The organism is Synechococcus sp. CBW1006 (assembly GCF_015840525.1).
Lineage (GTDB): Bacteria > Cyanobacteriota > Cyanobacteriia > PCC-6307 > Cyanobiaceae > CBW1002.
The window spans coordinates 1-55,471 of the sequence record NZ_CP060396.1 but is presented as its reverse complement, the minus strand read 5'-3'; the positions used below and the strand labels follow the sequence as shown (position 1 = coordinate 55,471).

The 55,471-nt window shown below is 66.4% G+C and carries 55 protein-coding genes and 1 pseudogene; 37 read left to right on the top strand and 19 right to left on the bottom strand.

The window, feature by feature from the left end; genetic code table 11:
• The first annotated feature begins 49 nt into the window (after positions 1-49).
• Positions 50-235 carry a hypothetical protein gene (locus tag H8F26_RS00270; RefSeq protein ID WP_197156651.1) on the top strand — a complete coding sequence of 62 codons (186 nt, stop codon included), beginning with the start codon at positions 50-52 and terminating at the stop codon, positions 233-235.
• 25 nt (positions 236-260) lie between these two features.
• On the opposite strand, the gene cobO is transcribed toward H8F26_RS00270, so the two are convergent.
• Both cobO and H8F26_RS19095 read right to left on the bottom strand, forming a co-directional pair.
• Positions 261-956 (bottom strand): cob(I)yrinic acid a,c-diamide adenosyltransferase, encoded by a 696-nt coding sequence (cobO, locus tag H8F26_RS00265; RefSeq protein WP_197156649.1) that lies wholly within the window; start codon positions 954-956, stop codon positions 261-263.
• A gap of 88 nt (positions 957-1,044) precedes the next feature.
• Positions 1,045-2,460, bottom strand: coding sequence for a site-specific integrase (locus H8F26_RS19095; RefSeq protein WP_231605372.1), 1,416 nt, complete (start codon positions 2,458-2,460; stop codon positions 1,045-1,047).
• Between the two features lie 110 nt (positions 2,461-2,570).
• Between H8F26_RS19095 and hemH the strand changes: the two genes are divergently transcribed.
• The 5 genes from hemH to H8F26_RS00235 all read left to right on the top strand — a co-directional run bounded on the left by hemH (position 2,571) and on the right by H8F26_RS00235 (position 7,147).
• A complete protein-coding gene (gene hemH, locus H8F26_RS00255) occupies positions 2,571-3,824 on the top strand; it encodes a ferrochelatase (protein WP_197156647.1) in 1,254 nt (417 codons plus the stop codon).
• 49 nt (positions 3,825-3,873) lie between these two features.
• On the top strand, positions 3,874-4,434 hold the full coding sequence (locus H8F26_RS00250; protein ID WP_197156645.1) for a M23 family metallopeptidase: 561 nt from the start codon (positions 3,874-3,876) through the stop codon (positions 4,432-4,434).
• A 203-nt stretch (positions 4,435-4,637) separates the two neighbouring features.
• On the top strand, positions 4,638-6,410 hold the full coding sequence (ilvB, locus tag H8F26_RS00245) for a biosynthetic-type acetolactate synthase large subunit (protein WP_231605676.1): 1,773 nt from the start codon (positions 4,638-4,640) through the stop codon (positions 6,408-6,410).
• 95 nt (positions 6,411-6,505) lie between these two features.
• Positions 6,506-6,877: a nuclease gene (locus H8F26_RS00240; protein ID WP_231605371.1), complete on the top strand. Its 372-nt coding sequence runs from the start codon at positions 6,506-6,508 to the stop codon at positions 6,875-6,877.
• A gap of 39 nt (positions 6,878-6,916) precedes the next feature.
• Positions 6,917-7,147, top strand: coding sequence for a GIVxVP protein (locus H8F26_RS00235; protein WP_197156641.1), 231 nt, complete (start codon positions 6,917-6,919; stop codon positions 7,145-7,147).
• A gap of 43 nt (positions 7,148-7,190) precedes the next feature.
• On the opposite strand, the gene H8F26_RS00230 is transcribed toward H8F26_RS00235, so the two are convergent.
• Positions 7,191-7,955, bottom strand: coding sequence for a Tic22 family protein (locus H8F26_RS00230; protein WP_197156640.1), 765 nt, complete (start codon positions 7,953-7,955; stop codon positions 7,191-7,193).
• Positions 7,956-8,086: 131 nt separating this feature from the next.
• On the opposite strand from H8F26_RS00230, the gene ppsA reads away from it, so the two are divergent.
• Together ppsA and H8F26_RS00220 are read left to right on the top strand one after the other, a co-directional pair.
• On the top strand, positions 8,087-10,528 hold the full coding sequence (ppsA, locus tag H8F26_RS00225) for a phosphoenolpyruvate synthase (protein WP_197156639.1): 2,442 nt from the start codon (positions 8,087-8,089) through the stop codon (positions 10,526-10,528).
• 32 nt (positions 10,529-10,560) lie between these two features.
• Positions 10,561-12,036 (top strand): annotated as a pseudogene (locus H8F26_RS00220) (bifunctional UDP-sugar hydrolase/5'-nucleotidase); the annotation flags it as partial.
• A 46-nt stretch (positions 12,037-12,082) separates the two neighbouring features.
• On the opposite strand, the gene H8F26_RS19090 reads toward H8F26_RS00220, so the two are convergent.
• Genes H8F26_RS19090 through H8F26_RS00210 form a run of 3 tightly spaced genes read right to left on the bottom strand, consistent with a single transcriptional unit; the run spans position 12,083 to position 14,132 of the window.
• Entirely contained in the window at positions 12,083-13,114 is a 1,032-nt protein-coding gene (locus tag H8F26_RS19090) for a mechanosensitive ion channel family protein (RefSeq protein WP_231605370.1), read from the bottom strand.
• Positions 13,115-13,125: 11 nt separating this feature from the next.
• Positions 13,126-13,962, bottom strand: coding sequence for an MBL fold metallo-hydrolase (locus H8F26_RS00215; protein WP_197156637.1), 837 nt, complete (start codon positions 13,960-13,962; stop codon positions 13,126-13,128).
• 29 nt (positions 13,963-13,991) lie between these two features.
• Positions 13,992-14,132, bottom strand: a complete 141-nt coding sequence (locus H8F26_RS00210; protein WP_197156636.1) for a hypothetical protein — start codon at positions 14,130-14,132, stop codon at positions 13,992-13,994.
• Positions 14,133-14,269: 137 nt separating this feature from the next.
• Between H8F26_RS00210 and H8F26_RS00205 the strand changes: the two genes are divergently transcribed.
• Positions 14,270-16,021, top strand: a complete 1,752-nt coding sequence (locus H8F26_RS00205) for an NAD(P)/FAD-dependent oxidoreductase (RefSeq protein ID WP_197156635.1) — start codon at positions 14,270-14,272, stop codon at positions 16,019-16,021.
• Between the two features lie 3 nt (positions 16,022-16,024).
• On the opposite strand, the gene pgeF is transcribed toward H8F26_RS00205, so the two are convergent.
• Genes pgeF through H8F26_RS00190 form a run of 3 tightly spaced genes read right to left on the bottom strand, consistent with a single transcriptional unit; the run spans position 16,025 to position 19,085 of the window.
• A complete protein-coding gene (gene pgeF / locus H8F26_RS00200; protein ID WP_197156634.1) occupies positions 16,025-16,837 on the bottom strand; it encodes a peptidoglycan editing factor PgeF in 813 nt (270 codons plus the stop codon).
• Between the two features lie 14 nt (positions 16,838-16,851).
• On the bottom strand, positions 16,852-17,769 hold the full coding sequence (locus tag H8F26_RS00195) for a Tab2/Atab2 family RNA-binding protein (RefSeq protein ID WP_197156633.1): 918 nt from the start codon (positions 17,767-17,769) through the stop codon (positions 16,852-16,854).
• The gene (locus H8F26_RS00190) at positions 17,766-19,085 is read right to left on the bottom strand and encodes a S1 RNA-binding domain-containing protein (protein WP_197156631.1); all 1,320 of its coding nucleotides are present in this window, start codon (positions 19,083-19,085) and stop codon (positions 17,766-17,768) included. The genes H8F26_RS00195 and H8F26_RS00190 overlap by 4 nt, the downstream gene beginning before the upstream one ends.
• Positions 19,086-19,136: 51 nt before the next feature.
• On the opposite strand from H8F26_RS00190, the gene H8F26_RS00185 reads away from it, so the two are divergent.
• The 6 genes from H8F26_RS00185 to folE all read left to right on the top strand — a co-directional run bounded on the left by H8F26_RS00185 (position 19,137) and on the right by folE (position 24,405).
• On the top strand, positions 19,137-19,970 hold the full coding sequence (locus H8F26_RS00185) for a creatininase family protein (RefSeq protein ID WP_197156629.1): 834 nt from the start codon (positions 19,137-19,139) through the stop codon (positions 19,968-19,970).
• Positions 19,971-19,988: 18 nt separating this feature from the next.
• Positions 19,989-20,729 (top strand): aldehyde oxygenase (deformylating), encoded by a 741-nt coding sequence (locus H8F26_RS00180; RefSeq protein WP_231597987.1) that lies wholly within the window; start codon positions 19,989-19,991, stop codon positions 20,727-20,729.
• 95 nt (positions 20,730-20,824) lie between these two features.
• Positions 20,825-21,895 carry a long-chain acyl-[acyl-carrier-protein] reductase gene (locus H8F26_RS00175; RefSeq protein ID WP_197158867.1) on the top strand — a complete coding sequence of 357 codons (1,071 nt, stop codon included), beginning with the start codon at positions 20,825-20,827 and terminating at the stop codon, positions 21,893-21,895.
• Between the two features lie 26 nt (positions 21,896-21,921).
• On the top strand, positions 21,922-22,914 hold the full coding sequence (locus H8F26_RS00170; protein ID WP_197156627.1) for an acetyl-CoA carboxylase carboxyltransferase subunit alpha: 993 nt from the start codon (positions 21,922-21,924) through the stop codon (positions 22,912-22,914).
• 24 nt (positions 22,915-22,938) lie between these two features.
• Positions 22,939-23,649, top strand: a complete 711-nt coding sequence (locus H8F26_RS00165; RefSeq protein WP_197156624.1) for an SDR family oxidoreductase — start codon at positions 22,939-22,941, stop codon at positions 23,647-23,649.
• A 9-nt stretch (positions 23,650-23,658) separates the two neighbouring features.
• The gene (folE, locus tag H8F26_RS00160; protein ID WP_197156622.1) at positions 23,659-24,405 is read left to right on the top strand and encodes a GTP cyclohydrolase I; all 747 of its coding nucleotides are present in this window, start codon (positions 23,659-23,661) and stop codon (positions 24,403-24,405) included.
• Between the two features lie 135 nt (positions 24,406-24,540).
• Here folE and H8F26_RS00155 read toward each other — a convergent pair whose 3' ends face one another.
• The gene (locus H8F26_RS00155) at positions 24,541-25,131 is read right to left on the bottom strand and encodes a hypothetical protein (protein WP_231605369.1); all 591 of its coding nucleotides are present in this window, start codon (positions 25,129-25,131) and stop codon (positions 24,541-24,543) included.
• 52 nt (positions 25,132-25,183) lie between these two features.
• Positions 25,184-25,873, bottom strand: a complete 690-nt coding sequence (locus H8F26_RS00150; protein ID WP_197156620.1) for a phosphoribosylanthranilate isomerase — start codon at positions 25,871-25,873, stop codon at positions 25,184-25,186.
• Between the two features lie 95 nt (positions 25,874-25,968).
• Here H8F26_RS00150 and H8F26_RS00145 point away from each other — a divergent pair, with 95 nt between their 5' ends.
• Entirely contained in the window at positions 25,969-27,213 is a 1,245-nt protein-coding gene (locus H8F26_RS00145; protein ID WP_197158865.1) for a site-2 protease family protein, read from the top strand.
• Here the strand turns inward: H8F26_RS00145 and H8F26_RS00140 are convergent.
• Positions 27,156-27,989: a lipoate--protein ligase family protein gene (locus tag H8F26_RS00140; protein WP_197156618.1), complete on the bottom strand. Its 834-nt coding sequence runs from the start codon at positions 27,987-27,989 to the stop codon at positions 27,156-27,158. The genes H8F26_RS00145 and H8F26_RS00140 overlap by 58 nt on opposite strands.
• A gap of 19 nt (positions 27,990-28,008) precedes the next feature.
• On the opposite strand from H8F26_RS00140, the gene H8F26_RS00135 reads away from it, so the two are divergent.
• Positions 28,009-28,770: a sulfite exporter TauE/SafE family protein gene (locus H8F26_RS00135; protein WP_197156616.1), complete on the top strand. Its 762-nt coding sequence runs from the start codon at positions 28,009-28,011 to the stop codon at positions 28,768-28,770.
• A 16-nt stretch (positions 28,771-28,786) separates the two neighbouring features.
• Here H8F26_RS00135 and H8F26_RS00130 read toward each other — a convergent pair whose 3' ends face one another.
• Complete coding sequence (locus H8F26_RS00130) at positions 28,787-29,299, bottom strand: CRR6 family NdhI maturation factor (protein ID WP_197156614.1); 513 nt, start codon at positions 29,297-29,299, stop codon at positions 28,787-28,789.
• A gap of 89 nt (positions 29,300-29,388) precedes the next feature.
• Between H8F26_RS00130 and psaM the strand changes: the two genes are divergently transcribed.
• The 3 genes from psaM to H8F26_RS00115 all read left to right on the top strand — a co-directional run bounded on the left by psaM (position 29,389) and on the right by H8F26_RS00115 (position 31,148).
• The gene (gene psaM, locus H8F26_RS00125) at positions 29,389-29,493 is read left to right on the top strand and encodes a photosystem I reaction center subunit XII (RefSeq protein ID WP_197156612.1); all 105 of its coding nucleotides are present in this window, start codon (positions 29,389-29,391) and stop codon (positions 29,491-29,493) included.
• A 347-nt stretch (positions 29,494-29,840) separates the two neighbouring features.
• A complete protein-coding gene (locus H8F26_RS00120; protein ID WP_231605368.1) occupies positions 29,841-30,143 on the top strand; it encodes a hypothetical protein in 303 nt (100 codons plus the stop codon).
• 24 nt (positions 30,144-30,167) lie between these two features.
• Positions 30,168-31,148 (top strand): protochlorophyllide reductase, encoded by a 981-nt coding sequence (locus H8F26_RS00115; protein WP_197156610.1) that lies wholly within the window; start codon positions 30,168-30,170, stop codon positions 31,146-31,148.
• 258 nt (positions 31,149-31,406) lie between these two features.
• Here H8F26_RS00115 and bchL read toward each other — a convergent pair whose 3' ends face one another.
• The 3 genes from bchL to H8F26_RS00100 form a co-directional block, all read right to left on the bottom strand.
• Positions 31,407-32,330 carry a ferredoxin:protochlorophyllide reductase (ATP-dependent) iron-sulfur ATP-binding protein gene (gene bchL, locus H8F26_RS00110; RefSeq protein ID WP_231598341.1) on the bottom strand — a complete coding sequence of 308 codons (924 nt, stop codon included), beginning with the start codon at positions 32,328-32,330 and terminating at the stop codon, positions 31,407-31,409.
• A 477-nt stretch (positions 32,331-32,807) separates the two neighbouring features.
• Positions 32,808-34,451: a ferredoxin:protochlorophyllide reductase (ATP-dependent) subunit B gene (locus H8F26_RS00105; RefSeq protein ID WP_370594721.1), complete on the bottom strand. Its 1,644-nt coding sequence runs from the start codon at positions 34,449-34,451 to the stop codon at positions 32,808-32,810.
• Positions 34,452-34,594: 143 nt separating this feature from the next.
• On the bottom strand, positions 34,595-35,893 hold the full coding sequence (locus H8F26_RS00100) for a ferredoxin:protochlorophyllide reductase (ATP-dependent) subunit N (RefSeq protein ID WP_197156606.1): 1,299 nt from the start codon (positions 35,891-35,893) through the stop codon (positions 34,595-34,597).
• A gap of 350 nt (positions 35,894-36,243) precedes the next feature.
• On the opposite strand from H8F26_RS00100, the gene H8F26_RS00095 reads away from it, so the two are divergent.
• Positions 36,244-37,059, top strand: coding sequence for a BMC domain-containing protein (locus tag H8F26_RS00095; protein ID WP_231605367.1), 816 nt, complete (start codon positions 36,244-36,246; stop codon positions 37,057-37,059).
• An 8-nt stretch (positions 37,060-37,067) separates the two neighbouring features.
• Here H8F26_RS00095 and H8F26_RS00090 read toward each other — a convergent pair whose 3' ends face one another.
• Positions 37,068-37,595 (bottom strand): non-canonical purine NTP pyrophosphatase, encoded by a 528-nt coding sequence (locus H8F26_RS00090; protein ID WP_370594720.1) that lies wholly within the window; start codon positions 37,593-37,595, stop codon positions 37,068-37,070.
• Positions 37,596-38,032: 437 nt separating this feature from the next.
• Here H8F26_RS00090 and H8F26_RS00085 point away from each other — a divergent pair, with 437 nt between their 5' ends.
• The 9 genes from H8F26_RS00085 (at position 38,033) to H8F26_RS00045 (ending at position 46,789) form a co-directional block, all read left to right on the top strand.
• Complete coding sequence (locus tag H8F26_RS00085) at positions 38,033-39,025, top strand: sodium-dependent bicarbonate transport family permease (protein WP_197158861.1); 993 nt, start codon at positions 38,033-38,035, stop codon at positions 39,023-39,025.
• A gap of 108 nt (positions 39,026-39,133) precedes the next feature.
• Positions 39,134-39,415 (top strand): transcriptional regulator, encoded by a 282-nt coding sequence (locus H8F26_RS00080; RefSeq protein ID WP_197156602.1) that lies wholly within the window; start codon positions 39,134-39,136, stop codon positions 39,413-39,415.
• A 273-nt stretch (positions 39,416-39,688) separates the two neighbouring features.
• Entirely contained in the window at positions 39,689-40,000 is a 312-nt protein-coding gene (locus tag H8F26_RS00075) for a BMC domain-containing protein (RefSeq protein ID WP_197156600.1), read from the top strand.
• A gap of 66 nt (positions 40,001-40,066) precedes the next feature.
• A complete protein-coding gene (locus H8F26_RS00070; protein ID WP_197156598.1) occupies positions 40,067-41,479 on the top strand; it encodes a form I ribulose bisphosphate carboxylase large subunit in 1,413 nt (470 codons plus the stop codon).
• 145 nt (positions 41,480-41,624) lie between these two features.
• Entirely contained in the window at positions 41,625-41,966 is a 342-nt protein-coding gene (locus H8F26_RS00065) for a ribulose bisphosphate carboxylase small subunit (RefSeq protein ID WP_197156596.1), read from the top strand.
• 82 nt (positions 41,967-42,048) lie between these two features.
• Positions 42,049-44,520, top strand: coding sequence for a CsoS2 family carboxysome shell protein (locus tag H8F26_RS00060; protein WP_197156594.1), 2,472 nt, complete (start codon positions 42,049-42,051; stop codon positions 44,518-44,520).
• Between the two features lie 4 nt (positions 44,521-44,524).
• The gene (locus H8F26_RS00055; protein WP_231605366.1) at positions 44,525-46,258 is read left to right on the top strand and encodes a carboxysome shell carbonic anhydrase; all 1,734 of its coding nucleotides are present in this window, start codon (positions 44,525-44,527) and stop codon (positions 46,256-46,258) included.
• 1 nt (position 46,259) lies between these two features.
• Entirely contained in the window at positions 46,260-46,538 is a 279-nt protein-coding gene (locus H8F26_RS00050; RefSeq protein ID WP_197156592.1) for a carboxysome peptide A, read from the top strand.
• Positions 46,538-46,789: a carboxysome peptide B gene (locus H8F26_RS00045; protein ID WP_197156590.1), complete on the top strand. Its 252-nt coding sequence runs from the start codon at positions 46,538-46,540 to the stop codon at positions 46,787-46,789. Before H8F26_RS00050 ends, H8F26_RS00045 begins: the two co-directional genes overlap by 1 nt.
• Before the next feature lie 13 nt (positions 46,790-46,802).
• On the opposite strand, the gene H8F26_RS20010 is transcribed toward H8F26_RS00045, so the two are convergent.
• A complete protein-coding gene (locus tag H8F26_RS20010) occupies positions 46,803-47,321 on the bottom strand; it encodes a hypothetical protein (protein ID WP_231605364.1) in 519 nt (172 codons plus the stop codon).
• Between the two features lie 25 nt (positions 47,322-47,346).
• Here H8F26_RS20010 and H8F26_RS20005 point away from each other — a divergent pair, with 25 nt between their 5' ends.
• From H8F26_RS20005 to cbbX, 7 genes are all read left to right on the top strand, one after another.
• Entirely contained in the window at positions 47,347-47,655 is a 309-nt protein-coding gene (locus tag H8F26_RS20005) for a BMC domain-containing protein (RefSeq protein WP_231597980.1), read from the top strand.
• A 5-nt stretch (positions 47,656-47,660) separates the two neighbouring features.
• Positions 47,661-48,164 carry a ferritin-like domain-containing protein gene (locus H8F26_RS00035; RefSeq protein WP_197156588.1) on the top strand — a complete coding sequence of 168 codons (504 nt, stop codon included), beginning with the start codon at positions 47,661-47,663 and terminating at the stop codon, positions 48,162-48,164.
• Between the two features lie 83 nt (positions 48,165-48,247).
• Complete coding sequence (locus tag H8F26_RS00030; RefSeq protein ID WP_197158858.1) at positions 48,248-50,068, top strand: NAD(P)H-quinone oxidoreductase subunit F; 1,821 nt, start codon at positions 48,248-48,250, stop codon at positions 50,066-50,068.
• Positions 50,069-50,078: 10 nt separating this feature from the next.
• A complete protein-coding gene (locus H8F26_RS00025; RefSeq protein WP_197156587.1) occupies positions 50,079-51,593 on the top strand; it encodes an NADH-quinone oxidoreductase subunit M in 1,515 nt (504 codons plus the stop codon).
• Positions 51,594-51,607: 14 nt separating this feature from the next.
• Positions 51,608-52,786 carry a CO2 hydration protein gene (locus tag H8F26_RS00020; RefSeq protein WP_197156585.1) on the top strand — a complete coding sequence of 393 codons (1,179 nt, stop codon included), beginning with the start codon at positions 51,608-51,610 and terminating at the stop codon, positions 52,784-52,786.
• 14 nt (positions 52,787-52,800) lie between these two features.
• Positions 52,801-53,049: a 4a-hydroxytetrahydrobiopterin dehydratase gene (locus tag H8F26_RS00015; protein ID WP_197156583.1), complete on the top strand. Its 249-nt coding sequence runs from the start codon at positions 52,801-52,803 to the stop codon at positions 53,047-53,049.
• Complete coding sequence (gene cbbX / locus H8F26_RS00010; RefSeq protein ID WP_197156581.1) at positions 53,033-54,034, top strand: CbbX protein; 1,002 nt, start codon at positions 53,033-53,035, stop codon at positions 54,032-54,034. The genes H8F26_RS00015 and cbbX overlap by 17 nt, the downstream gene beginning before the upstream one ends.
• 24 nt (positions 54,035-54,058) lie before the next feature.
• Here cbbX and dnaA read toward each other — a convergent pair whose 3' ends face one another.
• Positions 54,059-55,471, bottom strand: a complete 1,413-nt coding sequence (gene dnaA / locus H8F26_RS00005; protein WP_197156579.1) for a chromosomal replication initiator protein DnaA — start codon at positions 55,469-55,471, stop codon at positions 54,059-54,061.

The following is a 55,471-nucleotide window of genomic DNA, read 5'->3' as shown; positions in this document are numbered from 1 at the left end:
TTCCATGCGGCCCCAGAGGTCCTCGGCTCCGTCCTTCGCCCCGTGCCCGATGGCCAGCGATCCCCAGGCACCGCGCTCCAGCGCCGTGCTGGCCCGGCTCACTCTCTCAGCCCTGGAGCGGGGCAACGACCAGCCGGGTTTCTGGAGTGAACCGGAGGTGCATCGTGCTGTGCTGGTCAGCGGTCTGTCAGTGCTGCTGCATGCTCTGACGCCGCTGCAGCGGGACCTGGGCTGACCTCGGTCACCCGACGGAAACAGGCTCAGAATTCGATGCCCGCCTGGGCCTTCACCCCCTGCTCGCGGAAGGGGTGGCGGACCAGCTTCATCTCCGTGACCAGATCGGCCCGTTCCAGCAAGGCTGGTGGCGCCCCCCGGCCCGTCAGGGCCACGTGGGTGAGGGGCGGGCGCTGGGCCAGGCCCTCGATCACCTGCTCGATCGAGAGGTAACCCAGCTTGAGAGCCACGTTCACCTCATCCAGCACCACCAGCTTGCGCCCCCCGTCCGCCAGGTAGGTGAGGGAGCGCTGCCACGCCTGTTGCACCAGTTGACGGTCGCGTTCCCGGTCCTGGGTCTCCCAGGTGAAGCCCTCTCCCAGGGCGTGCCAGGCCAGGGCCTCGCCGAACAGTTGCAGGGCCTTGGCCTCGCCAGGCTGCCAGCCGCCCTTGATGAACTGCACCACCGCCACCTGCTCGCCGTGGCCGAGGGTGCGCAGCACCAGCCCCAGCGCTGCGGTGGTCTTGCCCTTGCCGTCGCCGGTGAACACCAGCACCAGGCCCTTTTCGAGGTTGCGCTCTCCGACGCGCTGCCGCTGCACTTCCTGGCGGCGGGCCATGCGGCGGCGGTAGGACTCCTGGTCGGCTTCGGGGGCCAGGTCGCCGCCTGGACCCAGCTCGGCGGCCACCTGATCGAGGCTGCTCGCATCGGGCGTCGTCGAGGAGGCTGCCGGATCGCTCATGCGCTGGTCGTGGGACCGCAGGACTGGGCCCACTGTGGCGGAAGGCGGCGGCGGTCTGAATCAGGTGGTCTGGATCAGGCGCGCTGAATCAGGCGGCCTGCTGGCCGTAGCGGCTGCGGGCCAGGGCCGCATCCACCGCCTGCTGCTGATCGCGCCGGGTGATCCAGTGGTGATAGGTGCGGGTGTGGATCGCCACCGAGTGGCCCATCATCCGCGCCGCCACCGTGTCCGGCAGGCCGATGTGGATCGTGCGCACCGCCCAGGCATGGCGCAGGTCGTAAGGGGTGAGCGGCAGGTCATAGCGGCGGAACTGCTCGGCGACTCGCCGACCCACCTGCTGCAGAGTGGTGCGGCGGAGGTCGGTGCACACCTTCGGCAGGGCCTCCGGCTCGAGCACGAGCCGCTCCAGCCCGAAGCGCTCCACCCAGTCGGGCTGGAAGGGCCACACCTGGTGCTCGCCGGTCTTGCTGGTGGGCAGGACCCGCAGCACCCGATCACCGCCGGGGGCCAGGGCCGAGAGATCGCAGAAGAACACTTCGTGGTTGCGCAGCCCGTAGGTGGCCATCAGTCCGTAGGCCAGGCGCCAGCCGGGATTGGGAATCCGCTCGACCCACTGCTGCACCTGCGCGTCACTGGGGAGATGGCGGAACTGGGCGGTGTGGAGGCCGTAGCCGGCGGCGCGCTCGGTCCAGTCCGCCGGCAGGTCCAGGTCCAGGTGGCGCGCCAGGGCGGCCAGGGCGGTGCCGCACTGCTGGCGGCTGCGGCTGGTGGGGGCGTAGCTGTCCAGCACCTGCTCGAGCAGGGCCGCATCCAGAACGCACCGGCGGCCTGATGAAGCTCCGTCGCTGCTGCACAGGACCGCCAGACGCCGCAGGTAGGGCTGGTAGGCGCTGCTCCAGGTGGTGCGACTGCCGGCGGGATTGCGCCGCCGCTTCGGATCGCTGAAGAAGGCCGTTTCGAAGTCATCGATCAGGGCTTCCATCCCCCCGATCGTCGCTGTGGTGGTCGGTGCGGTGATCCGGCTGGCGATGGTGCGGCTGTTGGCGCTGCTGGGCTGGGACTGGCTTTGTCGGCGGAGCCGTGCGCTCTCCTGCCGCGCCGTGGCGCGGCGCCTGGATGTCGTGGTCGTACCGGTGGCAGCGGCGGTTGCCTGGCTACTGCCGATCGACCGCACGCTGGGCTTGGCTCCGGTTTTGACGGATCTCAATGGGGCTGCCTGGCTGGGGCGATCCCTACCGGCGCTGCTCCAGTCATCCCAGCGGAAACGCTGGTGTTGCAGCTCCTGCACCACCTGCCGCAACTGCTGCTCGGCCTCCTCCAGGCCCGCCTCGCTCAAGGGCAGACCGAGGCTGATCCGCTGCACCCGCATGCCGTCGCCGTTGCGGCAGGGCAGCGGCCCCCGCAGGCCGAGCCGCTGGCCGCGGGCCTCCAGCCGCAGGGCGATGCCGCTGCTGGCCATCAGGGCGTTCCGGCGGAGGATGCGCTCCTGAAGGGCGGGATCCACGGTTGATCCTGCGGTGGCGGGCGCTGAACTTACCGATCCGACTGCCGCGACACCAGAGGCAAAGGGACAGCGTTACGCTCGACCTCGTCTTTCGCCGCTTTTCGCCGGGCATGACTCAGGTCGACAGCAGCCCGGTCGAGACCAGCACGGGCGCAGGAACCAGACAGGAGGGCGGCTGTGCCGAGGGGCGCGGCAAGGTGGGCGTGGTTCTGCTCAACCTGGGCGGACCGGAGCGGATCCAGGATGTGGGGCCGTTCCTCTACAACCTTTTTGCCGATCCGGAGATCATCCGCCTGCCGACGCCGGCGCTGCAGAAGCCCCTGGCCTGGCTGATCAGCACCCTGCGCAGTGGCAAATCCCGGGAGGCCTACCGCTCGATCGGCGGTGGTTCCCCCCTGCGCCGCATCACCGAACAGCAGGCCCGCGAGCTGCAGAGCGTGCTGCGCCAGCGGGGCCTGGAGGCCACCACCTACGTGGCGATGCGCTACTGGCATCCCTTCACCGAATCCGCCGTGTCGGATATGAAGGCCGATGGCATCCACGAAGTCGTGGTGTTGCCCCTCTATCCACACTTCTCGATCAGCACCAGTGGCTCCAGCTTTCGCGAGCTGCAGCGTCTGCGCCAGAGCGATCCGGATTTCGCCCACCTGCCGATCCGCTGCATCCGCAGCTATTACGACCACCCCGGCTACGTGAATGCCATGGCCGGCCTGATTGAACGGCAGGTGGCGGCCTGCCCCGATCCCGCCAGCGCCCATGTGTTCTTCAGTGCCCATGGTGTTCCGAAGAGCTATGTCGAGGAGGCCGGTGATCCCTACCAGCAGGAAATCGAGGCCTGCGCGGCCCTGATCATGGATCGCCTGGCGGAGCGGCTGGGCCACCGCAATCCCTTCACCTTGGCCTACCAGAGCCGGGTCGGCCCGGTGGAATGGCTGAAGCCCTACACCGATGAAGCCCTGCATGAGCTGGGGGAGCAGGGGGTCAAAGACCTGGTGGTGGTGCCGATCAGCTTCGTGAGCGAGCACATCGAAACCCTTGAGGAAATCGATATCGAATATCGCGAGATCGCCACCGAATCGGGCATCACCAACTTCCGCAGGGTTCCGGCCCTGGATATCGATCCCACCTTCATCTCGGGTCTGGCGGATCTGGTGCAGCAGTCGATGGCAGGCCCCGAGGTGAACCTCGATCAGGCGGCGGCCCTGTCCACCACAGTGAAGCTCTATCCGCAGGACAAGTGGGCCTGGGGGTGGAACAACAGCTCGGAGGTGTGGAACGGCCGGCTGGCCATGGTGGGATTTTCCGCGTTCCTGCTGGAGTTGCTCAGTGGTCGGGGTCCCCTCCATGCCATTGGTCTCCTCTAAGCAGTTGTTCCGCTTCCGCGCCGCAGCCGGTTCTTGGCGGTGGCCCGTCATGGCTCGCCGTGGGCTCAGCGGTGCTCTGCTGGCAGGCCTGTGCATCAACGCGGCGGTGGATCGTCCGGCGGGGGCCAGCAACCGCACCCGCTGGCAGCAGGGAGCCTTCCCTGTGGCCAGTTTTTCGGGCTACACCAGCCATTTCGGCCTGCGGGTGCGCTCCGGCGGCTGGAGCGAGCCCCACTACGGCCTCGACATCGCCGCACCGATGGGCTCAGGGATCCACAGCTGGTGGGGCGGCGTTGTAACAGATGTGATCCACGATGGCGCCTGCGGTGTGGGCCTGGTGATCCGCTCCGGTGCCTATGAACACATCTATTGCCACCTGGCCGGATCCGGCTCCGGCGGCATCTACCGCAGCGGCCCTGTGCAGCTGCGGTCAGGCCAGGCGGTCCGAACCGGCCAGCTGATCGGCCATGTGGGCATGAGTGGCCGCACCACAGGTCCCCATCTGCACTGGGGCATCCGCCATCAGGGTCGCTGGCTCGATCCTGCCCTGATCCTCAGGGCCATGGCCGAGAGCCGGCGCCGCAGCCAGGCGGCCCAAGCGGCGCGCTGATCCCCAACTCCAGTCCCGACGCTTAAGGTTGAGCCAGTCCATCAGAATGGCCAGAAGCCTGGCCTGCTGCAGCCGTGACGCTCACGCCCCTTACTCCGGCGGCCCAGGCCGCGGTCACCCCGTCCTCCGCTGGGCAGCCTGCTCAGGAGCTAGCGCCGGTAGCCGCATCGACGCCGCTGCGTGTCACAGGGGCCTATGCCCTGATGGATGCCCTCAGGCGCCATGGTGTCGACCATATCTTCGGCTATCCGGGCGGCGCGATCCTGCCCATCTATGACGAGCTGCACAAGGCGGAAGCCCGCGGCTGGCTGAAACACATCCTGGTGCGGCACGAGCAGGGCGGCACCCACGCCGCCGATGCCTACGCCCGCGCCACCGGCAGAGTCGGGGTCTGTTTCGGCACCTCCGGCCCCGGCGCCACCAACCTGGTGACCGGCATCGCCACGGCCCAGATGGATTCGGTGCCGATGGTGGTGATCACTGGCCAGGTTCCCCGCGCCGCGATCGGTACAGACGCCTTCCAGGAAACCGACATCTTCGGCATCACGCTGCCGATCGTGAAGCACTCCTGGGTGGTGCGCGACCCCGCCGACATCGGCCGGATCGTGGCCGAGGCCTTCCTGATCGCCGCCACCGGTCGGCCCGGGCCCGTGTTGATCGATGTGCCCAAGGATGTGGGCGTTGAGGAGTTCGACTATGTGCCGGTGGAGCCCGGTTCGGTGAAGCCGGCCGGCTACCAGCTGCCACCGGCGCCCAGGCCTGAGGCGATCCGCGCCGCCCTCGATCTGATCCGCCAGGCCCGCCGGCCCCTGCTCTACGTGGGTGGTGGCGCGATCAGCAGCGGCGCCCATGCGGCGGTCCATCAGCTGGCCGAGCGCTTCCGGCTGCCTGTCACCACCACCTTGATGGGCAAGGGTGCCTTCGATGAGACCCATCCCCTGGCGGTGGGCATGCTCGGCATGCACGGCACCGCCTACGCCAACTTTGCGGTGACCGAGTGCGATCTGCTGATCGCCGTCGGGGCCCGCTTCGACGACCGCGTCACCGGCCGACTCGACAGCTTCGCCCCCCGGGCCCAGGTGATTCACATCGATATCGATGCCGCCGAGGTGGGCAAGAACCGAGTACCCGAGGTGCCGGTGGTGGCGGATGTGAAGCAGGCCCTGCAGGCCCTGCTGGCGGCGTCCAGCGGCGACGATTCGGCCGGTCGCACCCAGGTCTGGCTGGAGAGAATCGACACCTGGAAGCACCACTACCCCCTGGTGGTGCCGGCCCCCGAGGGCGAGATCGCTCCTCAGGAGGTGATGGTGGCCCTGCGGGACCTGGCGCCCGAGGCCTACGTCACCACCGATGTGGGCCAGCATCAGATGTGGGCGGCCCAGTTCCTCCACAACGGCCCGCGCCACTGGATCAGCTCCGCTGGCCTGGGCACCATGGGCTTCGGCATGCCCGCTGCCATGGGCGTTCAGACCGCCTTCCCGCAGGCGCAGGTGATCTGTGTGGCTGGCGACGCCAGCATCCTGATGAACATCCAGGAGCTCGGCACGATCAGCCAGTACGACCTGCCGGTGAAGGTGGTGGTGATCAACAATGGCTGGCAGGGCATGGTGCGCCAGTGGCAGGAGAGCTTCTATGACGAGCGTTACTCTTCCTCCGAGATGACCGGCGGCATGCCGGACTTCGTCACCCTGGCCGAGTCCTTCGGTGTTCGCGGCGTGCTGATCAAGGAGCGAGAACAGCTTCACCTGAAGTTGCGCGAAGCCCTGGCCCATCCAGGCCCCGCTTTTATCGATGTTCGGGTGCGGCGAAATGAGAACTGCTACCCGATGGTTCCCCCCGGCGCCAGCAATGCCCAGATGGTGGGTCTGCCCAGCCATCCCGAACTGGCCATCGATACCACCCGTCACTGCAACGCCTGCGGATCCAGCACCTCCAGCGCCCACCTCTACTGCCCCAGCTGCGGAGCCAAGCTCTGAACATCGTGCTGCTGCTGCCTACGGCCTGCCCTGCTCACAGAGCGCAGGCTTCAGGCTCCGGCTCCGCTCGCCGCCAGGATCTTCTCCTGGGGATAGTGACTCGCCTGGTCGGCCTCGGCCTGCTGATGGCGAGCCTCCTCACCGTCGGGGTGCCCATTGCAGGGGCCGCCGATGTGCTGCAGGTCCGCAACGGCACATTGCTTCAGGTGGGTGACGGCAATCGCAACTATGAGGTCGAGATGGCCTGTATCCATGTGCAGCCAGAGCAGCAGGAGGCCGCTCAGGCCTGGTTGCGGCAGCAACTGCCCCGCAGAACAGCTGTGAATCTCCGCCCCCTTGGACAGGAGCAAGGTCGCTTGCAGGCAAGGGTGCGCCGCATCGACTCCTCCGACTATCTTGAAACCGGTCTGATGGCTGCTGGTCTGGCTGAGCCGGCCTCTTTCGCCCCTGCGGGCTGTCCGGTCTGAAACTTGCGCGTGGGACCAGACCTTCAGATCTAGACATCCATGAGCCTGAACCGCACCGCCAAGGGCATCGTGCTTGTTCCCACCCTGCTGCTGGGCGGAGCCTTTCTGGCGACAGGAATCTGGCTGGATGGGCCTGCGGCGGCAAACCGCGGCTTAGCCCTCAGCCTGGGCGGGGTGTTGATCGGAGCCGGGCTGCTGGCCCAGCTCTTGCCGGAGCAGTCTCCAGAAACGGAGAAGACTCAGGAAACCCCCAACCGCCCCAATGCCTGAAGGGTCTCCAGAATCCTCTCCCTGAGGGAGAAGACCGTGGGCGTCACTTGCTGCCTGGCGCTGCGGCGTTGCGCTTCTGCTCTTCAACCAACCTGAAGTATTCGCGGGTCGGAAAGAAGACGTAGGAGTCGTCCTTGGCCTTGATGATCTCGCGCATGACAGCGGTCATGTCAGCGGCCTGTACTTGGAGCTTCGCCCGGTCGGGCACCTCCGCCAGGGCCTTCTGCAGATCTGCATAACTGAGGAAGAACACACCACGGGGTCCCTGCGGTGTGTTCACCGTGAGGAATGGCTTGGTGAAGAACACCGGGATGCTGAGCCCCTCGTTGATTTCCTTCTCGGCCAAGCCCTGCTGTTTGAGAATCTGAACGGCCTGGTTCCGATCGGCGTCGGCAGGGATCACCGGTGCGATCAGGGTGCGACCATCCTTCACTTCCTTGCTCAGGGCAGTGACCTTTTCATTGGCCACATTCATGGGCAGGGGAACCACCCGCGCCTTGATCGAGGGATTGGCCTTGGTGAAATCCGCCAGAGCCTGCTCGGCTTTGGCCCGCTCCAGATACATCGGCAGGATCAGGGTCTTGTCCCGCGGGATCGGCAGAGGTGCCCCCTTCTCGTTGGTGAGGATGAATACCGGCACCACCGCCAGCTTCTTCACCGCTTCGGATTCGGGGATGGCCTGGGCCGGGATCGGGGCCGTCAGAGCCAGGCCACCCGTTGCTGCGATCAGGGCGGTCTGAAGGCCCAGGGCCAGACCGGCAAAGCGGCGTCGCACCAATGGGCGCAGCCTGGGGCGATCGATGGTCATGACGGCCGGCCAGTGCAAAGAATCACCCTAAGCACGGCGGCCCGGGCAACCCCCATGCCACTGGACGGTAACGGTCATGACCACCGGCGTGGATCCATGGTCAGAGTTGCGTCAGCAGCCCGTGGCCGCGGATGAAGCGTTCCGACAGTCTGGTGGTGCCCTTCGATCAGGTGGGCATCGATGCGATTGCTCAGGTGGGAGGCAAGAACGCATCCCTTGGTGAAATGATCCGCCAGCTGGGCCCCCGCGGGGTGAAGGTGCCGGGCGGCTTCGCGATCACCGCCGCGGCCTACCGCCACGTTCTGGCTTCCAACGGACTCACCGCTCCTCTGGCCGCGCTGCTGGGGGGGCTTGACGCCAACGACCTGCAGGCGCTGCAGGCCGCCGGTCAGGCGGCGCGGCAGCTGCTGCTGGCGGCCACCCTGCCGGCGGATCTTTGCGAGGCGATCACGGCGGCCTATCGGGCCCTGCCTGGTGTGGAGGGGCCTGTGGCCGTGGCCGTGCGCTCCAGTGCCACCGCCGAAGACCTGCCGGACGCCAGCTTCGCCGGGCAGCAGGAGACCTATCTCCACATCGAGGGGGAGGCGGCCCTGCTGGAGGCCTGCCGCCACTGCTACGCGTCCCTGTTCACCGATCGGGCGATCTCCTACCGCCAGCTCAATGGCTTCGATCACCTGGAGGTGGCCCTCTCGATCGGCGTGCAGCGGATGGTGCGCTCCGATCTGGCCTGCTCGGGGGTGATGTTCAGCATCGACACCGAGACCGGCTTCAAGGACGCGGTGCTGCTCACCGCCGCCTATGGCCTCGGCGAGAACGTGGTGCAGGGGGCCGTCAATCCAGACGAGTACCTGATCTTCAAGCCCACCCTGGAGCAGGGTTTCGCGCCGATCCTGAGCAAGCGGCTCGGCAGCAAGGCGATCCGGATGGTCTATGGCGATGGCGATGTTCCGGTGCGCAATGTGGATGTGCCCGAAGCCGAGCGGGATCGCTTTGCCCTCACCGATGCCGAGGTGCTGACCCTGAGCCGCTGGGCGGTGGTGATCGAGCGCCACTACAGCGAGCAGCGCGGTACTCCCACGCCGATGGACATCGAATGGGCCAAGGACGGCCTCAGCGGCGAGCTGTTCATCCTGCAGGCCCGACCGGAAACCGTGCAGTCCCACCGTCAGGAGGCGGTGCTGCGCAGCTGGCATCTGACGCCCCATGACGCTGAGCAGATCTGCCGCGGTCGGGCGATCGGCTCCTCCGTGAGCAGCGGCCGGGCCCGGGTCATCCGTGATCCCTCCGAGATCGATCGTTTCGAGCAGGGGGATCTGCTGGTGACCGAGCGCACCGACCCCGACTGGGAACCGATCCTGAAGCGGGCCAGCGGCGTGGTGACCGACCAGGGGGGCCGCACCTGCCACGCGGCGATCATCGCCCGGGAGATGGGGATCACGGCGATCGTGGGAACCGGGGATGGCACAACCCGCATCGCCGATGGGGAGGCAATCACGATCAGCTGCTGTGAGGGGGATGTGGGACACGTCTACCGCGGCACCCTGCCCTTCCACGTGGAGGAGCAGGCCCTTGGGCATCTGCCGGCCACCGGCACCGCGATCCTGATGAACGTGGGCAACCCCGAGGAGGCCTTCAACCTGGCGGCGATTCCCTGCGACGGCGTTGGCCTGGCCCGGCTCGAATTCATCATCGCCAATCACATCAAGGTCCATCCCCTGGCCCTGCTGCAGCCGGATCAGGTGAGTGACCCGGTCGAGCAGGAGGCGATTGCCCGGCTGACGCGCGGCTACGCCCATCCGGCCGATTACTACGTCGATCTGCTGGCCCAGGGCATGGGGCGGATCGCGGCCGCCTTCTTCCCGAGGCCGGTGATCCTGCGCTTCTCCGATTTCAAGAGCAATGAATACGCGCGTCTGCTGGGGGGCGCGGCCTTCGAGCCCGTGGAGGAGAACCCGATGCTGGGCTGGCGCGGCGCCTCCCGCTACTGCAGCCCCGTGTTCCGTGAGGCCTTTGCCCTGGAGTGCACGGCCCTCAAGGCGGTGCGCGAGGGGATGGGCCTCACCAACGTGATTCCGATGATCCCCTTCTGCCGCACACCGGAGGAGGGGGATCGGGTGCTGGCGGAAATGGCCCGGTCGGGCCTGGTGCGCGGCGAGGCGGGCCTGCAGGTGTATGTGATGTGCGAACTGCCCAGCAATGTGATCGCCGCCGAGGCCTTCGCCGAGCGGTTTGATGGCTTCTCGATCGGCTCCAACGACCTCACCCAGCTCACCCTGGGCCTGGATCGCGATTCCGCCCTGGTGGCCGATCTGTTCGACGAGCGCCATCCCGCCGTGATGGCGATGATCCGCCTGGCGATCCAGACCGCCCGGCGCTGCGGCCGCAAGATCGGCATCTGCGGTCAGGCCCCGAGCGATTACCCCGAATTCGCCCGGTTCCTGGTGGCCGAGGGCATTGATTCGATCAGCCTCAATCCCGATGCCGTGATCGCCACCCGCATCCGGGTGGCGGAGATGGAACGCCAGTTGGAGGAGGCTGCTGCAGGGGCCCTGTCTGCTGAGGCACCGTCCTGACCAAGGAAAGTTCCCAGCACCTTCGAGCCATCATGGCGACCAACCCGCCGCTGGCTGCCCGCCAGATCCGCCTGTCTCCCCCCTGGCGATCCGCTGCAGGCCTGCAGGCCATTGGAGGGCTGCTGGCGGCCGGGGCCCTGCTGCTGGAGGTGTTCGCTCCAGCGATGGCGCGGGCCGAGCGGATCGAGCTGCAGCTGGTGCAGCTCAACGACGTCTACGAGATCACGCCGATTCCCGGTGGCGGCGGCGACCTGGCCCAGGTGGCAGGGTTGGTGCGGCAGTTGCGGGCCCGCAATCCCTGCACCCTGGTGCTGATGGCGGGCGATTTCCTCAGTCCCTCGGCCGTGGGCACTGCGGTGGTGGAGGGTCGCCGCCTTGATGGTCGCCAGATGGTGGCGGTGTTGAACGCGATCGGGCTGGATCAGGCCACCTTCGGCAACCACGAATTCGACCTGGCTGAGGGGCCTTTTCGTGACCGTCTGCGGGAGGCTCGTTTCGGCTGGATCTCGAGCAATGTCAACGACACGGCTGGTCGCCCCTTCCCTTCAGTGGTGCGTCAACGGCTGATCGAGCTGCGTGGGTCCGGTGGCGCATCCCTGCGCCTCGGGTTGCTGGGGGTGACCCTGCCCAGCAACCCGGCGGCCTATGTGCGTTACAGCGATGCCGTCGCCAGCGCCATCGCCCAGGCCCAGCGCCTGCGGCAGCACGGGGCCGACGTTGTCGTGGCTCTCACCCACCAGGCCCTGGCCCAGGATCAGCAGCTGGCCAGCTCGGCGGCGCCGATCGATCTGATCCTCGGCGGCCATGAGCACGAGAATCTGCTGCAGCTGCGCTTCCGCAATCCTGCTGTTCAGGGTTCGGCCGCTGAGCTGACCGCCGCTGGTGGGACCGCCGCCGCTGCCCGGGCACCTTCGCCTCCGGGATGCCGGCCAGCCGGAGTGCCGATCGCCAAGGCGGATGCCAATGCCCGCACGGTGTGGCTCCACACCCTGGCCTACGACACGGTCAGCCGCTGTCTGGAGATCCAGTCCAGTCTGCTGCCGGTTGATGGGCGGTGGCCAAGCGATCCGGTCGTGGCGCGGCAGGCCGATCACTGGCTTCAGAAGGCTGAGGCGGCCTTCCGCCGCCAGGGGCTGGAGCCCGAACGGGTGATCGGCATCAGCGGCGTGTTGCTCGATGGCCGCGACGCCCCGGTGCGTTCCGGCTCCACCACCCTCACCCGCCTGATCACGGCTGCCATGCGCGCCGCCGATCCCGCCAGTGCGGCGGCGATTCTCAATGCCGGCGCGATCCGCCTCGATGACGTGCTGCCCCCTGGCCCGATCCGGGAGATGGAGGTGATCCGGGCACTGCCCTTCGGCGGTGGTCTGAGCAGCGTCGACCTCGAGGGGGCGCTGCTGCAGCGGGTGCTGGAGGTGGGGATGGCCAACCGTGGCAGCGGCGGCTATCTGCAGGTGGATGGCGCCGCGTTGGGGACCGATGGCCGCTGGCGGCTCGATGGCGAGCCGCTCGAGCCAGGCCGGCGTTACAGGGTTGTGCTGCCCGATTTCCTGCTCACCGGCCAGGAGGTGAATCTGGGCTTTCTGCGCCAGGGGGCCGCCGGGGTGGACGTGATTGCTCCGGCCGGAGATCTGCGCCAGGCCGTGATTCGCTGGCTGCGGCAGCACCCTCCGGGCGCTGACCAACCTGCGGCTGGCTGATGCGGATGTCCAGGGGCGGTGCGTCCACCAGCTGCACGGTGGTGGAGGCGAGCTGCACGCGGCTGTCTGGCCGGTTCACCGCATCCAGCAGCTGGGTGTAGAGGTGGTCCTTGGTGGAACGGCGGCGTTTCACGTCGACCAGATAGCGGAGCGTGAATTCCATCCAGTTGTCGGTCAGCACCAGGGTCACCTGGGGTTCGAGGGTGGCGTTCTCCAGCAGGTATTTATGCACCATCACGCTCCAGGCGACCCGGGCTGAGGTGGTGATAGCGTCGCCGGTCACTTCGGCACCCACCTGCTCGAGCAGGTGGCGGGCTTCGTTGTGATCGCTGCCGTATTTCACGGGCAGGCGGATCTCATCCCAGAGGAAGGGAAAGTCGCCGGAATAGTTGAACACGGGTGCCTTGAATACGAAGCTGTTGGCGATCCGCACGATCCGGCCGGTGTAGAGGTCGGAGGCCACCCATTCCCCCAGTTCCATCAAAGTGGTGCGCAGGATCCCGATGTCGATCACATCGCCTTTGATGCCGCCCAGCTGCACCCGATCCCCCGGTTTGTAGAAGCCACCGAAGGAGATGGCGATCCAGCCGGCCACGCTGCCGATCACTTCCTGCAGCGCGAAGGCAATGCCGGCGCTGGCCACACCGATCGCCACCGTGAGCCCCCCCAGTCGGTCCTTGAAGACCAGGGACAGAAAGACGATGCCCACGGCGTAGCGGCTCAGGCTCACAAGCTTGCGGCCGTAGTAGCGGCTGTCCCGGTCGTCGAGCCGGCGGATCAGGGAGCCCTGGGTGAGCCGCACCAACAGGATCAATGCGCCGAGGCCCAGCAGCGCCGTGGCCAGCTTGGCCACCAGGGGATCGCTCCACCAGCCGGAGGTTGGCACGGCTCGAACCCTCAGACCGGCGTTGTGGTTGCGCAGCCCGACAGCACATACCGTTCGCCGGGCACGGGATCAATGAGCCGGCAACGCTCTGGGCCGGTCTCGCCCATGGAGCCGCTCGAGCTCCCTCCGCTCGCGGTCGTGGCGCTCACCGTCGCGGCGCCTACGACGGCGGCGGCCTGCTCGGTGGAGCCTTTCTGCCAGAGGATCTGGCTGAGCCAGCCCTGGAAGCGCACGTCGCCGCCGGCGGTGCTGGCCAGCACCACCGCCGGTTGCAGCCGCTCCAGCAGCTGGGGCAGCACCTGGGCGCCCTTCACGAAGGCTCCGGCCAGGGGGAGGCCCAGATCCACCACCGGTGTGATCGCCACATCCACCGGGCCCCGGGGCGCCGTGGCGGGATCCGTGGCCAGAAAGCCGTGGGGCTCCAGGTAGATGGACCCGGCGGGATGCACCAGGCGGTAGCCGTTCTCCACCTGGGGCACCGGTGCCCCGGCCGTGGCCTGGATCTGCAGGGGGCCATGGCTGTGCTCCTGACCCGGGCTGACGGCCGTCACCCGCGTGAAACCCAGGGCCCGGGCCCTGGCGGCGGCACTGCTGGAGCCCACCACCGGCAGCTGGCGATCCAGCAGCGACAGGGAGGCCGGATGGCAGTGGTCGGGGAGGCCCTGGGTGAGCAGGAGCAGATCCAGACCCTCCGGCACGGGCCAGGGGTGGGGCAGTTCGCCGCGGAAGAACCAGTCGCCGGGGGGAAAGCGCAGGGGGCCGGTGAGCCAGTGATCGACCAGCACCCGCAGCCCCTCGAACTCCAGCAGCCAGCCGTTGGCGCCGAAATAGGTGGCATGCAGGGTCATCGGGTTGGGGCGCGGCGAAGGGCCGGACCCTAGACCCGTTGCAGCCGCAGAGGAGGCTGGGGATGGGGCGCCGCGATCCAGAGTCTCCAGACCAGCAGGGCGTGAGCGCCGCCCCGGAGGGCTGAAAGCACCGCCAGGGCAACGCAGAGGGGGCAGTGGGTGAGACCCATGGCGGAATCCGTAGCCGTTGGGCTCGATCAGCCCTTCCACCCTTGCATTGATTGAGGTGTGCTGCTGCTGCTGCTGCTGCATTGCAACAGCGACCCTGCGCTGGCCTACAAGAGGGCAGGCCCGTGAATCTCCAGCCGTGCTGCGCCTGAGTGAGCTGAAGCTGCCGCTGGATCACAGTGAGGCCGATCTGCAGCTCGCGATTTGCCGGCGCCTGCGGATTCCGCCCGGGCAGCTGCTGCAGCACCGACTGGTGAAGCGCAGTGTCGATGCCCGGCGCCGCTCCGCGATTGCGCTGGTCTACAGCCTTGATCTGGTCCTGGACCTGGATGCGCGGGCCGAACAACGGCTGCTGCAGCGGTTTCGTGGCGATCCCCATCTGCGCCCCACCCCTGACACCACCTATCGCTTCCCGCTGGAGCCGCTGCGGGCGGAGCGATCAGACTCCGGTGCGGCGGCTCCTGAGGCATCGGCACTGGGCCGGCGCCCGCTGGTGGTGGGAGCCGGTCCCTGCGGCTACTTCGCGGCTCTGCTGCTGGCCCAGATGGGTCTGCGGCCGCTGCTGCTCGAGCGCGGTCGGCCGGTGAAGCAGCGCACGGCCGACACCTTCGGCTTCTGGCGGGGGCAGCGTCCCTTCGATCCGGAGTCGAATGCCCAGTTCGGCGAAGGCGGAGCCGGCACCTTTTCCGACGGCAAGCTCTACAGCCAGGTGAGTGAACCGCAGGCCTATGTGCGCAAGGTGCTCGAGGAGCTGGTGGCCGCCGGCGCCAACCCCGAGATCCTCACCCTGCACCACCCCCACATCGGCACCTTCAAGCTGGCCACGGTGGTGCGCGGCCTGCGGGCCCGGATCGAAGCGCTGGGCGGTGAGGTGCGCTTCGAGGCGCGGGTGGAGGAGCTGCTGCTGGAGGGGGCCGATCGGCGGGTGCGGGGGGTGCGGCTGGCCGGTGGCGAGACGATCGCCGCCGATCAGGTGGTGCTGGCTCTGGGCCACAGCGCCCGCGACACCTTCGCCGCCCTGCATCGGCAGGGGGTGGTGATGGCCCCCAAGCCCTTCGCGATCGGCCTGCGGATCGAACATCCCCAGCCCCTGATCGATCGGGCCCGCTGGGGGGAGGCTGCCGGCCATCCTCGGCTGGGGCCGGCGGAGTACAAGCTGGTGCATCACTGCGCCGGGCCCACCACCACGGGCCGCAGCGTCTACAGCTTCTGCATGTGTCCGGGGGGGCTGGTGGTGGGGGCCACCTCCGAACCGGGGTGCGTGGTGACCAATGGCATGAGCCAGCATTCCCGCAATGAGCGCAATGCCAACAGCGGCCTGGTGGTGACCGTGGAGCCGGCGGATCTGGCTCCCTATGGCACAAGCCCCGACGATCCCCTGGCCGGGGTGGCCTTCCAGCGTCACTGGGAGGAGCGGGCCTTCAGGGCCGGTGGCGGCGACTACCGGGCGCCGGCCCAGTGGGTCGGGGATTTCCTGGCGGGACAGACCAGCCATGCGGCGCCGCAGCAGACGGGGCCTGGCGATCCCAGCGCCTCCCCGCCGTCGGTGGCGGCGTCCTATCTGCCCGGCGTGCGGCTGGGATCGCTCGAGTCCTGTCTGCCGCCGGTGGTGCTGGATGCCTTGCGGGAGGCGCTGCCCGCCTTTGAGCGGCGCCTGCCCGGCTACACGATGGCCGGCGCCCTGCTCACGGGCGTCGAGACCCGCACGTCCTCGCCGCTGCGCATTCCCCGTGATCCGCTCAGCCGCGAGAGCCTCAACACGCCGGGGCTCTATCCGGCCGGGGAAGGGGCGGGCTATGCGGGCGGCATCCTCTCGGCCGCGATCGACGGCATTCAGGTGGCCGAGGCGGTGGCCCTCTCCCGGTTGTCGGGTCCGCCGGACAGCGACTGATCCTCAGCCCTGCGCCACGATGCCGCTCCACTGCACCGCCTTCACCTGATCGCGGCGCCAGGAATGGAGCAGATCCACTTCGCTGGCGGTGCAGAGCGGGCAGACCGCGATTCGCTCCCTGGCGATCCCGGCCCGCTCGAGTTGCTGCACCGTGGCAGCGCGGATGTCGAGGCGATGGCGCCCTGGCTCGGGATCCTCCAGCAGGGCGCCGGAGTGCCGCAGGCTCTCGATCAGGCTGGCGTCCGCCAACCCTGGTGAAGGCTCTAGGCTGCGGGCCACCGCCGTGACCACGGCCTGGTCCACCTGATACCGGGGCCCACTGATGGCCGGTCCGAGGGCCGCCCGCAGGTCCTGGCGGCGGCTGCCGTTGCGCTCCAGGGCCTCGATCGCCGCTGGCACGATCCGGCCCGCCACCCCGCGCCAGCCGGCATGGCAGGCCGCGGTCCGGCCGCTGCCTGGATCGGCCAACAACACCGGTGTGCAATCGGCGCCGCAGACCCAGAGGCTCTGGCCACCCGCATCGCTGCAGAGGCCATCGGCATCCGGCCAGGGATCCGTCCTCGCCGCGGAGGCGGCGACCACCTCCGCCCCATGCACCTGGCGGGTCCGATGGATGCTGACACCGGCGCTCAGATAGCCGGCCAGAACCTCGGGGCCGCGGCCCTGCCACTGCCGGGTGAAGAAGCCGTGCTCAAAGCCGTCGAGCAGATCGGCCTGCAGGTAGTAGCCGCCGTAACAGCCCACCCAGGTCCAGCCGGCCAGGTCGTTGAAGCCCGCATCGGGGCGCTGAAACGGGGGCGGAACGTGTTCGGCCATGGCGAAGCGACGCCTCAGGCGTCCGGCAGATCCCGCAGCAGCCAGAAGCCCTGAAAGCGCGGTTCGGTCTCGCTGCTCTGAACGGCCAGGAACTGCAGCCCCCCCGCTTGTGCACGGGCGGCGGCGAAAGCGGCGGCAGACGCCCTGGCTTCCTCGGCTGGCAGCCGGGCCAGCAACCAGCGATCCTCGAGGCCCGCCTCCAGCACCAGCTGATCGCCGCTGATCTCCAGTCTGACCGGCTCCAGCCCGGCGAACCAGGCGGCCAGGGCCAGGGAGCGGTGGCGGCTGAACAGACGCACACCGGGAATCGGGGTGTCGTCAGCCAGGTTGTCGGGGCGGCGGATCAGCCCGGCGAAGTCGATGTCCCAGCCCGCAGCCTCAGCGATGGCTGCTGCCGGCAGGCTGGCCCAGCTCCAGCTGTCGCCGCGGGCCGCTTCCGGCAGGGGAATGGCCACCGGCTGGATCGGTACCGGCGGGGGTGCCAGGGGGCCAGCCATGTAGCCCTCCTCGGCGGGATACACGATGGCCTGACGCTCCTGCAGCCACTCCACCAGGGCGTAACAGCGGCGGCTCGGCACCAGTTCCACCCCCAGGCCCTCAGCAGCCCGCTGCACCATCGTGCGCATCGAGGCTCGCCAGCAGCGCAGCCGACGGGGTGGATCCAGACCTTGGTCGGTGGCCTCGGCCAGAGCCTCTTCGATGGCCTGTTTCAGCCAGATCGAGTTCACGCTGTTGGACGGACAGGTGCGATGCCAGCGGAAGGGCAGACCGGTGTCGGTCGCTTCAGGCGTGGCACAGATCAGCAGCTCCCAGCGTTTCTTGCCGTCGGCTTCGAGGATCGGGCGGGAATAAAAGTCGAGCTCCCAGTCCGGGGCGGATCGGGCGGTCTCGATCGGTGCCGCGGGCTGGGCAGAGGCGGTCGATCCGCTCATCCGGCGTTCTGCTCCTGCTGGCGCAGCACGGATCGCGCCCGATTGGCGCGGTCGGTGGCCTCGGCCATCACTTTGTCCTTTTCAATCAACAGCTCACCGGGCTGGCCCTCCAGCAGGGCGGTGTTCAGGGCGATCCGTCCGCGGCCCGGATCCAGGTCTGTGATCAGGGCCTTCACCCGGTCGCCCTGATCGAACACCTCGCGCAGGTCGCGCATCTGGCCACCGGTGATGGAGGAGTGGTGCAGCAGGCCGCTGACGCCACCGAGGTCGACAAACAGGCCATAGGGCTTCACCGCCACGACCTGACCCTCCACCAGCTGGCCGATCTCCAGGGCGGCGAACCTCGCGGCGGAAGCGGCCTTCTTCTCGGAAAGCACCAGCTTGCGGGTCTCGGGGTTGACCTCCAGGAACGCGGCGCCGATGGTCTTGCCCACCAGGGCCTCGTGGTTCTCGCCTTCGTTGAGCTGGGACCGGGGAATGAAGCCCCGCAGGCCCTCCAGGTCGCAGGTGACGCCACCACGGTTGAAGCCGTTCACCTTCACCTGCACCACCTGGCCATCCTTCTCCAGCTGGCGCACCTTGTCCCAGCTCTGGCGCAGGGCGAGGGCGCGGGCACTCACGGTCACCATGCCGTCGGCATTCTGCTCGCGGGTGACCAGCACTTCGACCTCAGCCCCCTTGGGGAAGCGTTCCTTGAGGTTGGTGATCACCCCGAGGCCGCATTCGTTCTTCGGCATGAAGCCCGGCGCCTTGCCGCCAATGTCCACATACACCCCATCGCTCTCCAGAGCGATGACCACGCCACGCACCACTTCACCGGTCGTCCCGACCGGCTCGTTCTCGTCGAGGGCCGCGAGGAAGGCCTCCTCGTCGAAGTCGAAGTCGTCAACCGTGCGGCTGGGCTGAGTGGGCCGATCACCACTGGCATCGGAACCGGGTCGTCCCTGGCCGATGGAGCGGGCAGACCCGGACCCGCCGCTCGGGCGGCGGCGCTGGCTGGAGTCGGGCCCCAGCAGATCGGCCATGGTGAGCCCCTCGAGCTCTCCCATGCCGAACAGGTCATCGTCGCTGCGGGCGGGCCGCTGCTGCGTTGGGGCCGCCTGAGGCTGGGCCGTGGTGGCGTCGTTCCGGACCGGCGGCGCCAGTGGAGCAGCAGCGTCCTGCGCAACAGCGTCCGGGGCGGCTTGCTCCTCCTTCTTGAGCATCAACACCTGGGGCAGCTTGCGCACTGGTGCGCCTGCCTGGGGCCTGGACGCTCCCGGCGGAACGGGGCGCTGGGAGGGCGTGCGCGGCGAGGGGCTGCCGGTTCCGGCCATGTCCACAGTGCTTGCGAGAGCAACACACTGTAGGCACCCTGCCTCTATCCCATGGAGCGACGCCTGGAGCGACTGAGCTGGCCGGCCCTGCAGGCAGCGGCATCCCGACCCGGCAGCACCGTGGTCTGGCCCTTCGGTGCGATCGAGCAGCACGGCCCCCATTTGCCTCTGGGCACCGATGCCCTCTTTGCCGAGAAGGTGCTGGAGGCGGTGCTGGAGGGTTGGGCCCGTCAAGGCCCTGACGAGCCCGCCTGGCCCCTGTGGCGGTTACCGGTGCAGGCGATCGGCTTCTCGCCGGAGCATCAGGGCTTTGCCGGCACCCTCAGCCTCGATGCGGAAACCCTGATCGCCATGGTCCATGCCGTGGGCCGCGATCTGGCGGCGGCGGGCTTTCGCCGGCTGGTGCTGTTCAACGGCCATGGCGGTCAGATCGCCCTGCTGCAGGTGGCGGCCCGGCAGCTGCGGGCCGCCCATCCGGCCCTGGCGGTGTTGCCCTGCTTCCTCTGGAGCGGGCCGGAAGGCATCGCTGACCTGATCCCGGAACCGGAACGGTCCCAGGGGCTGCATGCCGCCCTGGCCGAAACCAGCCTGATGCTGCATCTGGCCCCCTCCCTGGTGGGGCCGCTGCCGCCTGCTGATGGTCTGCCGTCCCAGGCGCCTCCCACGGGCTGGAGCCTGGAAGGGGCCGCCCCTTCCGCCTGGCTCAGCCGTGATCTGAGCCGGTCCGGCGTGATCGGCGATCCGGGTGAGGCCAGCGGCGAGCTGGGCCAGGAGCTGTTCGAGCGATTGGTGGCCGGTTGGCGGAGCCGCTTCGAGGCGCTGCTGGCCAGTGACTGGCCCCCCGGAAGCCCAGGGGGTGACTACAGTCCAGGCCAGCATCCCTAAGTCGAAAGCGAGGTCGCCATGTCCCCACTCCCCAGTGCCGTTGAGTCTGCTGCGCCCGACCTGGCGCCCACAACGGTGGCCGAGGGGGGGCTGCCCGATTTCCAGAGTTCCAGTTACAAAGATGCCTACAGCCGCATCAACGCGATTGTGATCGAGGGTGAGCAGGAAGCCCACGACAACTACATTTCGCTCGGCAGCCTGTTGCCCGATCAGGCCGAGGAGTTGTCCCGCCTGGCCCGGATGGAGCTGAAGCACATGAAGGGCTTCACGGCCTGTGCCAATAATCTCGGTGTGACGGCTGACATGCCCTTTGCCAAGGAGTTCTTTGCGCCGCTGCATGGCAACTTCCAGGCGGCACTGGCCGAAGGCAAGGTGGTCACCTGTCTGCTGATTCAGGCCATCCTGATCGAAGCCTTTGCGATCTCGGCCTATCACATCTATATCCCGGTGGCCGATCCGTTCGCGCGCAAAATCACCGAAGGTGTGGTCAAAGACGAGTACACCCACCTCAACTACGGTCAGGAGTGGCTCAAGGCCAATCTTGAAGCTTCCCGTCAGGAGCTGGAGCAGGCCAACCGCGAGAATCTGCCCCTGGTGCGCAAGATGCTCGAACAGGTGGCTGGGGATGCTGCCGTTCTGCAGATGGAAAAGGAAGATCTGATGGCCGATTTCCTCAGCTCGTACCAGGAGGCCCTGATGGATATCGGCTTCACCGGCCGTGAGATCGCCAAGCTTGCTGCCGCTGCTCTGGTGGGCTGAGGCCTGGCCAAGGCGCAGGGCCTGAGAATGCCCATGGCAAGATGTGGCGCGCGTCCAGGGGGCGCGCCTTTGTCCTAGTAGCGACGGAAGACCTGATGTTCGGCCTGATCGGTCACTCCACCAGTTTTGAGGAGGCCAGAATCAAGGCCAGGTCCCTGGGCTACGACGAGTACGCCGATGGCGACCTCGACATGTGGTGCGCCGCTCCTCCTCAGCTGGTGGAGGAGGTGACGGTCACCAGTGCCACCGGCAAGACCATCCGAGGCGCCTACATCGATTCGGTGTTCGTTCCGGAAATGCTGCGGCGCTTCAAAACGGCGAAGCGGAAGGTGCTCAAGGCCATGGAACTGGCCCAGAAAAGTGGGATTGACATCACGGCCCTGGGAGGCTTCACATCAATCATTTTCGAAGATCTCAATCTTCTGCGCGAAGAGCGGGTCAGTGCGGTGCAGCTGGATTGGCAGCGCTTCACCACCGGCAACACCCATACGGCCTGGGTGATCTGCCGGCAGGTGGAGATCAACGCTCCCCGGCTGGGCATGGATCTGGCCACGGCCAAGGTGGCGGTGGTGGGTGCCAGTGGCGACATCGGCAGTGCGGTCTGCCGCTGGTTGCAGCGACGCGGCGTGGGTGACTTGCTGCTGGTGGCACGACGGCCCCAGCCATTGGTGGACCTCCAGGAGAGCCTCGGCAGCGGCCGGATTCTGCCGTTGGATCAGGCCCTGAGCGAATCCGACGTGGTGGTGTGGGTGGCGAGCCTGCCCCAGAGCCTGCAGATCGATACGGCAACGCTGCGCAAGCCCTGCCTGATGATCGATGGCGGCTACCCCAAGAACCTCGACAGTCGCGCGGCGGCTGAGGGGGTGCATGTGCTTAAGGGGGGCATCGTCGAGTTCTGGCAGGACATCGGTTGGCAGATGATGGAAGTGGCGGAGATGGCCAGACCTCAGCGTCAGATGTTCGCCTGTTTCGCTGAGGCGATGCTGCTCGATTTCGAAGACATCCATACGAACTTCAGCTGGGGTCGCAACAACATCACCCTTGAGGCCATGGACCTGATTGGCGCTGCTTCCCTCCGCCATGGCTTTTCAGCCCTCGCCTTGGACTCGGATCAGGCCCCCGAATCCGCTGACCCCACCGCCGCCCCCGCCCTGGCTTCGGCCTGAATTCTTTCTCCTCCTTTCCGATCGCCATGGCCCGCCGCGCCCTGCTGGACTTCGAAAAACCCCTGGTGGAGCTCGAGGAACAGATCGACCAGATTCGCCAGTTGGCGCGGGATTCCGAGGTGGATGTGAGCCAGCAGCTCCTGCAGCTGGAAACCCTGGCCACCCGTCGCCGCGAGGAGATCTTTCTGGCGCTCACTCCGGCCCAGAAGATTCAGGTGGCGCGCCATCCCCAGCGGCCCAGCAGCCTCGATTACATCCAGCTGATCACCGACGAGTGGATTGAGCTCCATGGCGATCGGCGTGGCTCCGACGACAAGGCTCTTGTGGGCGGGGTGGGCCGTATCGGCGATCGGGCCGTGCTGTTGATCGGCCATCAGAAGGGGCGTGACACCAAGGAGAACGTGGCTCGCAACTTCGGCATGGCCTCGCCGGGTGGCTATCGCAAGGCGATGCGGCTGATGGAGCACGCCGATCGCTTCCGGCTGCCGATCCTCTGTTTCATCGACACGCCCGGGGCCTATGCCGGCGTTCTGGCCGAGGAGCAGGGGCAGGGCGAGGCGATTGCGGTCAACCTGCGTGAGATGTTCCGCCTGCGGGTGCCGATCGTGGCCACCGTGATTGGTGAGGGCGGCTCCGGTGGAGCCCTGGGCATCGGGGTGGCGGATCGGCTGCTGATGTTCGAGCACAGCGTCTACACGGTGGCCAGTCCCGAGGCCTGTGCCTCGATTCTCTGGCGCGATGCCGCCAAGGCACCGGCAGCGGCCGAGGCCCTCAAGATCACGGGGCCCGATCTGCTGCGGCTTGACATCATCGATCGGGTGCTGCAGGAGCCCTCGGGTGGGAATCACTGGGCACCGCTGCAGGCTGCCGCCACGCTCAAGGGCGCCCTGCTGGAGTCGCTCGAGGAGCTGTCCAGCCTGTCTGAGCACGACCTGCTGGAGCAGCGCTACGCCAAGTACCGGGCCATGGGCCGGTATGAGGCGGCTTCCCCTACCCCAGAGGCCGTCGCTCCTGTTTAGGGTCTGAAGGAACGCGCGAGCACCTTGGTTGCTGCTCTGATCACGGGTGCCTCCAGAGGGATCGGCGCAGCGGCCGCCCGCAAGCTGGCGGCCAACGGCTATGACCTGCTCCTGCTGGCGCGCTCCCTGCCGGACCTTGAGACCCTGGCCGATGAACTCCGTCCCCTGGGTCGAACCGTTGAGGTGGCCGCCATCGACCTGGCGGATTCCGCTGCCATCCCCGTCGGGCTGGATCAGCTCTGCAGCCGGGGCCTTCTGCCACAGCTGGTGATCAACAATGCCGGCGTCGCCTACACCGGCGCCCTGGCCTCGATGCCTCTGTCGCAGTGGCAGTGGCTGTTTCAGCTCAACGTCACCAGCGTTTTTCAGGTGTGTCAGGCCGTTCTGCCGCACCTGCGTGCCGCCGGCCGTGGTCACATCATCAATGTGAGCAGCCATGCCGCCCATCAGGCCTTCCCGGACTGGGGCGCCTACTGCGCCAGCAAGGCGGCACTGGTTTCGTTCAGCCGTTGTCTGGCTGTCGAGGAACGCACCCACGGGATTCGAGTGAGCACGCTCACTCTGGGTGCAGTCAATTCAAGCCTTTGGGATAGCGAAACCGTCCACAGTGACTTTGACCGGCGTGCCATGCTTGATCCCGAGCAAGCGGCCGATGCACTGCTGTTTCTGGCTCAACAACCCGCCACCCAGGTGGTTGAAGACCTCACGCTCATGCCGGCCGCCGGCGCTCTCTAACCCTCTTTCATGACCTCCACCCTCCCCTCCCGCTTTTCAACCGGTGCCATGGTGACGCCTGAGGCTGCTCCCCTGCCGGCGAGCCACCGTATCCGTGAGCGGCTGCGGGAAGCTGGTGTCTCCTTCCTCGCCAACGACAACATCTCCGCCTATCTCGGCGAGGGTGAACTTGACCAGCTCGAGATTGAGGTGGCAGGCAAGGTGCGCGATCTGCTGCGCAGTCTGGTGATTGACATCGAAAATGATCACAACACCGAAGAGACAGCCGAGCGGGTCGCCCGTATGTATCTTCACGAAGTCTTCAAAGGGCGCTATCACGAGCAGCCCAAGATTGCCAGTTTCCCCAATGTGAAGAAGCTGGATGAAATTTATACGGTTGGGCCAATTTCCGTGCGTTCGGCCTGTTCGCACCACCTCGTGCCGATTCTCGGCAACTGCTGGATTGGAATCAAGCCGGGTGACCGCGTGATCGGGCTTTCCAAATTCTCTCGTGTCGCCGACTGGGTCTTCTCCCGTCCCCATATCCAGGAAGAGGCCGTGATGATTCTGGCCGATGAGATTGAGCGGCTCTGTGAGCCCCAGGGATTGGCGATTCTGGTGAAGGCGCAGCACTATTGCATGAAATGGCGCGGCGTCAAGGAACCCCAGACCAGCATGGTCAATTCCGTGGTGCGTGGCGATTTCCGCCTCGATCCCAGTCTCAAGAAGGAGTTCTTCGAACTCGTGAAACAGCAGGAAGCCGTTCTGTCCACCTGAAATGGGCTTGGGTTGTCAACGGGACGGATGTGGAACAGGGTCTCGGCTGAGCAGGATCCACGTCCCCCAGCAGACCAAGACCACCGTCTCAACGGAACGGATCACTGAGCCTTAATCATGGATCTGCTGGCTAGTTCAGGGGGTGATTGAGGGTCTGGCCACGCCGATCGGTCCCACGGGTGCTGAGGCCAGGCGCCTGGTTCCGTTCGGTGTCTCGCTCACCACCACCACCATCACCTCATAGGCCAGATCGTTGGTGGTGGGCTGGTAGCTGGGGCCTGAAGCCTCAGCAATCAGTTCCCAGTGGTTGCGGCCTGGTGCCAGTCGGTACCAGTGGTACTGGCTGGCGGCGAGGGCCGCTTGGCCATCGGCCACGATCGTGGCCTGCAGCAGCGAGCCCACCCGAGCCTCTCCCTGGAGCTCCAGCCGTCGCAGCCCATCGATCTGCTGCTCCACCGCCCCCTCCAGCTGCTGGTCAGCCCCGATCTCGCCCCGCAGGATCCGGATCTGCTGTTGCGGTGTTCCCGTTACTCCCGGCACGCACTGCAGGGCGCCCTCAATCAGCTGGCAGCCGACCAGATCCTGGGCTTTCAGCGCCGCCGGGCCGCCCAGGGGCAGGGCGGTGGCCAGGATCAGGCCAGCAAGCTGACGCATGCGGGCACGCTGCCACAGGCCCATGGCCCTGGCAGGGCGAGCCTGAGACGCGGAAGAGAGGGGGATCGGCACGGGCGGCGGCAACCGGCGGGAGTCCTGATCCTGCCGCCGCGGCGGCGATTCGTCAGCCGATCGGTGCGGCAGTCCTGGCGCTGGCTGGCCTGGTCCCCTCGCCCTTCACCAGCCGCACCAGGGCCGCCACCCGGGCGAGATCCTTGTCTCCGGGGCTGAGTTCCACGCGGCTGGAGGCGTCGAGGCCATCGGGGCTGAGCGTCTCCAGCACCGCGCCGACGCTCTCCGGCCCGATGCCCCCGGCCAACCACCAGGGCAGGGAGGGGCGGAACTCCTGAAGCCACTGCAGCGGGATGGCGCGGCCCGTGCCGCCCAGCTGTCCTTCCACCCAGGCATCGAGCAGCAGCGCGTCCACCACCTCGGTGTAGGCCTGCGCTTTCACCAGGTCGTCTGCCGACCCGATCCGCAGGGCTTTCCAGAGCTGAACCCCCGCGCCCAGCCGCTGCCGCAGGTCGCGGCAGCGAGCCACCGATTCACTGCCGTGCAGTTGCACCACGCGGTGACCGCCCTCACCCAGTTCCTCCAGACGGTCGTCGCCCGGATCGGCCACCACCAGCACGCCGCGGCAGAGCGGGTTGGCGGTCTGCATGGCAGCGAACAGCGCCGGACGTCGCTCGGCCGCCAGAAACCGGGGTGAACGCTCCACGGCGATCACGCCGATCGCATCGACGCCCAGGGCCGCCACGGCCGAGGCCTGGTCCGGCTGCCGCAGGCCGCAGATCTTGAGCTGGGGGCGGGCCATCCGGGGCGGGCAGTGCAGGGGCCTTTCTAGGATTGGAACCAATCTTCCTTGGGTCCGGCCTGAGGCTCTTGAACGCGGCGGCTGTGGGTGAAGGCTTGAGCAACGGCTGGCAAATCCTGCGGATCCGCGGCATTCCGCTGCGGATCCACCCCAGCTGGTTTGTGATTCTGATGGTGGCCACGGTGGCGTTCCAGCAGCACTACGCCATGGCCTCCGGCGAGACGGGGGGAAGCTTTGCCACCTGGTCCGTGGGCCTGCTCACGGCCGTGCTGCTGTTCGTCTCGGTGCTGCTGCACGAGCTGGGACATGCCCTGGTGGCCCTCAATCAGGGGGTGCGGGTGAACGCGATCACCCTGTTCCTGCTTGGCGGAGTGGCCAGCGTGGAGCGGGAGTGTTCCACAGCCCGCGGTGCCCTGCTGGTGGCGGCGGCGGGCCCGGCCGTCAGCCTGGTCCTGGGCGTCACCTTGCTCTCCCTTCAGCACGGAGCAGCCCATCTCGCCCCCCTGCTCGGCGAGATGGTCCAGGAGCTCGGGATCCTCAACCTGGTGCTGGCTTTGTTCAACCTGCTGCCCGGTCTGCCCCTGGATGGTGGCCTGATCCTCAAGGCCCTGGTCTGGCAGGTCACGGGCAGCCAGCGCCGCGGTGTGGAGGTGGCGATGGCCTCCGGCCGTTTCCTCTCTTTCCTCGCCGTGGGTCTGGGCACCGTGCTGTTGCTGCGTGGCGGTGGCATCTCCGGTGCCTGGCTGATTCTGCTCGGCTGGTTTGGTCTGGGAGCTGCCCGCAACCAGCGCCAGATGCTGGCTCTGCAGCAGGCGCTCAAGGATCTGCGGGTGAGGGATGCGGCCCAGCGCCGCTTCCGGGTGCTGGAGTCGTCCGACAGCCTGCGCCAGCTCAGCCAGCTACGCCTCAGCCAGGACAAGGGTCCGAGCGACTGGGTGCTGGTGTGCGATCGGGGCCGTTGGTGCGGTGTGATCGATGACGACCCCCTGCAGGCCCTGCCGGTTCAGCGCTGGGACACCGAGCGCATCGCCGATCACCTCAAACCGCTGGCTTCGTTGCCCTCGATCGGTGAGGGTGATGCGTTGTGGCAGGCGGCCCTGCGCCTGGAGGATGGTCCAGAGTCCCGTCTGCTGGTGCTGAGTCCCGCCGGGCTGCCCAGCGGCACCCTGGAGCGCCCCGAACTGAGTGAGGCTGTGCTGGGGCGGTTGGGTGTGAAGCTGCCGGCACCCATGCTCGAGCTGGCGCGGCGCCAGGGCACCTATCCCCTCGGTCTGGCCCTCGGTCAGGTGGCGCGCTCAATGGTGGCTTCCGGGGAAGTGAGCGTCAGCCCTTCCCTGTAGCGCTGCAGCCGCCCCTCCACAGCGTTCCATTCGGTGTCGCTGAGCGGCTGGGGTTGCAGCACGACCGGAGCGCCCGGCAGGGCCGACCGGGCCGCGGTCAGCAGTTGTTGCCGGAGCGGATGGTGGGGATCCTCCACTCCCAGGGTGCTGCTGAGTCGTCCTGCCGGCGGCGGCGGCGGAGGTTCCCCGAAGATCTGCCGCCACAGCTCCGGCTCCGGCGTCACCAGGATGGCGCCGTGTTGCAGCAGCTGGCCGCGGCGCCAGAGCTGGGCGCTGCCGATCCGCTTGAATCCAGCGGCGTCCACCAGATCCGCCGCGGTGGCGCTGGCAAAGCAGTTCGGTGCATGGGCCCCCTGGGAGCCGCTTGGCTCGTTGCCGAACTGGAGCGGCAGCCCCAGGGCGGCGAAGGCGTGCTGCAGCCAGCGGCAGGCCAGGCGGTAGGCCTCCAGGCGCTGGCCAGGGGGATCGGGCCAGATCAGGGCGTAGGTGAGATCGCCGCAGCCGTGCAGCACCGCCCGGCCGCCAGTGGGTCTGCGGACCAGGTCGATCAGGCCGTCCGCCGCCAGGGCCAGCCAGTGGGGCGGCAGACGCCGCTGGTGGTAGCCCAGCGACAGGGTGGGGCGGCTCCACCGGTAGAGACGCAGGGCCGGTTGGCCCTGATCGAGTATCCACTCATCGATCGCCATCTGCCAGGTTCCGGTGAGCGCCGAATCCGGCAGCAGGCGCCAGACCTGTGCTGTGCTGCCGTCCCGTACAGGATGCTGGGGCCCGTTCATCGCCTCAGGTGCCGCGCCGATGTCTTGGACCCTGCTGGCGCTGGTGCCCCTGGGCCTGCTGGCCGGGCTGCTCTCCGGCCTTCTGGGCATCGGTGGTGGGCTGATCTTTTCTCCGATTCTGCTGCTGATCGGCCTTGAGCCCCATCAGGCTCTGGCCACCAGCAGCCTGGCGATCGTTCCCACCACCCTGGCTGGCACATGGACCCATCTGCGCAGCGGTCAGCTGCCCCGCAGCGGTGGCGTCGCCATTGCCGCCGGCGCTGCCATCAGTGCGGCCCTGTTCAGCCGTCTGGGTCAGGGCCTGGAGGGCTGGATGCTGCTCGGCCTTCAGGCGCTGATGTATCTGCTGCTGGCGATCACGATCGAGCCGAAGGAGGCATCAGCAACCCATGACCCTCGACCTCTGCCTCTGGCCGGCCTGACCTCGGTGGGTGGCGTCGCCGGTCTGGCCGGTGGCCTGCTGGGTGTGGGGGGCGGCCTGATCATGGTGCCGCTGATGGTGAAAGCTCTGCAGGTGCCGATCCGTCTGGCGATCCGGTTCAGCACCCTGGGAGTGCTGGTGTCGTCCAGTGCGGCCTCGGTGGCGTTCCTGCAGGACGGCCGCGGCCAGCTTGTTCTTGCCGTGCTGCTGGGGGGAACGGCAGCCCTGGCGGCCCAGTGGTCGGCAGGCCAGTTGAACCGTTTCAGCGAGAGCTCTCTGGCCTGGATGCTGCGTGGCCTGGCCCTGCTGCTGGCGATCGACAGCAGCCGCCGCGCCGTGATGCTGCTGCTGGCCGGCTGAATCGGGCCCAACGGCCTCAGTTCTCACCCATCGGGGGGGAGGGGAGGGACTGCCAGAAGCCTGGATCCAGCTCGAAGCCGAGCACGGCGGCCATCTGGCTCAGGCTCTGACGGCAGTGCAGGCCGGCGGCACCGGCCCAGTCGTCCAGCAGAAAGAGGCGATGGGTGATCCACAGATCGAGGCTTTCCGGCGCGAAGCGGAGCCCCTCGTTGCGGCTGAAGCCATGGGGCAGCAGCATCGCCACGTGGCGGATCAGGTCGCCGTCCCTGCGGTCCAGCAGCAGCGTCAGCCAGGGGCAGAGGGCATCGGCGCGAAGGCTCCAGAGACGTAACTCAGGGATTTCCGAGAGTTCCCGGGGGTCATCGTCGGCGCGGGGCCAGTCGTAGGAGAGGCGGAGCTTGCCTGTGCCGGCCAGCAGCTCGGCCGGGCTGAGCCGGCGCCACGGTTCCAGGGGGCTGAGGTCGAGGCGGCGGAGGCTTTCGGCCGGAATCCGCACGAGCCAGTCTTCGGAGGCGGGTGGGGTGGCCATCAAGAGCTGTGACAGCGCGGCGAAGAAGGCTGGACCGTAGCGAGCCGGCGGCAAAGAATGGTGCCGATTCCGTTCATGCTCCCCCAACCATGGTTTCAACCCTGAACCAGGCCGAAATCCTGATCGCTTTGGTGGTGGCCGCCCACGCCGGCGTCCTGGCCGTCCGTCTTTGCTTCAGCCTGTACAAGGCCTGATTCGGCGCTGAATCTGGGTGGGGGATTGGCATCCTTTCCTCCGCCTGCTACAAGCAAGTCAGTTCGACAGCGGCCCTGAGGGCCCGATGCCCGTGCCTGCCCCCCGTCGTTCCCGTTCTTCCCCGCAGCAGCGGCGTGCAGAGTCCCGTGGCACAGTCCGGGCTGGCTCAGGCGATCGCCGGTCCAGCCCCGTTGGACGAGCGCTCACGCAAGCCCGTCCGTTGCGGGCCGTCGATCCTGATCCGAGTGGGCTTGCCAGCCCGGTCATTGCAAGCGTCACCGCATTACCGGCCCCCAGCCTGAGTGAGGAGCAGAAGGAGTCGCTCTGCAGTGTCATCGGTCTGGTGGTGAAAATCGGTCTGGTGTCGGTGGTCGGAGTCAGCTTGGTGCGTCTGGCAGCGGCCTATCAGGACCGCATGGAACGGCAGGGTGAACTGGCCGCTGTTCTTGATATCGAGAAAGCCAAACTTCACCGGGCTCGCGAACGTTTCGATCAGCTCTTCAGCGTCGACGGAGAGCAGCGCCTCATCCGGGAGCAGGATCAGTGGATTGCTCCCAATCGCCTGCGGATCGTCTGGCAGTCCCCCGCCGCGTTTCCTTCTGTTGAGCAGCCTTCCGGCACCAAGCCTGCCGTCAGCCCGGTTCCTTAGGTTGTCAGGCGCCTGCTCGCCCGCATGATGGCCCTACCCGCCGCCGCCCCCGGAACGGTCCTGATCACCGGTACGACCTCGGGGGTCGGTCTCAACGCCGTCAAGGCCCTCGTTGATCGAGGCTGGATCGTGGTGACAGCCAATCGCGACCCCGTTCGGGCCGCTGCCGCCAGCGACTCCCTCGGCATTCCCGCCGACCGGCTCCACCATCTGCGCATTGATCTGGGCGATCTCGAGAGTGTGCGGGTCGGCGTTGAGGCGCTGGTGGCATCTCTGGAGCAACCGCTGGATGCCCTGGTGATCAATGCGGCTGTTTACAAGCCGCGTCTGAAAGAGCCCGAACGCTCACCTCAGGGTTATGAGCTCTCGATGGCCACCAACCATCTTGGTCATTTTCTGTTGATTCAGTTGCTGCTTGAGGATCTGCAGCGCTCCACCCATCCCTCCCGCCGGGTGGTGGTGCTGGGCACCGTCACCGCCAACTCCAAGGAGTTGGGTGGCAAGATCCCGATCCCCGCCCCTGCCGATCTGGGCGACCTCTCCGGCTTCGAACTCGGCTTCAAGGCTCCGATCAGTATGGCCAGCGGCAAGCCCTTCAAGCCGGGCAAGGCCTATAAAGACAGCAAGCTCTGCAACATGATCACCACCCAGGAGCTGCACCGCCGCCTCAATGCCTCCACGGGAATCGTGTTCAGCTCTCTCTACCCGGGCTGCGTCGCTGACACACCCCTGTTCCGCAATACACCGAAGCTGTTTCAGAAGATCTTCCCCTGGTTCCAGAAGAACATCACCGGTGGCTACGTGAGTCAGCAGTTGGCCGGTGACCGGGTGGCACAGGTGGTGGCGGAACCCGAATTCGCCGTTTCGGGAGTGCACTGGAGCTGGGGCAATCGCCAGAAGCGTGGTGGCAAGCAGTTCAGCCAGGAACTCTCCTACAAGGCCAGCAATCCAGTCACTGCCCAGAAGATGTGGGAGTATTCGATGGACCTGGTGGGTCTGGGCTGAGGCCTGATTAGCGGCCTGCTCAATCCTGCGCAGGCCTAGCACGATTCCTCCTTTCAACGGAAGGAATCAAGATCAGTCCGGATTGAAGATCCAATCAGCACAAATCAATGGCTAGAATCAATGCCTTGCTAGAGTAAAGTCTCGGCCGGAATCAGTGTCTGTTCAATATTGATGGCCATCCACTGTTGACATCCGGATGACATCAACCACCGCCATCTGCTGAAGATGGCGGTGGTTGACCGCAATGGACGACGAACGTCAGTCGAAGCCGAGCAGATCGAAGATCTCGCGATCCTTGAGCGACTCAGCCTCCAAAGGCTCGACATTGTCGAGCATCCGTTGGGCGAGGTTGAGATATTCCTGCTGAACGGCTTCCACCTCGGGGGTGGCTTCCATCTCAAAAATGGTGCACTTTTTCAAGCGGGAGCGACGGATCGCGTCGAGATCAGGAAAGTGAGCCATGGTGCGCATGCCGACGCGATCATTGAAGCGATCGATCTGGTCGGTGTCCTTGCTGCGGTTGGCTACCACGCCGCCCAGTCGAACCTTGTAGTTCTTCGCCTTGGCCTGAATGGCGGCAATGATCCGATTCATCGCAAAGATGGAATCAAAATCGTTGGCGGTCACGATCAGGCAGTAGTGGGCGTGCTGCAGCGGGGCCGCAAAGCCACCGCAGACCACGTCGCCCAGCACATCGAAGATCACTACATCGGTGTCTTCAAGCAGGTGATGCTCCTTGAGCAGTTTCACGGTCTGCCCGGTCACATAACCACCACAACCGGTGCCGGCGGGTGGACCACCCGACTCGACGCACATGACGCCGTTATAACCTTCAAAAACAAAGTCGTTCGGCTGGAGCTCCTCAGTATGGAAATCCACCGTTTCGAGAATATCGATCACCGTGGGCACCATCTGCTTGGTGAGCGTGAAGGTGCTGTCGTGCTTGGGATCGCAGCCGATCTGCAGCACGCGTTTGCCCAGCTTCGAAAAGGCGGCCGACAGATTGGAGGACGTGGTGGATTTGCCGATGCCTCCCTTGCCGTAGACGGCAATCACCAGGGCTCCTTCCTCAATGCGCATGCCTGGGTCCTGATGGACCTGCACGCTGCCTTCGCCATCGGCATGCTGGCGGCTGTGGCTGCCGGCGTTCTGGGTTGCGGGTTTCGCAAGGGTGCTGGTCATGCGGATGTCGATCCTGAAATCTCCGGCGGTGATGGGCCCACTCCTGCCGCCGACGGAAGGAAGGACTGCAACGGCCACCACAGCCATCCAAGGGCAGCGCGATCACCTTGTCAGCGGGATCGCGTAAACCGCAACATGCTTGGTTGTCGTATCCTCATTCGGCCGCAGATCCGTGAGAGATCGGGTAGGAAAATCTCGCGGATCTGCTGAGTACTTCTACTCATCTCGGGCTGCGCTCTGGGTAGGCGTGCGTGGCTTCTTTAAAGGGCACCTCGAAACATTCGAGACCGGCGGGACCCTGCAAGGAGCGCTCATTGCATCGTCTGGGCCCGGCTTGGACTCTCATCCTTGGAAGGGGCGACTTTCAAGGTGCCTTGTTGTCGTCGGTTGCACGGAGACCTATGGACCACTCCGGGGCTGGAGGCTGCCTGTGCGCGTCGCTGCGGAGGCCGTGACTCCGGCGGGGAGTGGCTGGAGTCATCGGCTGAAATGAGCCTTGGCTTCGTAGAGGGTTTCGGCATCGATCCGATGCAGTCCCTGGGCCCGGGCAAAGGATTCAGCGTTGCGTCTGGCCTTGCCCCGCACGAAGAAGGGGATCTTGGCCAGTTCCGCCTCCCCATCCGGGCTCCAGTGCAGGCCGTTCTCCGCCAAAGCAGCTGCTGGAGCGGCTGTTGCCCCGGCAGCTGCTGATGCCACGGCTGTAGCTGTTGTGGTCTCTGTCGAGGCTGCGGCCCCTGTTGTTGGCTGTTTGGTCCCGTTGGTCCCGTTGGCTTCGATTCCGGCTCCAGCCGGTGCTCCACCGAGGTGGCTGCGGTGTCCTTCGGTGAACTCGAAATCGTGGCGGAACATCGTGATCAGGTGTTCCTCCAGCCCCATCATCAGCGGGTGCACCCAGGTGTCGAAGATCACGTTGGCTCCTTCCCAGCCCATCTGCGGTGAGGTGCGGGCCGGCACGTCCTGAACGTGCAGCGGCGTGCTGATCACGGCGCAGGGAATGCCCAGGCGCTTGGCACTGTGCCGCTCCATCTGGGTGCCCAGCACCAGCTCCGGTGCCGCCTCGGCCATGGCCTTCTCCACCACCAGGTAGTCGTCGGTGATCAGCGCGTCCAGGTCGAGCTCCTTGGCTGCGGCCCGCACGTCGCGGGCCTGCTCGCGGCTGTAACTGCCCAGCCCCACCACCTGAAATCCCAGTTCCCGGCTGGCGATGCGGGCGGCGGCGATGGCGTGGGTGGCATCGCCGAAAATGAACACCCGCTTGCCTGTGAGGTAGGTGGAATCCACCGAGCGCGAATACCAGGGCAGTCGGGATCGCTGCTCCGCCTCAGCGTTGGTGGCGGCAGCGATCACCTCGGAGTCCATCTCCAGCAGGTTGGTGACCTCCCGCAGGAAGTCGCCGGTGGCGCCAATGCCGATCGGCACGCTGCGCACCACCGGCATGCCGAAGCTCCGCTCCAGCCAGTTGCAGACCGGGCCGGCCACCTCGGGATAGAGGCAGACGTTGGCATCGGCGCTGGGGATGCGCAGCAGATCCGCCGGTCTTGCACCCAGAGGGGCGACCACGGTCACGTCGATGCCGAGCTCGCCCAGCAGGCGGCTGACCTCAAGGATGTCGTCGCGGCAGCGGAAGCCCAGCAGGGTGGGGCCCAGCAGGTTCACCCGCGGCCGGCGGCCTTCCTGGCGCCAGCGGGCCGGTGAGGGCTTGGCGGCCCCGGGCGGCGGCAGCTGTGGTTTGAGCAGGGCTCGCACCAATTGGTAGAAGGTCTCCGCTGCTCCCCAGTTCTCTTTCTTGGAGTAAGCCGGCAGCTCCAGGCTCACCACCGGAATGCCGCCCAGATCCATGCCGCCGGCCAGGGCCCCAGGCTGATCCTGAATCAGTTCGGCGGTGCAGCTTTCTCCCACCAGCAGGGCCTCCGGCCGGAACCGCTCCACGGCGTCGTTGATCGAGCGCTTCACCAGTTCGGCTGTGTCACCGCCCAGATCGCGGGCCTGGAAGGTGGTGTAGGTCACGGGAGGGCGCCGGTCGCGCCGCTCGATCATGGTGAACAGCAGATCGGCGTAGGTGTCTCCCTGGGGGGCATGCAGCACGTAGTGCACCCCTTCCATCGAGGTGGCGATGCGCATCGCGCCCACATGGGGAGGGCCTTCGTAGGTCCAGAGAGTGAGTTCCACAGGAAGGGGTTGGAGAGGGAAGAAGCGATCGGAAGACGGGTCGGGGCTGGGGTGGACCAGCGCTCAGAGCCCACAGCTCAGGTGAACCGGAGAGTTCAGCTGAACTGGAGCAGGTTGCGGCGCCGCAGCGGCCGTGAGAACAGCTCGGCCAGATCGCCGGCCTGGTCGCAGCCGTGGATCGGGCTGAACACCAGTTCGATCGACCACTTGGTGGCGATCCCTTCGGCTTCCAGCGGGTTCGCCAGCCCCAGGCCGCAGACCACCAGATCAGGCCGGGCGGCCCGGACCCGCTCCAGCTGGCGTTCCACGTCCTGGCCCTCGGTGATGGCCGTGCCGGCGGGAAGCAGGGCCAGCTCTTCGGCCAGCAGCTGGCGATCCAGGTAGGGGGTACCCACTTCCACCAGCTCCATGCCGCACTCCTGATGCAGGAAACGGGCCAGGGAGAGTTCCAGCTGGGAGTCGGGCATCAGCACCAGCCGTTTGCCGGCCAGCACCTCCCGGTGGGGGGCCACCGCCCGCCGGCCCCGCTCCACCAGCGGTGCAAGGACCGCCTCGATCGCCGCCGGGGCCAGGCCACAGGCGGTGGCAGCGGCCCGCATCCAGAGCCGGCTTCCCTCCACGCCGAAGGGATAGGGGGCCGGGATCAGTTCGGCGCCGCGGGCCTGCAGGGCCCGGGCGGTGGCACTGAGGAACGGCTGCGCCAGCAGCACCTTCGTGCCGCGGCCCACCGGCGGCAGTTCGGTGGATCGCCGCGGCGGCAGGCTGCGCACCCGCTCGATCCCCATGCGTCCGAACAGGTCGATCAACCGATCTTCCACCGGATCGGCGAGGGTGCCCACGATCAGCAGCTGCGGCTCGTCGCTGGCCGGCATCAGCGGCTGCATCGCCAGCAGGGCCTGATCCTCCCCCTGGGTGAAGGTGGTTTCGATCCCACTGCCGCTGTAGTTCAGCACCCGCACCCGTCCGGCCAGCTGGCCGTTGAGCCGCTCGGCAGCCTTGCCCAGGTCGAGCTTGATCACCTCGCTGGGGCACGACCCCACCAGGAAGAGGGTGCGGATCTCGGGCCGTCTCTCCAGCAGGTCGCGCACCAGCCGGTCGAGCTCCTCATTGGCATCGGCGAGGCCGGCCAGGTCCCGTTCCCCGAGGATGGCCGTGCCGAACCGGGGTTCGGCGAAGATCATCACCCCGGCGGCGCTCTGGACCAGGTGGGCGCAGGTGCGGGACCCCACCACCAGGAAGAAGGCATCGGGCATGCGGCGGTGCAGCCACACGATCGAGGTGAGACCGCAGAACACCTCCCGTTGTCCGCTCTCCCGCAAGACGGGGGGAAGGTGGGAGGAGCTCTCCCGGCCACCGGCGGTGACGGCTGGAGCCCATGGTGCGACAGCGCCCATCGAAACGGGCCTCCTGGCGATGCGATCCCTTAGGCCTAGCTACTCACGGGGACTCTGCAGGCAGGGAGTCAGAACTCTTCGGGAACACGTCACTCTTCGGCAACACGTCGCTCTGGCGTGGCCCCTCCGGCTGGCAGTTCAGCGCGAGCCGAGGGCCCCCGGACAGGTAGTGATCAGCGTTTGTGATCGTTGCGACAAGATCTGTGCATCGCTGCGGGCCCTCCCCGAGCCGGCAGCAGCCGGAACCCAGCAGGGGCGAGGGATAGAGTCGCGTCGCGAACCAACCGTCTCCCTGTCGCCAGGATTTGCCCTGCTGCGCGGCAACCCAACCCTGAGGTGTCCGCCCCTTGATGGAGCGCGCTCGTTCCCGATCCACGCTTCGAGCTCCTCTGCGCTCCGAGCTCCGCAGCGACCAACTGCGTGGGGACAGCCGGCGCGAGGCTCCGCGGATCACCGGCACCGAGGTCCACGGCGACAGCTCCGGCGCCAGTTGTGTGATCACCACCGACAGCGAAGGCCGCCGGCTGGCCAACCAGACGAGCCACGTGCAGTCGATCGAGCTGCGCACCTACGTCTTCCTCGATTCGCTGCAGCCCCAGCTGGCCGCCTACATGGGCACGGTCTCCCAGGGATTCCTGCCGATTCCCGGTGATGCCTGTCTCTGGCTGGAGGTGTCTCCGGGGATGGCGGTGCATCGTGTCACCGACATCGCCCTCAAGGCCAGCACCGTGCGTCTCGGCCAGATGGTGGTGGAGCGGGCCTTCGGTTCGCTGGGGCTCTACCACCGGGATCAGAGCAACGTGCTCCATTCCGGTGATGTGGTGCTGGAGGCGATCGGCAGCCGGGTCGAGCAACGCAGCCCCTGCGAGGTGACCTGGACGGAGATCATTCGCGCGATCACGCCGGATCATGCCGTGCTGATCAACCGCCAGAACCGGCGGGGTTCGATGATCCAGGCCGGCATGAGCATCTTCATCCTGGAGACCGAGCCGGCCGGCTACGTGTTGATTGCCGCCAATGAGGCCGAAAAGGCTTCCAACATCACGGTGGTCGATGTGAAGGCCGTGGGGGCCTTTGGTCGTCTCACCCTCGCCGGCCGTGAAGGCGATGTGGAGGAGGCGGCTTCGGCCGCCATGCGGGCGGTGGCCCACATCAACGATCGATAGAGCTCAGCTCAGGCCGCGGCCAGGCCGAGCAGCTGGAGCAGCCGTGGGGCCATCTGCCGGGCGGCCTTGCCGCGGCTGCCCAGCTTCTCCTTGAGATGGTGGGGCAGCTGGGCATAGCTCAGGCCGGCCTCCCGCACCCAGAAAATCGGGTCATAGCCGCCGCCATGGCCCTGCGGCGTGATCAGAATTTCGCCACGGCAGATCCCCTCGGCCTCGACGGCGACCTGGCCGGTGGGATCAGCCAGCACCATGGCGCTGTTGAAGCTGGCGCTGCGGTAGGGGGTGCCCCCCAGTTCCTGGAGCAGGCGGTGGATCCGTTCGTGATCCGTGGGGGCATAGCGAGCCGAGTAGAGGCCCGGTGCCCCGCCGAGGGCATCCACCTCCAGTCCGGAATCGTCCGCCAGGGCCCAGCAGCCGGTCAGCGTCGCCACCGTCTGGGCCTTCAGCCGGGCGTTCTCAAGGTAGGTGCGACCTGTCTCCTCGATCTCCAGCCCTTCTGGTTGCTGACGGACCTCCAGACCAACGGCATGGAGCATGGCCGTGATCTCGGCCACCTTGTGGGCATTGCCGCTGGCAATGACCAGCACCGACGGGCTTGCAGCCAGCACGGATCGATCAGGGGTCTGAGCTCCGGCCAACGGATCGCAACAACGGGTCTGCCCGATCGATCGGGCGGCCGCCATTGTGAGCCACTGACGGAACCAGAGGCTCCCGTACCTGGGAATTTGGGTGTTGGGGTCTGTCGGATGGACCTCCTGCAGGGTGGCTAGGCCCGAAGGCCATGGCGTGCCGGGTTGAACATTCCACCCCCTGAAAATCTCCAGGGGTGCACGCTTGCTGCAGACGTTAAGGAGCTCCCAGGCGTTCGGCCAGGGGTGGGGGGCTGGCTTGAGGAGTTGCTGACCGAAATCGGGAAAAAGCCAGGTGGGTGGCGCTGCCTACGCTGCAGGGCCCCTCGATGCCCGCGGCGGCCATGGAATCAGGACTGGTTCTCCAGAACCTTGTGTCACCGCCGGTTCTGTTTTTCTTCCTCGGCATGCTGGCGGTGCTGGTGGGCTCGGATCTGGAGATCCCGGCGCCGCTGCCGAAGCTGTTTTCGTTGTATCTGTTGCTGGCGATCGGCTTCAAGGGCGGTTTGGAGCTGCAGCACAGTGGTCTTGGCGGCCAGGTGACGCTCACGATCACGGCGGCGGTGCTGATGTCGATGCTGGTGCCGTTGACCAGCTTTCTGATCCTGCGCAGTCGTCTGGATTCTTATAACGCCGCTGCGGTGGCCGCGGCCTACGGATCGATCAGTGCCGTCACCTTCATTACAGCAGAAAGTTTCCTCACAGTGCTGCAAGTGCAGTTTGATGGCTTCATGGTGGCGGCCCTTGCTCTGATGGAGTCGCCCGCCATCATTGTGGGGCTGTTGCTGGTGAAACTGGCGGTGCCGGCTGAGCCCAACAGCGGCCGCTCGATTGGCTGGCCTTCTTTGCTGCGAGAGGCATTTCTGAACGGTTCGGTCTTTCTGCTGATGGGAAGTCTGGTGATCGGATTTCTGGTGGCAGCCTTTAGCCCCGCTGGGCTGGAGAAGATGGATCCCTTCATCAATAAACTCTTTTATGGCGCCCTCAGTTTCTTCCTGCTGGACATGGGAATTGTCTCGGCCCAGCGCCTCCACGATCTGCGCCGGGCCGGTCCCTTCCTGATCGGTTTTGCTGTTGGCGCTCCCCTGGTGCACGCCGCCGTTGGACTGGTGGTGGCCAGGGCGCTGTCGCTGCCGCAGGGGGATGCACTGCTGTTCATGGTGCTCTGTGCCAGCGCCTCCTACATCGCCGTTCCTGCGGCGATGCGGATGACGGTGCCGCAGGCCAATCCCAGCCTCTACATCTCCACCGCGCTGGGGGTCACCTTCCCCTTCAACATCGTGGTTGGACTGCCTCTCTATATGGCGATGGTGCAGCGCTGGATCCCGGCCGGCTAGGGATTGGGAGGGCGGTGTCCCCGGTTTTCCCAGGCTGTCGCTGCCTGGCGTCGCCGTTCTGCGTCACTGTCTCGCGCCACCGTTCGTTTTGCCTCTCAGGCCTGTCCGATGAAACGTCTCGATCTGTTGTTGGGAGAGCGGGAGCTGGGCCCGATCTGCGCGGCTCTGCGCACCGCCGGAGCTCCCGGCTACTCGGTGATGCGCCATGTCACCGGGGTGGGAAAGGGGGGTGAGGTGCAGGAATCGATGGAGATGAGCGGCTACGGCGCCAACGCCCATGTGATCGTGTTCTGCGAGGCGGAGGTGCTGGAGCAGATCCGTGCAGCACTGCGGCCCCTGCTCAACTACTACGGCGGCGTTGGCTTCGTCTCCGACGCCCAGCCCCTCTGAGACCACAGCCCCTCGGAACCCGGGTCCGTTGGGTTTCAGATCCACGCCAGGACGGCCTGGACTGGGATCTCAGCGAACCTGCATAGGGAGGTTTGCGCCAGCATGGGTGCTGGATCAAGCAATGCCTAACGATTTGTGAGGCACTGATCAGTCTGTCTTATCTTTCAATGCGGAAACGGTGATGGCGCAAGCCCTGTCAACGGCTTGACGGAGGGAATGGCTGCAGACCATGGTTACGGACGAACATTCCACCCCCTCCTTCAGGAGCAGGTAATGGCAAACGAAACCATGGGCATCGCCCTCGGCATGATCGAGACCCGTGGCCTGGTGCCGGCGATCGAAGCAGCCGATGCCATGACCAAGGCCGCTGAAGTGCGTCTGATCGGTCGTGAGTTCGTGGGCGGCGGTTACGTGACCGTGTTGGTCCGTGGTGAAACCGGCGCTGTGAACGCGGCCGTTCGTGCTGGCGCCGATGCCTGCGAGCGCGTGGGTGATGGCCTGGTGGCCGCCCACATCATTGCCCGCCCCCACCGCGAGGTTGAGCCCGCCCTGGGCAACGGCAATTTCGTCGGTTCCAAGGACTGATCGGCTTGGCGCCTCAGGCGCTGACCCGCTGATTGTTCCCTTTCCCGACTTACCCGGACATCCCCCATGAGCAAGAAGTACGACGCAGGGGTTAAGGAGTACCGCGACACGTATTGGACTCCTGATTACGTTCCCCTCGACACCGACCTGCTGGCCTGCTTCAAATGCACCGGCCAGGAAGGTGTGCCCAAGGAAGAGGTGGCTGCCGCTGTGGCCGCTGAATCCTCCACCGGCACCTGGTCCACCGTCTGGTCCGAGCTCCTCACCGATCTCGACTTCTACAAAGGCCGTTGCTACCGCATCGAAGACGTTCCTGGCGACAAGGAAGCCTTCTATGCCTTCATCGCCTATCCCCTCGATCTGTTCGAGGAAGGTTCGATCACCAACGTGCTGACCTCCCTGGTCGGCAACGTCTTCGGTTTCAAGGCCCTGCGCCACCTGCGTCTGGAAGACATCCGCTTCCCGATGGCCTTCATCAAGACCTGCCAGGGTCCGCCGAACGGCATCGTGGTCGAGCGCGATCGCATGAACAAGTACGGTCGTCCCCTGCTGGGTTGCACGATCAAGCCGAAGCTCGGCCTGAGTGGCAAGAACTACGGCCGGGTGGTGTATGAGTGCCTCCGCGGTGGCCTCGACTTCACCAAGGACGACGAGAACATCAACTCCCAGCCTTTCCAGCGCTGGCAGAACCGCTTCGAGTTCGTTGCCGAAGCCGTCAAGCTGTCTGAGCAGGAGACCGGCGAGAAGAAGGGGCACTACCTCAACTGCACCGCCGCCACTCCCGAGGAGATGTATGAGCGGGCCGAGTTCGCCAAGGAACTGGGTCAGCCCATCATCATGCACGACTACATCACCGGTGGCTTCACGGCCAATACCGGTCTGGCGAAGTGGTGCCGCAAGAACGGCATGCTGCTGCACATCCACCGCGCCATGCACGCGGTGATTGACCGCCATCCCAAGCACGGTATCCACTTCCGGGTGCTGGCCAAGTGCCTGCGTCTCTCCGGTGGTGACCAGCTGCACACCGGCACCGTGGTGGGCAAGCTGGAGGGTGATCGTCAGTCGACGCTGGGCTACATCGACCAGCTGCGTGAATCCTTCGTTCCCGAAGATCGCAGCCGCGGCAACTTCTTCGATCAGGATTGGGGCTCGATGGGCGGCGTCTTCGCCGTGGCCTCCGGCGGCATCCACGTCTGGCACATGCCTGCACTGGTGGCCATTTTCGGCGACGATTCGGTGCTGCAGTTCGGTGGTGGTACCCACGGTCACCCCTGGGGTTCTGCAGCTGGTGCTGCCGCCAACCGTGTGGCCCTTGAGGCCTGCGTCAAGGCACGCAATGCCGGCCGCGAGATTGAGCGGGAAGGTCGCGACATCCTTACGGAAGCAGCGAAGCACAGCCCTGAGCTGGCGATTGCCCTCGAGACCTGGAAGGAAATCAAGTTCGAGTTCGACACCGTCGACAAGCTCGACGTCAACTGATCGCCGGCGATTCGCCGTTGCATCACGACGCGGCGCTATGCCGTCCCGACATCCAGCCCCGATCGATTCGGACGATCCTGATGGAATCTGCCTGATGGAAGCCGTCTGATTCGTCGGGGACCCCCTCTGCACCCCAAGGATCCCCATGCCTTTCAAGAGCACCGTGGGTGACTATCAAACAGTCGCCACCCTGGAGACATTCGGCTTCCTGCCGCCGATGACCCAGGACGAGATCTACGACCAGATCGCCTACATCATTGCCCAGGGATGGAGCCCCCTGGTTGAGCACGTTCACCCCAGCCGCTCCATGGCGACCTACTGGTCGTTCTGGAAACTGCCGTTCTTCGGTGAAAAGGATCTCGGCGTGATCGTCAGCGAGCTTGAGGCTTGCCATCGGGCCTATCCCGATCATCACGTCCGCCTGGTGGGCTACGACGCTTACACCCAGAGCCAGGGCGCCTGCTTCGTGGTCTTCGAAGGCCGCTGAGCTTCAGCCCTTCCCTTCAGTGATCCCGGCCTCAGGGCCGGGATCCTTCTTTCGATCCAGTCATTCCATTCATCGGGCGGAGATGGCCAGCACTTCCAGTCGTGACGCAGCTCTGGAGCGCCGCAAGGCCCTCACCAGCGCAGGCAAGAAAGCCGCTGGCCGTTACGGCTCCAGCGCCAGCCGCGTGCGCACGGCTGCGGATGCCCGTCCCACCCGCACCTCGGTGCCGGAGCCTGTCATGGCGCCTGCCGCCCCGGTTCAGGCGACCAGGCCCGGTCGTCCGGCGCGATCGGCAGCCATGTCGCTGTCGGCCCCGGCTCCTTCCAGAACTGTGGCGGCGCCGACGCGCAGCACCCCCCGGCCGATCAGCAACCCCAGCCGGGAGTTGGTTCTCTCCCGTCGGGAGGCTCTCAGCAAGCGGGGTAAGCGGGCCGATACCAGCCGCGACCGCACCCGTACCGATCTGCAGAAGGTCGCTCCAGCGGGCGCCGGATCCTCAGCAGCCCCGGCCGGTGAGCACAAGTGCAAGTGTCAGGAGCGCCAGGCTGAAGCCTCGGCCCCGACCAGCAGTGCGCCGGCTCGCCGATCGGCTTCTCTGGGGAGTTCCAGCCTCGGCAGCAGTCTGTCCTCGCGCAGCAGCAGTGCGGCTGATCGCCGCCCTGCCGTGAAGCGCGCCTCGCAGCACAACCCCAGCCGGTCTCTGGTGCTGGCCCGTCGTGAGGCCCTGAGCAAGCGCGGCAAGGCCGCCAACACGCCCAGCAATTCCACGGCTGCTGCTGTGGCGCGCCAGGGCAACCCCGACCTCACCACCCGAGAACTGGCTCAGAAGGTGCGTGAGCTCAAGAGCAAGGTGGGCTCCAGTGGCGCCACGCGGGGAAGCGGCAGCACCCGTCCCACGGGCCCCAACCTCCATGGCGCCAAGCAGGCGGCTGCCGCCGATGCCCACTGGAAGGTGGGCGTCAGTGAAACCCTCCGCGGACAGACGGTGACCGGCACCCAGGCCAACCGCTCGCCCAAGACCACCGGCAATGAGGCCAGCACCTGCCGCACGATCACCGGTACTGAATACATGGGTGCCGAGGTGTTTCAGTCCTTCTGTCAGGACCGGCCTTCCCCCGTTCAGCCTGCCAAGGTCCGGGTCACTGCCACCAGCCATGGCAACCGCGTCACCGGCAATGAGGTGGGCCGTTCGGAGAAGGTCACCGGCGATGAGCCCGGCACCTGCAAGACGATCACCGGCACGGAGTACATCTCCGCCAATCAGGCCCTGGCCTACTGCGGCGATCTCGAGCCCAGCCCGCGCAAGGTGGGTCAAAGCCAGACCCTCGGTGGCCGTCCGGTCTCCGGTGTGATGGTGGGGCGCAGCGAGCGGGTCACCGGCGATGAGCCCGGCTCCGGACGCCAGCTCACCGGTACCCAGTACCTCGGATCTGAGCCCCTGGTGCCCGGCCGTGCCCCCGATAAGGTCAATGTCCTTCAGACGCTGCGTGGCACGGGGATCACCGGAACCCACGTCGGTCGTAGCGAGCGGGTCACCGGCGATGAGCCCGGCAGTTGCCGCCGCGTCACCGGTGATGAATACATCGGCCGTCAGCAATACGAAGGGTTTTGCGGATCCCAGCCCGAGCCGGAAGCGGCCAAGGTTGGATTCTCAATCACCAACAAGGCCCAGGTGGTGAGCGGGACGCGCACCGGCCGCTCCAGCCGGGTCACCGGTGATGAACCCGGCACCTGCAAGGCCGTCACGGGAACCCCCTATGCCGGACTGGAACAGGCGGGTGACTGGTGCTCCAGCAAGCAGGTCAAGGAGATCCGCCAGCGCACGCCTGCCCGCCTCGGTACTCCGGGCCCCAGCATGACCGGCCTGCAGCCCGGCATCGGTGGTGTCATGACCGGCGCTGAACGGGGTGCCTGCGAGCCCGTCACCGGCACCCCTTACCTCGGGGCCGATCAGATGGCTGCCGCCTGCAGCGCCGCCGAAACCCACGACGCTGATTTCCCTCAGCCGCTCGATTCCCAGCCCTGGGAGCAGTTCAGCATCCAGTCTCCGGCCCGCGCGGCCCAGAGTGAGCGTCAGAAATCCGCGGCTGTGACCGGCACCAGTTACGAACAGGGCAACCGCATCACCGGTCCGTTTGACATGGCCTCCGGCAAGGTGACCGGCACTGAGCAGTTCCGCTTTGACCGCCATGGCAGCGGTTCCTCTGCCTTCGATCGGATCTCGGCCCGAGGTCGGGCGCCGATCAGCGTCGATGAGGATGTGCGCCCTGCGTCCGCTCCTGAGCGACCCGTGTCGCGTGTCACCGGCGAAGGCATCTCCGCTGGCCTGAAGATCACCGGCGACGACTGGGATCGTGGCGAGAGGGTCACGGGTACGGAGGGAGCGTCTGCCCGTCAACGCAACCCCAGCCGTCCTGGCCCGATGACGGCCATGCCCACCTACGAGGCCAAGCGCAACGAAGCCGTTCCGGCTCCGGTGAGCCGGGTGACCGGATCGAGTGGAAACACCGATCGTGGCTCTCTGGTGACCGTGTCCGGCGGGGCCCGCGGCTGATCTGATGCCACGCCGTCCGGTTTCTTCAGTGGCGCGTACTCCCCAGGGCGCCCCGGCCCAGCGCCGCCGCCCTGCGGCCCCCAGCCCCGATGAGCTGCGCCGCTCCGTCCAGAGGTTGCGTGGGCGCCTGCTAGAGCCTGAGATCACCACCGCCACCAGCGTCTCCGAGGACGGTGTTGATCCAGCCGCCAACCCCTGGGACACAGGCCGTCGTGCCCGGGTCCGTCGGACTCCTGAGCTGACTCAGAGGAATGAATCCCCTGGTCTCGGTGCTGCCGCTGCCGGCCTTGACGCCTGGCGGTCGCGCCGATCCTCGGCTTCCGCCTCCGTGAGGCTCCATCCCCTGACCGACAGCCGGGCCAACGCGGCCTTGCAGACCTACGACGCCCAGGTCAAGGGCGCCTTTGATCGGCTCGTGCCTTTGCTCAAGCGGCTTTCCGCCTTGCAGCATGAGGACGACTTCATCCCACGGGCACAGGAGCTGGCCCGGGCCGAGCTTGGTTTCGAGCTGCCCCAGCCGATCCTGGAGACAGCCTGGGTGACGCAGCTGGACATGCGCACCCTGTTCGCCTGGTGCGTGTTCGAGACCTACGAGCAGACCAGCGCCAGTTTCTTCGAGCGGGATCCGCTCCAGGGCAGACCAGGCTCAGCCACGGTGGAATCCTTCGATGCTTTTCTGCTCGACTGCGGCTTTCACCTGCTCGACATCACGCCCTGCGCCGATGGTCGTCTGGCCCATGCCATCGCCTATGCCCTGCGGTTGCCCTTCGGCTCGGTGCGGCGTCGTCCCCACGCGGGTGCTCTCTTTGATGTCGAGAACACGGTGAGTCGCTGGGTGAAGACCGAGCACCGCCGCTATCGGGAGGGCCTGCCCAATCCGGCCCATGCCGATACCCGCTATCTCAAAGTGGTGCTCTACCACTTCAGCTCCCTCGATCCCAGCCATGAGGGTTGTGCGGCCCACGGCAGCGACGATGCTTTGGCGGCCGGTTGTGGTCTCAGTCGCCTCAAGGATTTCCAGCAGGCCGTGGAGAACAGCTTCTGTTGCGGCGCCTCGGTGGACCTGCTGCTGTTGGGGATCGATACCGACACCGATGCCCTGAGGGTTCACGTTCCGGGCCTGGATGGCAGCACCAATCTCGAGCGTTGGCTCGATGCCCGCGAGGTGTATGAGGCCACCGCGGGGCTCAGTGCCGAGCAGGCTCGCGACCGGATCCTGGCGCTGGTTCAGCAGGCTGCTGCCAGCACGCCGGATCCCGGCATGGTGCGTCTGATCAGCAGACTGCTGGAGCACAACCTCTCCCAGATTGATTACGTCCGCCAGTTCCATGGTGGTCACTACAGCGATGCTGGCCATGCCGAGCGGTTCATTGGAGTCGGCATCGGGTTCAAGGAGGTGCACCTGCGCAACCTCACCTACTTCGCCTACATGGATACCGTTGAAGAGGGCGCCCCCGACCTCGACGTGGGGGTGAAGATCTTCAAAGGTCTCAATGTGTCCCGTGGTCTGCCGGTGCCGGTGGTGGTGCGATTCGACTACAACGGCCAGGTCCCCGGTGCCCGTGACCGGGCTGAGCGCCATTGCCGGCGGGTCCAGCAGGCGATTGAGTCGCGCTACGGCGAGCTCTGTCGTGAAGGGCTCCTGCACGTGTTGCTGACGATTCGCGATCAGGATCGCCACGCACCAGCGGAGACGATCGGATCCACGATCAGCTTTGCCAGCGGAGGAGGACACTGACATGTTGATCTGCAAGGTGTTGAAGCCGCTGGTTTCGACCAACCGCATTCCCGACTTCGAGCACAAGCATCTTCAGGTGGTGCTGGATGGCAGTACCCAGAAGGTTGCTGTGGATGCCGTTGGCTGCATTCCCGGCGATTGGGTGATCTGTGTGGGCAGCTCGGCGGCCCGCGAGGCGGCAGGCAGCAAGTCGTACCCGAGTGATCTCACGATCGTGGGCATCATCGATCACTGGGATCCCGATGCCGCCAAGGCGATGGCGTCAGGGGGGAGTAAGTAATGGAGATCATGCAGGTGATGGGTTCACTGGTCTGCACCCAACGGGTCGAAGGCTTCGCCCACCAGAACCTTCGTGTGCTTCGGACTCCGAAGGGCAAGCTCAGTGTCGCTGTGGATCCCGTCGGGGCCGCCACTGGCAACTGGGTCTTCACCGCCAGTGGCTCCGCTGCCCGCCATGCCACAGGTGACGCCAGCCTGTTCACCGATCTCACCATCGGTGGAATCATCGACTTCTGGGAGCCGGACGGCTGACGCTCAACCGGGCCTACGCGCCAGCCCGCCCTTGACGCCCGTTCCGTTCGCCAGCTCCCGCCACCCCCTCCCTGACCATGGCCACCCCGACGCCCAGCCCCGCCGCCGGATCCACCCCGGCCCCGTCTGCGGAGACAGCCCCTGCCGTCACTCCCGCTGCAGAGGCCCCTGCCCCCGCTCCTGCGGAGGCCGTGGTCAGCGCGACGGCGCCCATGGCCTCCACTGAGTCCAAGGGCTCCACCTCACCCAAGGCCCTGCCCACCCCTTCGACCACTGATAGCCCTGCCGCCAGTTCACTGACTGCTGCCCCCACCACTCCGGCGAAGCGCAGCAGCGCTCGCTCCACTGCCGCTGCCCGCGTCCCTTCTTCCCGTACCGCCATGGCTCGCACCTCCACCACCCGGGCCGTCAGCCGCTCGGCTGCGACCCGCCCCGCCGCCAGCCGTGCCTCCACTGGCCGGGCTTCTGGTTCCGGTCGTGCCGCTGCCTCCGCTGCCACGGGCGGCGGCTCCTCCAGCCTCACCCCTCCCAACCGTTCCGCTTCTCCTTCCTTTCCGATGGCTTCCTCCGTACAGGGCATCGCCCTTGGCATGATCGAGACGCGTGGCCTGGTTCCCGCGATCGAAGCCGCCGACGCCATGACCAAGGCCGCGGAAGTCACCCTGATCTCACGGGAATTCGTCGGTGGTGGCTACGTCACCGTGATGGTGCGTGGCGAAACCGGGGCTGTGAACGCCGCGGTCCGGGCCGGTGCCGATGCCTGTGAGCGTGTCGGTGACGGCCTGGTGGCGGCCCACATCATTGCCCGTCCCCATGGCGAGGTCGAGCCCGCCCTGGTTTGCACCGGCGTCACCCGTCGCCTCTGATTCTTATGGACGAAGCCGCCCATCCCCGCGTCCTCGGATATCTCGGGCGCGCCCTGAGCCTTGAGCTCTCCGCCGTGCAGCAGTACATGACCCAGGCCTCCCTTGTGGAGCTCTGGGGAGATGCAGAGGCTGCGGAGCGTTTTCGCCGCGAGACCGTGGAGGAAATGCAGCATGCCGAGCGCATCGTGCAGCAGATGCTGCGTCTGCGGGTGGCCCCTGCGGCCTCCCAGCTGCGCGCTGTCACCCATGCGCCGGATCTGGTCGGTCTGCTGCGGCTGAACAGCGTGCTGGAGCACGATCTGATCAACCACTACGCCGAGGCCGTTCGCTTTTGCGTGCTGATCGGTGATGAAGAAAATGCCGAATTCTTCCGGGCGCTCTGGAAGGAGGAACAGCATCACGGCGAAGAGCTGAATGGCTGGCTGCGGCAGCTGGCGGTGGTTTCACAGCCCCCTGCCATCCCCGCCGCGATCCGTTACGACTATTCCCGTCATCGCGCCAGCTTCTAAATCCGGCGCTGGACGTCCAGCCTCGATGCCGTCCATCTGCTGCCTTGGTCGCCGAACTTCCCCTGTACAACCTGCCCCTGTCCATGCAGCTGGCCTGGTTGATCCCGCTGTATGGCTTCAGCGGGGTGCTGCTCTCCCTGCCCTGGTCCAGCGGCTGGATCAAGCGCAATGGACCGCGACCTGCGGCCTATCTCAATCTTCTGGTCACCTTGTTGGCCTTTCTGCACGGCAGCCTGGTGCTGCGTCAGGTCTGGCTGATTGGCCCCCATCACCTTGAGATCCCCTGGTTCCACGCCGCCGACCTGAATCTCTCGATCGGTTTTGATCTCTCGCTCACCAATCTGGCCGCTCTTGAGCTGGTCACTGGCCTCAGCCTGCTGGGCCAGGTTTTTGCCCTGGGCTATCTCGACAAGGAGTGGTCCCTGGCCCGCTTCTATGCGCTGGTGGGATTCTTCGAAGGCGCGATGTCCGGGGTGGTGCTGAGCAGCAGCCTGTTCATGAGCTATTTCCTGCTGGAGATGCTCACCCTGTCCACCTATCTGCTGGTGGGGTTCTGGTACGCCCAGCCCCTGGTGGTCACGGCGGCCCGGGATGCGTTTCTGACCAAGCGGGTCGGCGACGTTCTGTTGCTGATGGGTGTGGTTGCCCTGTCGGCCTGGTCGGGTCAGACCGAGTTCACTGAGCTCTATGCCTGGGCCGCCAGTGCTCCGCTCACACCCCTGGCCGGAACCCTGCTGGGCCTGGGCCTGATTGCCGGGCCCATGGGCAAGTGTGCCCAGTTCCCGATGCATCTCTGGCTGGATGAGGCGATGGAGGGGCCCAACCCGGCCTCGATTCTGCGTAATTCCGTGGTGGTGACCTGCGGTGCCATCGTGCTGCTGAAGCTGATGCCGCTGTTGCTGATCTCTCCGGTGGCCACCGATGTGCTCCTGGCTGTGGGCGCCATCAGTGCGGTGGGCGGTGCCCTGGTGGCGATCGCCCAGGTGGATCTGAAGCGGGCCTTTTCCTATTCCACCACCTCCTACCTCGGGCTGGTGTTCGTGGCCATCGCCCTGCAGCAGCCGGGTATCGCCCTGCTGTTGCTGTTCGCCCACGGTCTGGCCAAGGCCCTGCTGTTCATGAGCGTGGGCAGCATCATCGCCACCACCAACTGTCAGGACCTGACTGAACTCGGTGGCCTGGGCCGACGCATGCCCGCCACCACCGGCGCCTTCCTGATGGCGGCGGCCGGGGTCACCGGCCTGTTACCCCTGGGCTGCTTCTGGTGCTTCGGCTTGCTGGTGCAGGCCTTCAGTGCCGAGCACCGATTCTTCGCTCTGGTGGTGCTGCTCACCAACCTGCTCACCCTGTTCAACCTCACCCGTGTGTACCGCCAGGTCTTCCTCGGGGATGCTCAGCCCAAGACACGGCGGGCACCGGAGGTGATCTGGCTGATGGCTCTGCCGATGGTGAGCCTCACGGTGCTGGTGGGGTTGATGCCCTGGATCATGGCCCGCATCGATCCGGTCCCCGGCATCGCCTCCTTCTCCCCTGGGGTGGCGGTCCTGGTGATGGGCTCCGGTCTGATCGGGGTTGTCTCCGCGGCCGTGGTGCCCCTGAACAAGGCCTGGTCGCGCTCCCTGTTCAAGCCGCTGCGCACCCTGCAGGATCTCCTGGCCTTCGACTTCTATACCGACCGCATCTATCGCGCCACGATTGTGACCTTCGTGGCGGGCCTCTCGCGGCTCACGAACGGTTTCGATGCCGCCGTGGTGAATGTGCTGGTCGATCGTGTCGGCAGCCTCACCATGGCTGCGGCCGGCAGTCTGCGGCTGGCCGTGAGCGGCCGCATGCAGACCTACGTGCTCACGGCCCTGGTGTCGATCGTGCTCCTGCTGGCCTCCCTGAACTGGTTCATCGCCTGAGAATCGATCGATGCTGAGTGCCCTTCTCGCCATTCCCTTTCTCGGTGCCCTGGGCCTGATGCTCTGGCCTGGCGAGCTCTCTCTCGAGAAGGTTCGCCGCGCCGCCCTGGCCCTGCTCGTGTTGCAGCTGGCCTGGAGCCTGCGTCTGCTGCTGCAGTTCGATCCCTCCTTCGGTGGGATGCAGCTGCAGGAATCGATCCCCTGGATCGAAAGTCTGGGGCTGGAGTACCGCCTTGGCGTGGATGGTCTCTCCCTGCCGCTGGTGCTGGTCAATGCCGGCCTCACCCTGGTTTCGGCCTATGCCTCCACCACGGTGACCCAGCGGCCGCGTTTGTATTTCGCCCTGCTGCTGGTGATCAGCGGCGCCGTGAATGGAGCCTTCCTCTCGCTGAATCTGCTGCTCTTTTTCCTGTTCTACGAACTGGAGCTGATTCCGCTGTGGTTGCTGATCTCGGTCTGGGGTGGAGCCCGTCGCGCCTATGCGGCCACCAAGTTCCTGATCTTCACAGCGGTGTCCGGCGGATTGATCCTCGCCGCTTTTCTGGGCCTGGCGCTGGTCACCGGCGAGGTGGACTTCAGCCTCACCCCCGTGCTCGGCGGCCAGCTGGCTATGGGAACCCAGCTCCTGCTGCTGGGTGCTCTGTTGGTGGGTTTCGGCATCAAGATCCCGCTGGTTCCCTTTCACACCTGGCTGCCGGATGCCCACACCGAGGCGTCGACGCCGGTGTCGGTGCTGCTGGCCGGGGTGCTGCTCAAGCTCGGCACCTATGGGCTGCTGCGCTTCTGCCTGGGACTGTTCCCGGAGGCGTGGGCTGTGGCGGCCCCCTGGCTGGCCATCTGGGCGGCGATCTCGGTGTTGTATGGCTCCCTGGCGGCGATCGCCCAGCGGGACATGAAACGGATGGTGGCCTACAGCTCCGTGGGGCACATGGGCTATGTGCTGCTCGCGGCCGCGGCGGCCACGCCCGTGAGTCTGCTGGGGGCTGAATTCCAGATGGTGAGCCACGGTCTCATCTCCGCCCTGTTGTTTCTGCTGGTGGGCGAGGTGTACACCACGACCGGCACCCGCGACCTGGATGTGTTGCGGGGCCTGCTCAACCCAGAGCGGGGTCTGCCTTTGACCGGTTCGCTGATGATTGTGGGGGTGATGGCCAGCGCGGGTCTGCCCGGCATGGCCGGCTTCATCTCTGAGTTTCTGGTGTTTCGCGGCAGCCTGGCGACCTTCCCCGTGGCCACAGTGGCCTCGATGGTGGGATCAGGTCTGACGGCCGTCTATTTCCTGTTGCTGGTCAACCGTGCCTTCTTTGGCCGGCTGGCCGTCACCCCTCCTGAACCCGGAGGGCCGCTCGACATCCGCTTGCCGGCCGTGCCCCTGCTCCGTCACCTGCCCGCCATGGTGCTCACGGTTCTTGTGGTGGCGATCGGACTGGCACCATCGGGGTTGGGCTTTCTCTCGGAGCAGGCCACCACGGCCATGAGTCAGTTACCAGCCTTGGTGACGGCCATCAGTGGGAGGCCCGCCTGATGAACAGCTCTGCCATGGCGTCCCTGAATCCCGGACGCTCGCGGACGCGCCAGGCTCCGATCCCTACCGCGGCAGAACTGGAACGGCGCCTGCTGGCCGGCGAGACCCTGCTGGCCGAGAGCCCCACCCATCTGCTGGAAGTGGTGGGGGTTCTGGAGAGCTATGGAGAAGTGCTTGATGCCTACAGCATCAACCTGGTGTACCAGGCGGAGAAGCAGTTTCTCAATCCCCTGCCGATCTTCAAGTTCCTTGATGGTGATCCCAGCCTCGCCAGGATCTGGCGGCATCTCAACCACGACCGCATCAACTTCGAGTATGCCGAGTACTGCCAGAAGGCGATGTTCTGGCATGGCACCGGTGGCCTCGATGCCTATCTCGACACCGACGCCTTCCGCCAGGGCTGCGCCGCCATCATCCGCTGCAAGACCCGGCGGGACCCGCTGCTGGGTCTGCTCCATCCTCTGTTTCCGGACTTTCTGATCGAGCTGATCCGCTCGGCGGCCACCACCCATGCCCTGGGTCAGTTCTGGCGGGTGATGAGTGACCTGTTCCTTGATCTGGCCAGGGCCGAGCGCGATGGACGGGTGGGTTCCATTGCCCAGCTGGTGGACTTCTTGATGGATGGGCTGGTGGCAGCGGCAGCTCAGCCGATCACCTACGCGGTGGAGGTGGCGGGCCAGCGGTTCTGGGTGCTGCCGCCCGAGGCCGCGCTCACCTTCCTGGTCGATGTGGCGGTGCCCTACGTCGAGGCGGTGTTCCTGCGGGGCATGCCCTTTCTGGGCACGGTGTCGTTCAACGCCCAGGCCCAGCAGATCTCGCCGGATCAGAGCCGCTTTGCCTACGGCGCCCTCTACGCCGATCCCCTTCCCACCATGGGGGCGGGCATCCCGCCCAGCCTGCTGATGCAGGACATGTATCGCCACCTGCCCGAACCGCTGCATCATTGGTACCGGCAGCAGGGCCGCGGCGAGGGAGATGTGCGGGTGAAGATCTGCGCCAGTTTTCAGAAGGCGATGTTCTGCGTCACCAATGCCGCGATCAAGGGCACCTTTCCCCATCCGCTGCACAGCACCGATGAGCAGCAGCTGCAGGCCAATCGTGCCTACGCCGCGGCCTGGGTGGAGCGACTCAGCCATGCCCGCACCGACTGCCTGAGCGACGAGTCGGCAGCGGAGGATGGCAGCCGCAGTTGATCTAGGGTCAGACCATGGAACAGGCCTGGACGAAACGGAATCGCCCTGAACGGCTCGAACGTCGTATCGAGTTCGACGACTACGAGGCGACCCGGGTGTTTCTGGAGCGGTTGAACGAGCTCTCCGAAAGCAGCAATCGCTTCCCGGATATCAGCTTCGGACGCACCTATGTGAACCTCACGTTGCGCAGTGAGGAGGACGACGCCCCGATCGGCGCTGCCGACGAATCCTTTGCCGCGGCTGTCGATGCCCTCCTCGATTGATCCCTCTTCCGCGCCTGATCCATCCTCTGCGCCCGTTGAACCCTCCGCTGAGGCTGATCAGCCAGATCTGAGCCACGATCTCACCCGCGTCGATCTGAAGGCGGCCTACGAGGGGGTGGGTGTGCAGGAGGTGCTGGAGCAACTTGATCACGACCTGGTGGGGCTGAGGCCGGTGAAGGCCCGGATCCGTGAGATCGCGGCGCTGCTGGTGGTGGAGCGGGCCCGCACCCAGGTGGGCCTGGCGACGGCGGCTCCCAGCCTGCACATGTCGTTCACCGGCCAACCGGGAACCGGCAAGACCACGGTGGCGGAGCGGATGTCCCAGATCCTGCATCGGCTCGGCTATGTGCGCAAGGGACACGTGGTCACCGCCACCCGTGACGATCTGGTGGGGCAGTACATCGGCCATACGGCGCCGAAGACGCGCGAGATGCTGAAGAAGGCGATGGGTGGGGTGCTGTTCATCGATGAGGCGTACTACCTGTACCGTCCCGAGAACGAGCGCGACTACGGCGCCGAAGCGATCGAGATCCTGCTGCAGGTGATGGAAGCCAATCGCGACGATCTGGTGGTGATCTTCGCTGGCTACAAGGATCGCATGGACGTGTTCTACCAGTCCAATCCCGGGCTCTCCTCGCGGGTCGCCAATCATATTGATTTCCCCGACTACAGCGGCCCTGAACTGCTGGCGATCGCCAAGCTCATACTCGCGGCGGAGAACTACCGCTTCAGCGACGAGGCCACGGCGGCCTTCGCCGAGTACATCCAGCGACGCATGCAGCTGCCGTTCTTCGCCAACGCCCGCTCGATCCGCAATGCCATCGATCGGGCCCGCATGCGCCAGGCCAATCGCCTGTTCACCCGCATGGGCAGCTGCGTGACCAAGCGAGATCTGATGACGATCGAAGCCGACGACATCACCGCCAGCCGGGTGTTCTGCGGTGAACTGGAAGGTCTCGATCCCTCCAGGCCGCTGACCAGCTGAGCCCAGCCTGCGCTTGCGCGAAATCTACTTGCGTTTGCGCGAATCAATCTGCAGCAGGTCTCGCACCTGTTGCACCTGGCGGGCCAGGGCAGGATCGGTGTGAAGCTTCTTTTCCACCTGCTCCACCGCATACATCACTGTGGAGTGGTCCTTGCCGCCGAAGGCTTCGCCGATGCGCGGCAGGCTCAGATTGGTGCCCTGCCGCATCAGATACATCCCCACCTGGCGGGCCTGGCTCACGGCCCGTTTGCGGCTGGGGCTGAGCATTTCTTCGGTGCGAACGCCGAAGACCTCGGCCACCTTGTCGAGCACTTGCTGTGGGGTCACCTCCACATCGTTGCCGCCGGGGTCGAGCATCGGCGCCACCGATTCCACCGTCATCGGCAGACCGGTGATCGAGGCAAAGGCCACAGCCCGGGTGAGGGCCCCCTCGAGTTCGCGGATGTTGGAGGTGAAGCGGCCGGCGATGTACTGGATCAGATCGCGCGGCAGCGCCATCTGTTCCTGCTCGGCTTTCTTGTGCAGGATCGCCATGCGCGTTTCCAGGTCGGGGGCCTGGATGTCGGCGATCAGCCCCATCGAGAAGCGGGAGATCAGGCGCTCCTGCAGCTTGGGAATCTGACTGGGGGGACGGTCGGAGGCGATCACGATCTGCCGCCCCGCCTCGTGCAGGGCGTTGAAAGTGTGGAAGAACTCCTCCTGGGTGTATTCCTTGCCTTCGATGAACTGGATGTCGTCCACCAGGATCAGGTCGGCGGCGCGGTAGCGGTCGCGAAAGGCCTGCATGCCGTCCTTGCGGATCGCCTGGATCAGGTCATTGGTGAAGGTCTCGGTCGAGACGTAGAACACCCGCGCGTCCGGGTCGATCTCGAGGCGGTAGTGGCCGATCGCCTGCATCAGGTGGGTCTTGCCCAGGCCCACGCCGCCGCAGAGGAAGAGGGGGTTGAATTCCCGGCCCGGTGCCTCCGCCACCGCCAGGGCGGCCGCGTGGGCCATGCGGCTGTTGGGGCCCACCACGAAGCGGTTGAACACATAGCGTGGATTGAGGCCAGGGGCGAGTTTGCGGGGGGTCTCGCCGGTGGCGGGGGAGCGCACCGGGGCCGCAGGCCGGCCATTGCCGGTCTCCCGCGTGCCGCTGGCCGGCCCGGTCAGGCCGTTGCCGCCGATGGCCTCCGCCGGGGCGTCGCCCTCGCTTGCCGTGGCCACCTCCACCCGCAGCTCGCGACCGGCGATCTCGGAAGCCACGGCCTCGATGGTGCCGAGGTAGTTCTTGCGTAACCAGCCGCTGGCAAAGCTGTTGGGGGCCTCCAGCAGCAGCTGGTCGCCGCGCATGCCGCTGCAGCGGGCCGGCCGGATCCAGGTCTCGAAGGTGGGCTTGCTGAGGTTGGCCTGGAGCGCCTCCTGAACCTGGTGCCACAGCTCCTGACCCTGCTGCAC

Coding starts and splice junctions, on each gene's coding strand:
- H8F26_RS00080 (WP_197156602.1), top strand. CDS start 39,134: ATGAAACGTCTCGATCTGTTGTTGGGAGAGCGGGAGCTGGGCCCGATC.
- H8F26_RS00035 (WP_197156588.1), top strand. CDS start 47,661: ATGGACGAAGCCGCCCATCCCCGCGTCCTCGGATATCTCGGGCGCGCC.
- H8F26_RS00135 (WP_197156616.1), top strand. CDS start 28,009: ATGTCTTGGACCCTGCTGGCGCTGGTGCCCCTGGGCCTGCTGGCCGGG.
- ilvB (WP_231605676.1), top strand. CDS start 4,638: ATGGATGCCCTCAGGCGCCATGGTGTCGACCATATCTTCGGCTATCCG.
- H8F26_RS00140 (WP_197156618.1), bottom strand. CDS start 27,989: ATGAACGGGCCCCAGCATCCTGTACGGGACGGCAGCACAGCACAGGTC.
- H8F26_RS00115 (WP_197156610.1), top strand. CDS start 30,168: ATGATGGCCCTACCCGCCGCCGCCCCCGGAACGGTCCTGATCACCGGT.
- H8F26_RS00085 (WP_197158861.1), top strand. CDS start 38,033: ATGGAATCAGGACTGGTTCTCCAGAACCTTGTGTCACCGCCGGTTCTG.
- H8F26_RS00015 (WP_197156583.1), top strand. CDS start 52,801: ATGGAACAGGCCTGGACGAAACGGAATCGCCCTGAACGGCTCGAACGT.
- H8F26_RS00070 (WP_197156598.1), top strand. CDS start 40,067: ATGAGCAAGAAGTACGACGCAGGGGTTAAGGAGTACCGCGACACGTAT.
- pgeF (WP_197156634.1), bottom strand. CDS start 16,837: ATGGCCGAACACGTTCCGCCCCCGTTTCAGCGCCCCGATGCGGGCTTC.
- folE (WP_197156622.1), top strand. CDS start 23,659: ATGACCTCCACCCTCCCCTCCCGCTTTTCAACCGGTGCCATGGTGACG.
- H8F26_RS00130 (WP_197156614.1), bottom strand. CDS start 29,299: ATGGCCACCCCACCCGCCTCCGAAGACTGGCTCGTGCGGATTCCGGCC.
- H8F26_RS00030 (WP_197158858.1), top strand. CDS start 48,248: ATGCAGCTGGCCTGGTTGATCCCGCTGTATGGCTTCAGCGGGGTGCTG.
- H8F26_RS00095 (WP_231605367.1), top strand. CDS start 36,244: ATGGAGCGCGCTCGTTCCCGATCCACGCTTCGAGCTCCTCTGCGCTCC.
- psaM (WP_197156612.1), top strand. CDS start 29,389: ATGGTTTCAACCCTGAACCAGGCCGAAATCCTGATCGCTTTGGTGGTG.
- H8F26_RS00150 (WP_197156620.1), bottom strand. CDS start 25,873: ATGGCCCGCCCCCAGCTCAAGATCTGCGGCCTGCGGCAGCCGGACCAG.
- H8F26_RS00075 (WP_197156600.1), top strand. CDS start 39,689: ATGGCAAACGAAACCATGGGCATCGCCCTCGGCATGATCGAGACCCGT.
- H8F26_RS00020 (WP_197156585.1), top strand. CDS start 51,608: ATGGCGTCCCTGAATCCCGGACGCTCGCGGACGCGCCAGGCTCCGATC.
- H8F26_RS00230 (WP_197156640.1), bottom strand. CDS start 7,955: ATGACCATCGATCGCCCCAGGCTGCGCCCATTGGTGCGACGCCGCTTT.
- H8F26_RS00065 (WP_197156596.1), top strand. CDS start 41,625: ATGCCTTTCAAGAGCACCGTGGGTGACTATCAAACAGTCGCCACCCTG.
- H8F26_RS00105 (WP_370594721.1), bottom strand. CDS start 34,451: ATGCGCATCGCCACCTCGATGGAAGGGGTGCACTACGTGCTGCATGCC.
- H8F26_RS00170 (WP_197156627.1), top strand. CDS start 21,922: ATGGCCCGCCGCGCCCTGCTGGACTTCGAAAAACCCCTGGTGGAGCTC.
- hemH (WP_197156647.1), top strand. CDS start 2,571: ATGACTCAGGTCGACAGCAGCCCGGTCGAGACCAGCACGGGCGCAGGA.
- H8F26_RS00270 (WP_197156651.1), top strand. CDS start 50: ATGGCCAGCGATCCCCAGGCACCGCGCTCCAGCGCCGTGCTGGCCCGG.
- H8F26_RS00235 (WP_197156641.1), top strand. CDS start 6,917: ATGAGCCTGAACCGCACCGCCAAGGGCATCGTGCTTGTTCCCACCCTG.
- H8F26_RS00195 (WP_197156633.1), bottom strand. CDS start 17,769: ATGAGCGGATCGACCGCCTCTGCCCAGCCCGCGGCACCGATCGAGACC.
- H8F26_RS00090 (WP_370594720.1), bottom strand. CDS start 37,595: ATGCTCCATGCCGTTGGTCTGGAGGTCCGTCAGCAACCAGAAGGGCTG.
- cbbX (WP_197156581.1), top strand. CDS start 53,033: ATGCCCTCCTCGATTGATCCCTCTTCCGCGCCTGATCCATCCTCTGCG.
- H8F26_RS00060 (WP_197156594.1), top strand. CDS start 42,049: ATGGCCAGCACTTCCAGTCGTGACGCAGCTCTGGAGCGCCGCAAGGCC.
- H8F26_RS00055 (WP_231605366.1), top strand. CDS start 44,525: ATGCCACGCCGTCCGGTTTCTTCAGTGGCGCGTACTCCCCAGGGCGCC.
- H8F26_RS00185 (WP_197156629.1), top strand. CDS start 19,137: ATGGAGCGACGCCTGGAGCGACTGAGCTGGCCGGCCCTGCAGGCAGCG.
- H8F26_RS00050 (WP_197156592.1), top strand. CDS start 46,260: ATGTTGATCTGCAAGGTGTTGAAGCCGCTGGTTTCGACCAACCGCATT.
- cobO (WP_197156649.1), bottom strand. CDS start 956: ATGAGCGATCCGGCAGCCTCCTCGACGACGCCCGATGCGAGCAGCCTC.
- H8F26_RS00250 (WP_197156645.1), top strand. CDS start 3,874: ATGGCTCGCCGTGGGCTCAGCGGTGCTCTGCTGGCAGGCCTGTGCATC.
- bchL (WP_231598341.1), bottom strand. CDS start 32,330: ATGACCAGCACCCTTGCGAAACCCGCAACCCAGAACGCCGGCAGCCAC.
- H8F26_RS00100 (WP_197156606.1), bottom strand. CDS start 35,893: ATGGGCGCTGTCGCACCATGGGCTCCAGCCGTCACCGCCGGTGGCCGG.
- ppsA (WP_197156639.1), top strand. CDS start 8,087: ATGAAGCGTTCCGACAGTCTGGTGGTGCCCTTCGATCAGGTGGGCATC.
- H8F26_RS00210 (WP_197156636.1), bottom strand. CDS start 14,132: ATGGGTCTCACCCACTGCCCCCTCTGCGTTGCCCTGGCGGTGCTTTCA.
- H8F26_RS00175 (WP_197158867.1), top strand. CDS start 20,825: ATGTTCGGCCTGATCGGTCACTCCACCAGTTTTGAGGAGGCCAGAATC.
- H8F26_RS00025 (WP_197156587.1), top strand. CDS start 50,079: ATGCTGAGTGCCCTTCTCGCCATTCCCTTTCTCGGTGCCCTGGGCCTG.
- H8F26_RS00190 (WP_197156631.1), bottom strand. CDS start 19,085: ATGGCCGGAACCGGCAGCCCCTCGCCGCGCACGCCCTCCCAGCGCCCC.
- H8F26_RS00045 (WP_197156590.1), top strand. CDS start 46,538: ATGGAGATCATGCAGGTGATGGGTTCACTGGTCTGCACCCAACGGGTC.
- H8F26_RS20005 (WP_231597980.1), top strand. CDS start 47,347: ATGGCTTCCTCCGTACAGGGCATCGCCCTTGGCATGATCGAGACGCGT.
- H8F26_RS00180 (WP_231597987.1), top strand. CDS start 19,989: ATGTCCCCACTCCCCAGTGCCGTTGAGTCTGCTGCGCCCGACCTGGCG.
- H8F26_RS00215 (WP_197156637.1), bottom strand. CDS start 13,962: ATGACCCTGCATGCCACCTATTTCGGCGCCAACGGCTGGCTGCTGGAG.